At 71.3% G+C, this 55,067-nt stretch carries 58 protein-coding genes and 1 pseudogene (2 of these 59 running past the window's edge); 28 read left to right on the top strand and 31 right to left on the bottom strand.

Annotation, left to right across the window (positions count from 1 at the left end):
- Positions 1-312: the 3' portion of an alpha/beta hydrolase gene (locus B073_RS0129805; RefSeq protein ID WP_018541744.1), read on the top strand. It extends 456 nt beyond the left edge of the window; 312 of the gene's 768 nt are visible here — the last part of the coding sequence; the start codon falls outside the window, past its left edge; the stop codon is at positions 310-312.
- Positions 313-384: 72 nt separating this feature from the next.
- Here B073_RS0129805 and B073_RS0129800 read toward each other — a convergent pair whose 3' ends face one another.
- Positions 385-1,428: a LysR family transcriptional regulator gene (locus tag B073_RS0129800; RefSeq protein ID WP_234025197.1), complete on the bottom strand. Its 1,044-nt coding sequence runs from the start codon at positions 1,426-1,428 to the stop codon at positions 385-387.
- Between the two features lie 35 nt (positions 1,429-1,463).
- On the opposite strand from B073_RS0129800, the gene B073_RS0129795 reads away from it, so the two are divergent.
- Positions 1,464-2,786 (top strand): MFS transporter, encoded by a 1,323-nt coding sequence (locus B073_RS0129795; protein WP_026247855.1) that lies wholly within the window; start codon positions 1,464-1,466, stop codon positions 2,784-2,786.
- A gap of 120 nt (positions 2,787-2,906) precedes the next feature.
- Here B073_RS0129795 and B073_RS0129790 read toward each other — a convergent pair whose 3' ends face one another.
- The 12 genes from B073_RS0129790 to B073_RS0129735 all read right to left on the bottom strand — a co-directional run bounded on the left by B073_RS0129790 (position 2,907) and on the right by B073_RS0129735 (position 17,226).
- Positions 2,907-3,497, bottom strand: a complete 591-nt coding sequence (locus B073_RS0129790) for a Uma2 family endonuclease (RefSeq protein WP_018541741.1) — start codon at positions 3,495-3,497, stop codon at positions 2,907-2,909.
- A gap of 181 nt (positions 3,498-3,678) precedes the next feature.
- Entirely contained in the window at positions 3,679-4,956 is a 1,278-nt protein-coding gene (locus tag B073_RS0129785) for a thymidine phosphorylase (RefSeq protein ID WP_051094260.1), read from the bottom strand.
- 114 nt (positions 4,957-5,070) lie between these two features.
- On the bottom strand, positions 5,071-5,472 hold the full coding sequence (locus B073_RS0129780; RefSeq protein WP_018541739.1) for a cytidine deaminase: 402 nt from the start codon (positions 5,470-5,472) through the stop codon (positions 5,071-5,073).
- 40 nt (positions 5,473-5,512) lie between these two features.
- Entirely contained in the window at positions 5,513-6,796 is a 1,284-nt protein-coding gene (locus B073_RS0129775) for an ABC transporter permease (protein ID WP_018541738.1), read from the bottom strand.
- Positions 6,793-7,971: an ABC transporter permease subunit gene (locus tag B073_RS0129770; protein WP_018541737.1), complete on the bottom strand. Its 1,179-nt coding sequence runs from the start codon at positions 7,969-7,971 to the stop codon at positions 6,793-6,795. Before B073_RS0129770 ends, B073_RS0129775 begins: the two co-directional genes overlap by 4 nt.
- Entirely contained in the window at positions 7,968-9,482 is a 1,515-nt protein-coding gene (locus B073_RS0129765) for an ABC transporter ATP-binding protein (RefSeq protein ID WP_018541736.1), read from the bottom strand. The genes B073_RS0129770 and B073_RS0129765 overlap by 4 nt, the downstream gene beginning before the upstream one ends.
- A gap of 216 nt (positions 9,483-9,698) precedes the next feature.
- Positions 9,699-10,736: a BMP family lipoprotein gene (locus B073_RS0129760; RefSeq protein ID WP_018541735.1), complete on the bottom strand. Its 1,038-nt coding sequence runs from the start codon at positions 10,734-10,736 to the stop codon at positions 9,699-9,701.
- A gap of 213 nt (positions 10,737-10,949) precedes the next feature.
- Positions 10,950-12,164, bottom strand: a complete 1,215-nt coding sequence (locus B073_RS0129755; RefSeq protein ID WP_018541734.1) for an amidohydrolase — start codon at positions 12,162-12,164, stop codon at positions 10,950-10,952.
- Between the two features lie 174 nt (positions 12,165-12,338).
- Positions 12,339-13,424: a hypothetical protein gene (locus B073_RS0129750; RefSeq protein ID WP_037813146.1), complete on the bottom strand. Its 1,086-nt coding sequence runs from the start codon at positions 13,422-13,424 to the stop codon at positions 12,339-12,341.
- A gap of 157 nt (positions 13,425-13,581) precedes the next feature.
- Positions 13,582-14,535, bottom strand: a complete 954-nt coding sequence (locus B073_RS0129745; protein ID WP_018541732.1) for an N-acetylneuraminate synthase family protein — start codon at positions 14,533-14,535, stop codon at positions 13,582-13,584.
- Positions 14,536-14,605: 70 nt separating this feature from the next.
- A complete protein-coding gene (locus B073_RS0129740) occupies positions 14,606-15,817 on the bottom strand; it encodes an acylneuraminate cytidylyltransferase (protein WP_018541731.1) in 1,212 nt (403 codons plus the stop codon).
- Between the two features lie 35 nt (positions 15,818-15,852).
- Positions 15,853-17,226, bottom strand: coding sequence for a DUF6716 putative glycosyltransferase (locus B073_RS0129735; RefSeq protein ID WP_078508239.1), 1,374 nt, complete (start codon positions 17,224-17,226; stop codon positions 15,853-15,855).
- Between the two features lie 199 nt (positions 17,227-17,425).
- On the opposite strand from B073_RS0129735, the gene B073_RS0129730 reads away from it, so the two are divergent.
- Genes B073_RS0129730 through B073_RS0129720 form a run of 3 tightly spaced genes read left to right on the top strand, consistent with a single transcriptional unit; the run spans position 17,426 to position 20,975 of the window.
- A complete protein-coding gene (locus B073_RS0129730) occupies positions 17,426-18,406 on the top strand; it encodes a glycosyltransferase family 2 protein (protein ID WP_018541729.1) in 981 nt (326 codons plus the stop codon).
- Positions 18,406-19,785 (top strand): polysialyltransferase family glycosyltransferase, encoded by a 1,380-nt coding sequence (locus B073_RS0129725; protein ID WP_018541728.1) that lies wholly within the window; start codon positions 18,406-18,408, stop codon positions 19,783-19,785. Before B073_RS0129730 ends, B073_RS0129725 begins: the two co-directional genes overlap by 1 nt.
- Positions 19,785-20,975 carry an acyltransferase family protein gene (locus tag B073_RS0129720; RefSeq protein WP_037813144.1) on the top strand — a complete coding sequence of 397 codons (1,191 nt, stop codon included), beginning with the start codon at positions 19,785-19,787 and terminating at the stop codon, positions 20,973-20,975. Before B073_RS0129725 ends, B073_RS0129720 begins: the two co-directional genes overlap by 1 nt.
- 51 nt (positions 20,976-21,026) lie before the next feature.
- On the opposite strand, the gene B073_RS0129715 is transcribed toward B073_RS0129720, so the two are convergent.
- Positions 21,027-21,707, bottom strand: a complete 681-nt coding sequence (locus tag B073_RS0129715) for a TetR/AcrR family transcriptional regulator C-terminal domain-containing protein (RefSeq protein WP_026247854.1) — start codon at positions 21,705-21,707, stop codon at positions 21,027-21,029.
- Between the two features lie 38 nt (positions 21,708-21,745).
- Between B073_RS0129715 and B073_RS0129710 the strand changes: the two genes are divergently transcribed.
- Complete coding sequence (locus B073_RS0129710; protein WP_018541725.1) at positions 21,746-23,344, top strand: FAD-dependent monooxygenase; 1,599 nt, start codon at positions 21,746-21,748, stop codon at positions 23,342-23,344.
- An 88-nt stretch (positions 23,345-23,432) separates the two neighbouring features.
- On the opposite strand, the gene B073_RS41505 is transcribed toward B073_RS0129710, so the two are convergent.
- Positions 23,433-23,783 (bottom strand): hypothetical protein, encoded by a 351-nt coding sequence (locus B073_RS41505; protein ID WP_037813075.1) that lies wholly within the window; start codon positions 23,781-23,783, stop codon positions 23,433-23,435.
- Between the two features lie 349 nt (positions 23,784-24,132).
- On the opposite strand from B073_RS41505, the gene B073_RS0129695 reads away from it, so the two are divergent.
- The gene (locus B073_RS0129695) at positions 24,133-24,855 is read left to right on the top strand and encodes a GntR family transcriptional regulator (protein ID WP_018541723.1); all 723 of its coding nucleotides are present in this window, start codon (positions 24,133-24,135) and stop codon (positions 24,853-24,855) included.
- Between the two features lie 11 nt (positions 24,856-24,866).
- On the opposite strand, the gene B073_RS41500 is transcribed toward B073_RS0129695, so the two are convergent.
- From B073_RS41500 to B073_RS0129680, 3 genes are all read right to left on the bottom strand, one after another.
- On the bottom strand, positions 24,867-25,181 hold the full coding sequence (locus tag B073_RS41500; protein ID WP_018541722.1) for a hypothetical protein: 315 nt from the start codon (positions 25,179-25,181) through the stop codon (positions 24,867-24,869).
- 159 nt (positions 25,182-25,340) lie between these two features.
- Positions 25,341-26,762, bottom strand: a complete 1,422-nt coding sequence (locus B073_RS0129685; RefSeq protein ID WP_018541721.1) for a gluconate:H+ symporter — start codon at positions 26,760-26,762, stop codon at positions 25,341-25,343.
- 129 nt (positions 26,763-26,891) lie between these two features.
- A complete protein-coding gene (locus B073_RS0129680) occupies positions 26,892-27,407 on the bottom strand; it encodes a gluconokinase (protein WP_018541720.1) in 516 nt (171 codons plus the stop codon).
- Positions 27,408-27,630: 223 nt separating this feature from the next.
- Here B073_RS0129680 and B073_RS0129675 point away from each other — a divergent pair, with 223 nt between their 5' ends.
- Positions 27,631-28,341 carry a FadR/GntR family transcriptional regulator gene (locus B073_RS0129675; protein WP_018541719.1) on the top strand — a complete coding sequence of 237 codons (711 nt, stop codon included), beginning with the start codon at positions 27,631-27,633 and terminating at the stop codon, positions 28,339-28,341.
- Positions 28,342-28,393: 52 nt separating this feature from the next.
- Here B073_RS0129675 and B073_RS0129670 read toward each other — a convergent pair whose 3' ends face one another.
- Together B073_RS0129670 and B073_RS0129665 are read right to left on the bottom strand one after the other, a co-directional pair.
- Entirely contained in the window at positions 28,394-28,606 is a 213-nt protein-coding gene (locus B073_RS0129670) for a hypothetical protein (RefSeq protein ID WP_018541718.1), read from the bottom strand.
- Positions 28,607-28,746: 140 nt separating this feature from the next.
- On the bottom strand, positions 28,747-30,327 hold the full coding sequence (locus B073_RS0129665; protein WP_018541717.1) for an acyl-CoA mutase large subunit family protein: 1,581 nt from the start codon (positions 30,325-30,327) through the stop codon (positions 28,747-28,749).
- Between the two features lie 25 nt (positions 30,328-30,352).
- Here B073_RS0129665 and B073_RS44605 point away from each other — a divergent pair, with 25 nt between their 5' ends.
- Entirely contained in the window at positions 30,353-30,736 is a 384-nt protein-coding gene (locus B073_RS44605) for a peptidoglycan-binding domain-containing protein (protein ID WP_158690247.1), read from the top strand.
- 239 nt (positions 30,737-30,975) lie between these two features.
- Here B073_RS44605 and B073_RS0129660 read toward each other — a convergent pair whose 3' ends face one another.
- Together B073_RS0129660 and B073_RS0129655 are read right to left on the bottom strand one after the other, a co-directional pair.
- Complete coding sequence (locus B073_RS0129660) at positions 30,976-32,061, bottom strand: hypothetical protein (RefSeq protein ID WP_026247853.1); 1,086 nt, start codon at positions 32,059-32,061, stop codon at positions 30,976-30,978.
- Positions 32,061-32,783, bottom strand: coding sequence for an RNA polymerase sigma factor (locus tag B073_RS0129655; protein WP_420706470.1), 723 nt, complete (start codon positions 32,781-32,783; stop codon positions 32,061-32,063). Before B073_RS0129655 ends, B073_RS0129660 begins: the two co-directional genes overlap by 1 nt.
- 1,505 nt (positions 32,784-34,288) lie before the next feature.
- Here B073_RS0129655 and B073_RS46755 point away from each other — a divergent pair.
- From B073_RS46755 to B073_RS44595, 12 genes and pseudogenes are all read left to right on the top strand, one after another.
- Positions 34,289-34,465, top strand: a complete 177-nt coding sequence (locus B073_RS46755) for a hypothetical protein (RefSeq protein ID WP_018541714.1) — start codon at positions 34,289-34,291, stop codon at positions 34,463-34,465.
- Positions 34,466-34,931: 466 nt separating this feature from the next.
- Positions 34,932-35,162 (top strand): hypothetical protein, encoded by a 231-nt coding sequence (locus B073_RS0129640; protein WP_018541713.1) that lies wholly within the window; start codon positions 34,932-34,934, stop codon positions 35,160-35,162.
- A complete protein-coding gene (locus B073_RS0129635) occupies positions 35,140-35,652 on the top strand; it encodes a DUF6879 family protein (protein WP_018541712.1) in 513 nt (170 codons plus the stop codon). Before B073_RS0129640 ends, B073_RS0129635 begins: the two co-directional genes overlap by 23 nt.
- Before the next feature lie 27 nt (positions 35,653-35,679).
- Positions 35,680-36,525: a helix-turn-helix domain-containing protein gene (locus B073_RS0129630; protein ID WP_026247852.1), complete on the top strand. Its 846-nt coding sequence runs from the start codon at positions 35,680-35,682 to the stop codon at positions 36,523-36,525.
- Positions 36,526-36,620: 95 nt separating this feature from the next.
- Positions 36,621-37,007, top strand: a complete 387-nt coding sequence (locus B073_RS0129625) for a hypothetical protein (RefSeq protein WP_234025196.1) — start codon at positions 36,621-36,623, stop codon at positions 37,005-37,007.
- Positions 37,004-37,546 (top strand): NUDIX hydrolase, encoded by a 543-nt coding sequence (locus B073_RS0129620; protein ID WP_018541709.1) that lies wholly within the window; start codon positions 37,004-37,006, stop codon positions 37,544-37,546. The genes B073_RS0129625 and B073_RS0129620 overlap by 4 nt, the downstream gene beginning before the upstream one ends.
- A 172-nt stretch (positions 37,547-37,718) precedes the next feature.
- The gene (gene dapF, locus B073_RS0129615) at positions 37,719-38,519 is read left to right on the top strand and encodes a diaminopimelate epimerase (protein ID WP_018541708.1); all 801 of its coding nucleotides are present in this window, start codon (positions 37,719-37,721) and stop codon (positions 38,517-38,519) included.
- Positions 38,516-39,103, top strand: a pseudogene (locus B073_RS49105) (D-alanine--D-alanine ligase); the annotation flags it as partial. The gene dapF and the pseudogene B073_RS49105, both read left to right, overlap by 4 nt.
- Positions 39,104-39,251: 148 nt before the next feature.
- A complete protein-coding gene (locus tag B073_RS48860; protein WP_267881436.1) occupies positions 39,252-39,608 on the top strand; it encodes a hypothetical protein in 357 nt (118 codons plus the stop codon).
- Positions 39,609-39,644: 36 nt separating this feature from the next.
- On the top strand, positions 39,645-40,169 hold the full coding sequence (locus B073_RS0129600) for a C39 family peptidase (RefSeq protein WP_018541705.1): 525 nt from the start codon (positions 39,645-39,647) through the stop codon (positions 40,167-40,169).
- On the top strand, positions 40,166-40,552 hold the full coding sequence (locus B073_RS41485) for a glutamate ligase domain-containing protein (RefSeq protein ID WP_018541704.1): 387 nt from the start codon (positions 40,166-40,168) through the stop codon (positions 40,550-40,552). Before B073_RS0129600 ends, B073_RS41485 begins: the two co-directional genes overlap by 4 nt.
- 280 nt (positions 40,553-40,832) lie before the next feature.
- A complete protein-coding gene (locus tag B073_RS44595; protein WP_078508236.1) occupies positions 40,833-41,036 on the top strand; it encodes an EF-hand domain-containing protein in 204 nt (67 codons plus the stop codon).
- 562 nt (positions 41,037-41,598) lie between these two features.
- On the opposite strand, the gene B073_RS46750 is transcribed toward B073_RS44595, so the two are convergent.
- Positions 41,599-41,823, bottom strand: coding sequence for a hypothetical protein (locus B073_RS46750; protein ID WP_158690246.1), 225 nt, complete (start codon positions 41,821-41,823; stop codon positions 41,599-41,601).
- On the opposite strand from B073_RS46750, the gene B073_RS0129585 reads away from it, so the two are divergent.
- Complete coding sequence (locus B073_RS0129585) at positions 41,822-42,385, top strand: hypothetical protein (RefSeq protein ID WP_018541702.1); 564 nt, start codon at positions 41,822-41,824, stop codon at positions 42,383-42,385. The genes B073_RS46750 and B073_RS0129585 overlap by 2 nt on opposite strands.
- Before the next feature lie 478 nt (positions 42,386-42,863).
- On the opposite strand, the gene B073_RS0129580 is transcribed toward B073_RS0129585, so the two are convergent.
- Entirely contained in the window at positions 42,864-44,573 is a 1,710-nt protein-coding gene (locus B073_RS0129580; RefSeq protein WP_018541701.1) for a beta-N-acetylhexosaminidase, read from the bottom strand.
- Between the two features lie 461 nt (positions 44,574-45,034).
- Here B073_RS0129580 and B073_RS41475 point away from each other — a divergent pair, with 461 nt between their 5' ends.
- The 5 genes from B073_RS41475 (at position 45,035) to B073_RS0129555 (ending at position 49,152) form a co-directional block, all read left to right on the top strand.
- Positions 45,035-45,544 carry a 2-oxo-4-hydroxy-4-carboxy-5-ureidoimidazoline decarboxylase gene (locus B073_RS41475; protein WP_051094256.1) on the top strand — a complete coding sequence of 170 codons (510 nt, stop codon included), beginning with the start codon at positions 45,035-45,037 and terminating at the stop codon, positions 45,542-45,544.
- A gap of 182 nt (positions 45,545-45,726) precedes the next feature.
- Positions 45,727-46,107, top strand: coding sequence for a succinate dehydrogenase, cytochrome b556 subunit (gene sdhC, locus B073_RS0129570; protein WP_016574684.1), 381 nt, complete (start codon positions 45,727-45,729; stop codon positions 46,105-46,107).
- A gap of 6 nt (positions 46,108-46,113) precedes the next feature.
- The gene (locus B073_RS0129565) at positions 46,114-46,593 is read left to right on the top strand and encodes a succinate dehydrogenase hydrophobic membrane anchor subunit (protein WP_018541698.1); all 480 of its coding nucleotides are present in this window, start codon (positions 46,114-46,116) and stop codon (positions 46,591-46,593) included.
- 31 nt (positions 46,594-46,624) lie between these two features.
- Complete coding sequence (gene sdhA / locus B073_RS0129560; RefSeq protein ID WP_018541697.1) at positions 46,625-48,379, top strand: succinate dehydrogenase flavoprotein subunit; 1,755 nt, start codon at positions 46,625-46,627, stop codon at positions 48,377-48,379.
- The gene (locus B073_RS0129555; RefSeq protein ID WP_018541696.1) at positions 48,379-49,152 is read left to right on the top strand and encodes a succinate dehydrogenase iron-sulfur subunit; all 774 of its coding nucleotides are present in this window, start codon (positions 48,379-48,381) and stop codon (positions 49,150-49,152) included. Before sdhA ends, B073_RS0129555 begins: the two co-directional genes overlap by 1 nt.
- 150 nt (positions 49,153-49,302) lie before the next feature.
- Here B073_RS0129555 and B073_RS0129550 read toward each other — a convergent pair whose 3' ends face one another.
- Entirely contained in the window at positions 49,303-49,740 is a 438-nt protein-coding gene (locus tag B073_RS0129550; protein WP_018541695.1) for a MerR family transcriptional regulator, read from the bottom strand.
- Between the two features lie 74 nt (positions 49,741-49,814).
- On the opposite strand from B073_RS0129550, the gene B073_RS0129545 reads away from it, so the two are divergent.
- Entirely contained in the window at positions 49,815-50,651 is an 837-nt protein-coding gene (locus B073_RS0129545) for an alpha/beta fold hydrolase (RefSeq protein ID WP_051094245.1), read from the top strand.
- 67 nt (positions 50,652-50,718) lie between these two features.
- Here the strand turns inward: B073_RS0129545 and B073_RS0129540 are convergent, their stop codons facing one another.
- From B073_RS0129540 to B073_RS0129510, 6 genes are all read right to left on the bottom strand, one after another.
- Complete coding sequence (locus B073_RS0129540; protein WP_018541693.1) at positions 50,719-51,228, bottom strand: FBP domain-containing protein; 510 nt, start codon at positions 51,226-51,228, stop codon at positions 50,719-50,721.
- A gap of 70 nt (positions 51,229-51,298) precedes the next feature.
- Positions 51,299-52,777 carry a hypothetical protein gene (locus B073_RS0129535; RefSeq protein ID WP_026247850.1) on the bottom strand — a complete coding sequence of 493 codons (1,479 nt, stop codon included), beginning with the start codon at positions 52,775-52,777 and terminating at the stop codon, positions 51,299-51,301.
- 92 nt (positions 52,778-52,869) lie between these two features.
- Entirely contained in the window at positions 52,870-53,181 is a 312-nt protein-coding gene (locus B073_RS0129530) for a hypothetical protein (protein ID WP_018541692.1), read from the bottom strand.
- Between the two features lie 167 nt (positions 53,182-53,348).
- The gene (locus tag B073_RS0129525; protein ID WP_018541691.1) at positions 53,349-54,104 is read right to left on the bottom strand and encodes a serine hydrolase; all 756 of its coding nucleotides are present in this window, start codon (positions 54,102-54,104) and stop codon (positions 53,349-53,351) included.
- Positions 54,105-54,169: 65 nt separating this feature from the next.
- On the bottom strand, positions 54,170-54,934 hold the full coding sequence (locus B073_RS0129520) for an isocitrate lyase/PEP mutase family protein (protein WP_018541690.1): 765 nt from the start codon (positions 54,932-54,934) through the stop codon (positions 54,170-54,172).
- A protein-coding gene (locus B073_RS0129510) for a carboxymuconolactone decarboxylase family protein (RefSeq protein ID WP_018541689.1) crosses the window boundary here: on the bottom strand, positions 54,931-55,067 show its end. It continues 313 nt past the right edge of the window; the window shows 137 of its 450 coding nt (coding positions 314-450); its start codon lies beyond the right edge, outside the window; its stop codon occupies positions 54,931-54,933. Before B073_RS0129510 ends, B073_RS0129520 begins: the two co-directional genes overlap by 4 nt.

Here is a 55,067-nt window from a genome sequence, read left to right as displayed (position 1 = left end):
CAGCTGATCGGCCGCCAGGTCCTGCTGGTCCACGGCACCAACGACGAACGTGTCGACCCCGACCTCTCCTACCGCTACGCCCAGCGCGCCAAGAAGATCAACCGCGACACCTGCCGCTTCGAGGTCCACTCCGACGGCCACTCGCTCCACCAGCACCGCTCCGAGGTGCACGCCCTCGCCACCGACTTCCTCCTCGGCGCCCTGTTCACCCACGCCTACGCCCGCCCCGTCAAAGACGCCCTCGCCGCTCCCCCACCCCTGGGCCTCCGCATGCCCCTGGCCTCCGGCTTCGGCACCTCCCTCCGCCACTGAGGCCCCCGGCCCCTGGCCCCCGGCCCCCAACTCCCGTGCGGGGCGGGGGTGTCGGGGGTAGCCTCCCGGCGCTCACGACAACAAATCCCCCCGGCGGCTCAGGAGGAACTTCTTGAAGGCGGCGACCGGCGGGGTGTCCACCCGGCCGTCGAGCCAGGCGACGCCGATTTCGCGGACGGCTCGGGGGGCGGTGACGGTCAGTTCCGCGACGCCGGGGCGGGGGACCGCGGGCGGCGGGAGCAGGGCGACGCCCAGGCCGGCGGCGACCAGGCCGCGCAGGGTCTCGGCCTCCTCGCCCTCGAACGCCACGCGCGGGGTGAAGCCGGCCTCGGCGCACAGGGCGTCGGTGATCCGGCGGAGGCCGTAGCCCGGTTCGAGGGTGACGAAGAGTTCGCCGGCCGCCTCGGCGAGGCGGATCCGCTTGCGGCCGGCCAGCGGATGGTCGTCCGGTACGACCAGGCGGAGCTTCTGCTCGTCGAGGCGGCGGGCGGCCAGGTCCGGGTAGTCCGGGACCGGCGACGTCAGGCAGAGGTCGAGGTCGCCGGCGCGCAGCCGTTCGATCATCGCCTCGCCGTAGTTCTGGACGAGCTGGAAGCGGATGCCGGGGTGGTCGGCGCGGAAGCTGCGGATCAGGCCGGGGACGGTCTCCGGGCCGAGGGTGTGCAGAAAGCCGAAGGCGACCTTGCCGGTGGCCGGGTCGGCGTCGGCGCGGAGGGATTCGGTGGCCCGTTCCAGGTCGGTCAGGGTGCGTTCGGCGGCGGTGCGGAAGGCGCGCCCGGCCGGGGTGAGGGAGAGCGTCCGGCCGTGCCGGGCGAACAGCGCCACCCCGAGGTCGTCCTCCAGCCGCACCAGGGCGCGGCTGAGGGTCGGCTGGGGCATGCCGAGTTCGTGGGCGGCGCGGGTGACGTGCTCGTGCCGGGCGACGGCGGCGAACTGGGCGAGCCGCGGGGCGAGCGCCAGCGCCCAGGAGTCGGCGCCCAGCTCGGCGACCTCCGGCCCGCCCGGCGGGACCGTCCTAAGCCGTTCCGGAATGTCTTTTCTGTTGCGGACGTGCAACAGGGACGCTTGTGAACTGCGATCATGTGCCACAGCATCGATTATCGCGTTTTGATGCATTGGACGCATGAACTGAGCGGCTCTACCTTCGAAGCATGCCTCCCGCTGATACCGGGGCGTCCGTCACCGACCGTGCGGCCGCCTCTCCCCCGTCCTCCTCTTCTTCCTCCTCTTCTCCCGCCGCACCGGCCGACCCCGAGTCGGACAAGCTGCGGCCGGGCGGCCCCGGCTACCGCCGGATGAGCTTCGCCCTCTTCGCCGCCGGAGTGGCCACCTTCGCCCTCCTGTACTCCACCCAGGCGCTGCTGCCGGCCATCTCCGCGGACCTCGACGTCGCGCCGGACCAGGCCAGTTGGACGGTCTCCGCGGCCACCCTCGGGCTGGCCCTGGGCGTGATCCCGCTCAGTGCGCTCTCCGAGCGGTTCGGCCGCCGCACCCTGATGACGGCCTCCCTCACCGTCGCCGCGGTGATCGCGCTCCTGGTCCCCTTCGCCCCCTCGCTCGGCACGCTGATCGCGCTGCGCGCCGTCCAGGGCGTCGCGCTGGCCGGGCTGCCCGCGTCGGCGATGGCGTTCCTGGCCGAGGAGGTACGGGCCAAGGCGCTGGTGGCGGCGATCGGCCTGTTCGTGGCCGGCAACAGCATCGGCGGGATGTCCGGGCGGATCGTCACCGGCTGGGTCGCCCAGGCGTGGGGCTGGCGGGTGGCGCTCGGCGCGGTGGGGCTGATGGCCGTGGTGTGCGCGGTGGCGTTCCGGCTGCTGGTGCCCCGGGCCCGGCACTTCGTCTCCCGTTCGGTCGGGCCGCGGGCGCTGGCCCGTACACTCGGCGGCCACCTCGCCGACCCGCTGCTGCGCCGCCTCTACGCCATCGGCGCCCTGTTCATGACGGTCTTCGGCGCGGTCTACACGGTGATCGGCTACCGCCTGGTCGCCGAGCCGTTCCACCTCCCGCAGGGCATCGTCGGCTCGATCTTCGTCGTCTACCTCGTCGGTACGGTCTCCTCGGCCGCGGCCGGGAAGCTGGTCGGCCGGGTCGGCCGCCGCGGCGCCCTCTACCTGGCCGTCGGCACCACCGCAGCGGGCCTGCTGCTGACCCTGGCCGCCACGGTGGCCGCGGTGCTGGCGGGCCTGGTCCTGATCACCGCGGGCTTCTTCGCGGGCCACGCGGTCGCCTCGTCCTCGGTCAGCCGCACCGCCAAGACCGCCCGGGCCCAGGCGTCCGCGCTCTACCAGTGCGCGTACTACATCGGCAGCAGCCTGGGCGGCGCGCTCGGCGCCGCCGCCTTCCACGCCGCCGGCTGGTCGGGCACCGTCCTCCTCGGCCTCGCGGCGATGGTCGGCGCCGCCGCCATCACCCTCTACGCCACCCGCAAGGCGGTCGCCGAACGCCGCCTGCTGAGCCTGAGCAAGGCGGCGTAACCCGGCCACCCAACCGCGCCGCGCAGTCCGGCCGCCCGGTCGGCTCCCGCGGCCCCCGGAACCGAAGGGCCCGCCCCGTCACCTGTCCTGGTGGGGCGGGTCCTTCGTCGTCCTACGCCGTCAATCGAGGGGGAAGACGCCCGTGTCCAGGGTGAGTTCGAAGGGCGCGGGAAGCACCAGCTCGTCGCCGAACTTCGCGGTCTGAAACACCTGGTATGCGTCGCCCTTCGGCTCGCCATAGAGCGTGATGACCGGCTCGTCAGGTGCCCAGAGGTCGATGAGGAGGTACAGCGGAACTCCCGCGGACGCGTATCCGGCACGCTTGTCGAACCGGTCGTGGTGCGCGGAGGTCTTCGCGGTGATCTCGACGGCCAGTTCGGCTACAGCGGCGGGGACGAAGTACCCCGCGCCGCGGAGCGCGGCTTCCGGTGCCACCACGAGGTTGGGGACGTAGAGCCCGTGATGGGCAGGGACGGCTACGGCGAGTTTCTGGTATGCGCCCCGGTCTTCCGGGATCACCGCGTACAACGCCCTGCTGAGTTCGGCGGCGATCAGGTTCTGCCGGGCGTCGCGGGGCGGGGCGACGGTGATGACGCCGTCCACGATCTCCACCATGCAGCCGGGCGGGGCGTCGGTGTCCTCCCAGATCCGGACGAGGGCATCCCACTCGCGCCCGGTCATCGGGTAGTGGTCGATGGTGAGTTCTTTCACGGCGGGCGGGCTCCTCTCGGCGGGACGCGGGTGATTGCACCACGTGGAACGAGGGCCGCGCCGGTTCATGGCCCTCGTTCGCCCGTACGGGTCCTGCGCCCGTATGAGTCCTGTGCCGGTCCGGGGCGGGGTGGGCGGCGGGGGTGCCGTGCCCCCAGGGCAGCGGCACCCCGACTCAAGCTCAGCCGATCCGTTCCAGGACCACCGGGCCCGCGGTGAAGGCCGCGTCGGGCGCGCCGATCTCCACCCCGCCCTCCAGCGCCGCCAGCGCGTAGTCGAACTTCTCCGGGGTGTCGGTGTGGAGGGTGAGGAGGGGCTGGCCGGCGGTGAGCTGGTCGCCGGGCTTGGCGTGGAGTTCGATGCCGGCGCCGGCCTGGACCGGGTCCTCCTTGCGGGCGCGGCCGGCGCCCAGGCGCCAGGCGGCGAGGCCGACGGCGTAGGCGTCCAGGGTGGTGAGCACGCCGGAGGACGGGGCGGGGACGACGTGGGTCTCGCGGGCGACGGGGAGTGCGGCGTCGGGGTCGCCGCCCTGGGCTGTGATCATGCGGCGCCAGTGGTCCATGGCGGAGCCGTCGGCCAGGGCCTTGGTGGGGTCGGCGTCCGACAGGCCGGCCGCGTCGAGCATCTCGCGGGCGAGGGCGAGGGTGAGGTCGACGACGTCCTGCGGGCCGCCGCCGGCCAGGACCTCTACGGACTCGCGGACTTCGAGGGCGTTGCCGGCGGTCAGGCCGAGCGGGGTGGACATGTCGGTGAGCAGGGCGACCGTCTTGACGCCGTGGTCGGTGCCCAACTCGACCATGGTGGAGGCGAGTTCGCGGGCGTCGTCGAGGTGCTTCATGAAGGCGCCGGAGCCGACCTTGACGTCCAGGACGAGGGAGCCGGTGCCCTCGGCGATCTTCTTGGACATGATGGAGGAGGCGATGAGGGGGATGGACTCGACGGTGCCGGTGACGTCGCGGAGGGCGTAGAGCTTCTTGTCGGCGGGGGCGAGGCCGTCGCCGGCGGCGCAGATGACCGAGCCGACGTCGCGGAGGACCTTCAGCATCTCGTCGTTGCTCAGCGTGGCGCGCCAGCCGGGGATCGATTCCAGCTTGTCGAGGGTGCCGCCGGTGTGGCCGAGGCCGCGGCCGGAGAGCTGCGGGACGGCGGCGCCGCAGGCGGCGACCAGCGGGGCGAGCGGCAGGGTGATCTTGTCGCCGACGCCGCCGGTGGAGTGCTTGTCGGCGGTGGGGCGGGCGAGGGAGGAGAAGTCCATCCGCTCGCCGGAGGCGATCATGGCGGCGGTCCAGCGGGCGATCTCGGTGCGGTTCATGCCGTTGAGGAAGATGGCCATGGCCAGCGACGACATCTGTTCGTGGGCGACCTCGCCGCGGGTGTAGGCGTCGATGACCCAGTCGATCTGAGCGGGGGTCAGCTCGCCGCGGTCGCGCTTGGTGCGGATGACGGAGATGGCGTCCATGGACATCGGGCATTCCTTTCGAACGGGTAGGTCCGTTCTACACGCATAGACGCGGGGGTCGCCAGGGCGGGCGGCGGGCGGCGCCGCCTCTCGCGCGGGCAGCCCCGCCCGCCGTCACTCCGCGAGGTGCGCCGGGCCGAAGGCGTCCGGGAGGAGTTCCGACAGGGGGCGGATGCCGGCCCGGGTGTCGACCAGCAGTTCCGGGCCGCCGTGCTCGTAGAGGAGCTGGCGGCAGCGGCCGCACGGGACGAGCAGCTCGCCCCTGCCGTCCACGCAGGTGAACGCGGTCAGCCGGCCCCCGCCGCCGGCGAACAGGGCGGAGATCAGGCCGCATTCGGCGCACAGCGCCAGGCCGTAGGAGGCGTTCTCGACGTTGCAGCCGGTGATCGTGCGGCCGTCGTCCACCAGGGCGGCGGCGCCGACGGGATAGCCGGAGTACGGGGCGTAGGCCCGGGACATCGCGTCCCGGGCCTGCGTCCGCAGCGCGGGCCAGTCGACCGGCACCTGGTGCGTCATGTGTGCGGTTCTTCCTTCGTGTCTTTCTTCACGTCGTCCGTCAGTGCCCCTGGCCGCGGCGGTACGGCTTGCCGATCGCCTTCGGGGACCGCAGGCGCTGCGAGAAGAGCGCCAGGACCAGCAGCGTAGCGATGTACGGGCTGGCCTCGACGAGTTCCAGCGGGACGCTGTCGGAGAGGGCGTACCAGACGACCAGGACGACGGCGGCCACCGCGGCGACCGCGGCCTGGGCCCGCTTGGCGGCCCGCAGCCGCACCAGTGCCAGCCCGGCGAGCAGCGCGGCCAGGCCGAGCAGCAGGGCGTGCACCGTGGGGCCGCCGCTGCGCAGCTGCATGGCGTCCATGAAGCCGAACAGGCCGGCGCCGAGGGCGACGCCGCCCGGCCGCCAGTTGCCGAAGATCATCGTGGCCAGGCCGATGTAGCCGCGGCCGCCGGTCTGGCCGTCCTGGTAGAAGTGCACGCTGATCGCCAGGAAGGCGCCGCCCAGGCCGGCCAGCGCGCCGGAGACCAGGACCGCCGCGTACTTGTACGCGTAGACGTTGACGCCCAGGGTCTCGGCGGAGAGCGGGGCCTCGCCGCAGGACCGCAGTCGCAGACCGAACGACGAGCGCCAGAGCAGGAAGAAGGTGCCGGCGAAGAGGCCGACGGTCACCAGGGTCAGCCAGGGGACGCCGGTGACGGCGGCGCCGAGCACCCCGGCGAGGTCGGAGACCAGGAACCAGTGGTGGCCCTCGATGCCGTTCAGCCAGTCCGCGAGGCCGGGGACGGTGAAGGTCGGGATGTCGGACATCGGCGGGGACTGCTTGTCGTTGCCGCCGGCCAGCATCGCGGCGCTGCCCTCCTGTCCGAACACGAGGGTGGCCAGGTACTGGGTGGCGCCCAGCGCCAGGATGTTGATCGCGACGCCGGAGACGATGTGGTCGACGCCGAAGGTGACGGTGGCGACGGCGTGCACCAGGCCGCCGAGCGCGCCGCCGACGATGCCGGCCGCGGCCGCCAGCCAGGGGCCGTGCTGCCAGCCCACCCAGCCGGCCGCGAACGAGCCGAGCATCATCATGCCTTCGAGGCCGATGTTGATCACGCCGGCCCGCTCGGCCCAGAGACCGCCCAGACCGGCCAGCCCGATCGGTACGGCGGCGCTCAGCGCGGCCCCGAACTGGCCGGCGGAGGTGAGGTCCTGGGCGCCGGTGACAGCCCGCAGGACGGAGACCGCGACCAGCGCGCCGGCGACGATCAGCAGGATCCAGGGGTAGGTCAGCTTCCGTTTGCCGCCGCCCGTGCCGGGGGCCGCGAGCTTGGTCGCGGACTTGAGTTCCGTACTCACGCCGACACCTCCGGCTTGTCGCTCTGGTCAGAGTTCGTCGTGCGGGCCAGTACGGCCAGCTCCTCGCCGACCTTGCGCTGCTGCAGGCGCAGCCCGTAGCGGCGGACGACCTCGTAGGCGATGACCACGCAGAGCACGATCACGCCCTGGATGACGCCGACGATCTCCTGGGCGTAGCCCTCGAACTCCAGCCGGGAGCCGGTGCGGTCGAGGAACGCCCACAGCAGTGCGCCGAAGGCCATGCCGACCGGGTGGTTGCGGCCGAGGAGGGCGATGGCGATGCCGGTGAAGCCGATGCCGGCCGGGAAGTCCGTGCCGTACTGGAAGGACTCGCCGAGCAGGGTCGGCATGCCGACCAGGCCGGCGGCGGCGCCGGACAGCAGCATGCTGATGACGACCATCCGCTTGACGCTGACGCCGCTGGCCTCGGCGGCCGGCTCGGAGGCGCCCACCGCCCGCAGGTCGAAGCCGAAGCGGGTGCGGTTGATCAGGAACCAGTACAGGGCACCGGCGATCACCGCGACCACCACGAAGCCCTCGACCGGCTTGGGGTGGGTCGGGAAGGAGAAGAAGTGGGCGGACTCCGGCAGGAACGTGGTGTGCAGGAGGTTGCCGTCCTTGACGGCGAGCCGCCCGTCCTGGAGGAAGTAGCCGATGACGGAGGCCGCGATGGAGTTCAGCATGATCGTGGTGATCACCTCGCTGACCCCGCGGGTGGTCTTCAGCAGACCCGCGACGGCGGACCAGATCGCGCCCACCAGCATCGCGATGGCGATCAGCAGGATGATCTGGAGGGCGCCGGGCAGCGCGACGGCGCCGCCGACCGCGGCCGCGGCGAAGGCGGCCAGCCGGTACTGCCCGTCCACACCGATGTTGAACAGGTTCATCCGGAAGCCGATGGCCACCGCGAGCGCCGAAAGGTAGTACGGCACCGCCTTGTTGACGATCCAGACCTGGCTGTCGCTGTAGTGGCCGTAGTCGGCCATGATCCCGTAGGCCCGGAACGGGTTCTCGCCGGACGCCAGGAAGACCAGCGAGCTGATCACTATCGCGGCGACGATCGCCAGCACCGGCGCGGCCAGGGCCAGCAGGACCTTGTCGCGGGCGGCGCTGCGCGCGAGGGCGTCGACGGCCGGGTTCTTCCGGGCCGTCGGCGTGGTGGTGGACGTGCTCACTTCTCGTCACCCCCCTGGGCGACGGCGGTGTCGTCCGACGCGCTGAGGTGGCCGCTGGCGGCACCGGTCATGGCGGAGCCCAACTCCTCCGGGGTGATCACGGCGGGGTCGGCGTCGGCGACCAGTCGGCCCCGGTACATCACCCGCAGGGTGTCGGACAGCCCGATCAGCTCGTCCAGGTCGGCAGAGATCAGCAGGACCGCCAGGCCCTCCCGGCGCGCGGCGCGGATCTGCTCCCAGATCTGCGCCTGGGCGCCGACGTCGACCCCGCGGGTGGGGTGGGCGGCGATCAGCAGCTTGGGGTGGTGGCTCATCTCGCGGCCGACGATCAGCTTCTGCTGGTTGCCGCCGGAGAGCGAGGCCGCGGTGACCTCGATGCCGGGGGTGCGGACGTCGTACTCGGCGACGATCCGCTCGGTGTCCTTGCGGGCGCCGGCCAGGTCGAGGAGCCGGCCCTTGCTGTTGGGGCGCTCGGTGACGTGGCCGAGGATGCGGTTCTCCCACAGCGGGGCGTCCAGCAGCAGGCCGTGCCGGTGGCGGTCCTCGGGGACGTAGCCGATGCCGCCCTCGCGCCGGGCGCGGGTGGAGGACCGCGAGAGGTCCTTGCCGTCGAGGGTGACGGTGCCGCCGTCGGGCGTGCGGGTGCCCATGACGGCCTCGACCAGTTCGGCCTGCCCGTTGCCCTCGACGCCGGCGACGCCCAGCACCTCGCCCTTGCGGATGGTGAACGAGATGCCGTCCAGCACCGTGCGGACCACGCCGTCGGAATCGGTGGCCGACAGCCGCAGGTCGCGGACGGCGAGCATCTCCTCGTCGGTGACGGTCGACTCCCGGGTCTCCGGCGACGGCAGTTCGCTGCCGACCATCAGCTCGGCGAGCTGCTTGGGGGTGGTCGCGGCCGGTTCGACGGAGGCGACCGTGGTGCCGCGCCGGATGACGGTGATGTCGTCGGCGACCGAGAGCACCTCGCCCAGCTTGTGCGAGATGAAGATGACGGTCAGGCCCTCGGACTTCAGCTCCCGCAGGTTGTCGAAGAGCGCGTCGACCTCCTGCGGGACGAGGACCGCGGTCGGCTCGTCGAGGATCAGCGTCCGGGCGCCGCGGTAGAGGACCTTGAGGATCTCCACCCGCTGCCGGTCGGCGACGCCGAGGTCCTCGACGAGCACCTCCGGGCGGATGTTGAGGCCGTAGGCGTCGGACAGCTCGCGTATCCGTGCGCGGGCGGCGCCGCCGATGCCGTGCAGCTTCTCCGCGCCGAGGACGGTGTTCTCCAGGACGGTGAGGTTGTCGGCGAGCATGAAGTGCTGGTGCACCATGCCGATGCCGCGGGCGATGGCGTCGCCCGGGGAGTGCAGGGTGACCTGTTCGCCGTCGAGCGCGATGGTGCCCTCGTCCGGCTTCTGCATGCCGTAGAGGATCTTCATCAGGGTCGACTTGCCGGCGCCGTTCTCGCCGCAGAGGGCGTGGACGGTACCGCGGCGGACGGTGAGGTGGATGTCGTGGTTGGCCACGACGCCGGGGAACCTTTTGGTGATTCCCCGGAGTTCTACAGCAGGGGCGACCGGACCGGGCGGGCTGCTGCTGGTGGGCGCTGCGTTGATGGCGCACTCCCCTCAGGGACGAAGGAGCGGAAGCGGAAGAAGTGGGCGGCCGCGGGGACGGAGCGTGGAGGGGGACGAGGGGCCGGCGGCGGCCCCGCGGGGCGCCCGGGCGCGCCCCCGGAGGGGCTACGACTTCGGCGTCTCCCTGACCTTCACCTGCCCCTCGATGATCTTCTTCCGGGCCGCGTCGATCTGCGGCTGGATGTCCTTGATGAAGCCGCCGGAGGTGGCGAGCGAGACGCCGCCGTGCTTCAGGTCGTAGGTGTGGACACCGGTCAGCGGCCGGTGCTGCTGGTAGCTCTTGATGAGGTCGAAGACCGCCACGTCCACGTTCTTCACCACGGAGGTCAGGATGTGGTTCTTGTAGCGGGCCAGGCCCGGCTGGCGGTACTGGTCGGAGTCCACGCCGATCCCCCAGGCGCCCTTGACCTTGCTGATCGCCTCGATCGAGCCGGCGCCGGACTGCCCGGCGGCCGAGTAGATCACGTCGATGCCGCTGTCGAGCATGCCCTGGGCCTTGGCCTTGGCGGCGGCCGGGTCGTTGAAGCCCTTGTCGTTGTTCGGGTACAGGTACTGCGAGACGACCTTGGCCCTGGGGTCGGTGTCGTGCACGCCCTGTTCGAAGCCGGCCTGGAACTTCTGGATCAGCGCGTTGTTCACGCCGCCGATGAAGCCGACCCGGTGCGTCCTGCTCTTGAGCGCGGCGGCGACGCCGGCCAGGTAGGACCCCTCGTGCTCGGCGAAGACCATGGCGTCGACGTTCTTGCCGGTCGGCACCGCGTCGACGACGCCGAAGTTGGTGTCCGGGAAGTCCTTGGCGACGTTCTGCACGGACTGGCTGTAGGCGAAGCCGACCCCGATCACCGGGTTGTAGCCGGCCTCGGCGAAGGAGGTCAGCCGCTGCTCGCGGTCCGCCTCGGTCTCGCCGTTCTTCGCGGTGAGCATCTTGACCTGGACGCCCAGCTGCTGCCGGGCGTTCTCCGTACCGCGGGCGGCAGCCTCGTTGAACGAGTGATCGTCCCGCCCGCCGATGTCGAAGGCCAGCCCGACGCCCGCGTGTTTCGCGCGGTTGGCCTCGGCGAAACTCTGGCCGCAGGCGGTGGCGGTGAGCGCGAGACACGCGGTGGCGGTGGCCGCGGCGACAACCCTGATGACCCGACGCACGGGGCCTTCCCTTCGCTGTAAGCGCCCCCAGTGGCGCTGGCTTGTCGGGAGATTAACGCGCGTAGACCTGGCGCAAAACCCTCCATGGCGTCGCCGTTATCGATTCGTCTCTCAGGGCACCGGCCGGAAACACGGCGGGCGGCCGACCAGTGGCCGGCCGCCCGGGGTGGCGGGGTGTGGCGCGATCTTTGCGGTCGCCGCCGCCCTAGGGGCTCAGAGCAGCGCCGCCGCGGTGAACAGCTCCACCCCCGCGGTGATCGCGTACTCGTCGACGTCGAAGTCGCCGCGGTGCAGGTCGAGGCTGCTCAGCTCGCCGGGCGGGCGGACGCCGAGGCGGGCCATGGCGCCCGGGACGTGTTCGAGGTACCAGGAGAAGTCCTCGCCGCCGAGGGACTGCGGGGTGTCCTCGACGGCCTCGGCGCCGCGCCGGGCGGCCATCGCGTCGTGCAGCAGCTGGGCGCTGCCCGGTTCGTTGACGACCGGCGGGATGCCGCGGACGTAGTCGATCTGGGACTTGGCGCCGTACAGGGTGGCGACCTCGTCGATCGCGGCGTGGACGAGGTCGGGCGCCTGCCGCCAGGCGGCGATGTCCAGGCAGCGGACGGTGCCGGCGAGCACGGCGCGCTGCGGGATGACGTTGCAGGCGTGGCCGGTCTCCAGGCGGCCCCAGGTGACGGCGAGGCCGGCCCGGGCGTCGACGCGGCGGCCGAGCAGCGCCGGGACGTCGACGGCGACCCGGGCGGCGGCGGTGACCATGTCGGTGGTCAGGTGCGGGCGGGCGGTGTGGCCGCCGGGCCCTTCGAGGGTGATCTCCAGCCGGTCGCAGGCGGAGGTGATCGCGCCGGTGCGCAGGCCGATCCGGCCGGCGTCCACCCGCGGGTCGCAGTGCACCGCGAGGATCCGCCCGACGCCGTCCAGCACCCCGCAGGCGACGGCCTCGGCGGCGCCGCCGGGCAGGAGCTCCTCGGCGGGCTGGAAGAGCAGCCGCACCGGGCGGGGCAGCCGGCCCTCCCGGGCCAGCTCGGCGAGGACCAGACCGGTGCCGAGCACGACGGTGGTGTGCACGTCGTGGCCGCAGGCGTGGGCGCGGCCGGGGACCGTGGAGGCGTAGTCGACGGTCTTGGTGTCGGGGATGGGGAGGGCGTCGATGTCCGCGCGGAAGGCCAGCCGCCCTCCGGTCGTGCCGTCCGCGGTGCCGCCGTCCGAACCGATGTCGCATACGAGGCCGGTGCCGGTGGCGAGGACGCGGGGGCGCAGCCCGGCCTGCTCCAGGCGGTCCTTGATCGCCGCGGTGGTCCGGAACTCCTGGTTGCCGAGCTCGGGGTGCATGTGCAAGTCGCGGCGGAACGCGATGAGTTCGGCGCGCAGTACCTCGGAGAGCGTGCCGGGCAGTGCGGGGGCGTGCGGGGCTTCGACGGCGCGGGACATCAGTTGGTTCACCCGTTGAAGGTTACGGGCCGGAACGGGGTAACTGGCCCTCGATCAACAAAAGTTCAGCCCCTCAGGGGAAGAAATTTTAGGCAGCTGGGTGCATGGACGGTTTTTGGTACGGGTATGGACGAAGTTTTTATCAAGGCTTCGTCAGGGCTTCGTCGCTCGCTGTCAGGTTCGGTCGGAATCTGCCTCGGACAGTCGCCGTACATCCGGCGCGGTGCCGGTGACGCCGTCGAGGAAGCCCTGGGCGCGCGGGGAGGCGTGTGCGGTGAGCCAGGCGGGGTCGATGTCGCAGACCGCGACCTGGACTCCGGTGCCCTGGAGGGCCAGTGGCAGGGTGTGCACCACGGTGGAGGGGAAGCTGAGGATCAGCCGGCCCACCGGGCCGCGGCGGGCGATCAGTTCGAGGGGGAGGTCGGGCCGGACCACCTCCAGTCCGGTCTCGGTGGCGAGCCGGTGGAGCTTGCCGGCGCGCTCCCGGCGGTGCGCGAAGTAGCGGGTGGCGCCGTGGGTCCGGGCCAGCCGGTCGACCGCGGCGAGATAGCGGTCGGTGTCGACGACGCCGGTCTCGACGAGCGAGGTGCCGACGATGTCGGCGGTGCGGGTCAGCCGCGGCGGGCCGAACCGGCCGCGGGTCCAGGCGAAGTCGTTGGCGGTGACGGCCATCCCGTCGGGCACCTCGACCGGCATGGAGCTGAAGAGGGCGACGGTGCGGCGGCGCCGGGCGCCGTCGGGGCCGGGGGTGAGGCGGCGGCGGGCGGCACCGGCGAACGGCGCGAAGAGCAGGTCGCGGGGGCCGCGTCCGGCGCCGTGCCGGTGCCAGCGCACCAGCCGTTCCCCGCGGGCGAGTTGGCCGATGAACTCCATGGTGGCGGTGCCGTCGTCGACCACCACCAGATCGCGGGCGCGGGCCAGCCCCAGCAGCAGCTGCACGTAGCGGGAGAACGGGTCGCCGAGGACGATCCGGTGGGCCCGGCGGAGCAGCGGGACGAGGCCGCCGACGGTGCGCAGCGGCGCGGTGGTACCGCCGCGGGCCTCCTCCCAGCGCACGGTGTGGCCCTCGTCGCGGGCGAGTTCGGCCATCCGGCGCAGCTGGCCGCGGGTCATCGGGTCGTGCGGGGCGAGCACGGCGACGGTGAGGGCGGCGGGCTCGCCGGTGCGGGCCGCGGTGTGCGCCCATTCGAGGACGTTCAGCAGCTGGACCGGGCTCTCGACGAAGGCGAGGGTGCCGGTGTCCACGGGGGCGGGGGTCATGTCGTCACCGGTGGGTTCGGTCCGGTTGCGCTGCCGGGGGATGCCGAGGAGACGGCGGGCGGGAGTCCCCGCCGTCTCCTCGGGTGGGACCGCTCCGCCTGCGGCGCGGGTCCCTTCGGGTGAGTCCACGTGGCGAACTCCTGTCGGCGGGGGTCGGTCAGACGGTGGCCGGCTCGCGGTCGGCGTCCGCACCCGGTGCGGCTTCCGCCTCGGCCTCGGCGACCACGCCGGCGACCCGGCGCAGCTTCTTCATCGGGCCGAGCTCGCTCTCGTAGACCTTCTTGACGCCGTCGCCGAGGGACTCCTCGATGGTGCGGATGTCGCGGACCAGCCGGGTCAGGCCCTGCGGCTCGACGGAGGCGGCCTGGTCGGAGCCCCACATGGCGCGGTCGAGGGTGATGTGGCGCTCGACGAAGGCGGCGCCGAGGGCGACCGCGGCGAGGGTGGTCTGCAGGCCGGTCTCGTGGCCGCTGTAGCCGATCGGGACGTTGGGGTACTCGGCCTGGAGGGTGTGGATCATGCGGAGGTTGAGCTCCTCCGCCTTGGCCGGGTAGGTGCTGGTGGCGTGGCAGAGGACGATGTTGTCGCTGCCCAGGACCTCGACGGCGTGCCGGATCTGCTTCGGGGTGGACATGCCGGTCGACAGGACGACGGCGCGGCCGGTGGCGCGCAGGGCGCGCAGCAGTTCGTCGTCGGTGAGCGAGGCGGAGGCGACCTTGTAGCAGGGCACGTCGAACTTCTCCAGGAAGGCGACGGACTCCACGTCCCAGGGGGAGGCGAACCACGCGATGCCGCGCTTCGTGCAGTACTCGTCGATGGCGCGGTAGCCGTCCTCGCCGAACTCCACGCGGTGGCGGTAGTCGATGTAGGTCATCCGGCCCCAGGGGGTGTCGCGTTCGACGTCCCACTGGTCGCGCGGGGTGCAGATCTCCGGGGTCCGCTTCTGGAACTTGACGGCGTCGCAGCCGGCGTCGGCGGCGGCGTCGATCAGCGCGAAGGCGTTCTCCAGGTCGCCGTTGTGGTTGATGCCGATCTCGCCGGTGATGTAGACGGGGCGGCCGGGGCCGACCTCGCGGTCGCCGAGGGAGCGGAGGCGGGAGTTGCTGCTCATGGGAGGTCCTTCGTTCTGTTCGGGGGTGGTGGGGCAGGGGGGTCTGGGGCGGCTGCGGGGGCCGGCGGTCTCAGAGGGACGGGCCCAGGAGCCAGCCGGCGATCTCACGGACGGCGCCGCTGCCGCCGGGGGTGGCGGTGACCGCGCGGGCCGCGCCGCGCACCACGTCGTGGGCGGAGGCGACCGCCACCGGCCAGCCGACGAGGTCGAAGCAGGGCAGGTCGTTGACGTCGTTGCCGACGTAGAGCACCCGCTCGGGGGTGACGCCGGCCTCCTCGCACCACTGCTTGAGGGCGATGTCCTTGCGGTCGATGCCGTGCAGGACGGGCACCTTCAGCTTGCGGGCGCGGGCGGCGACCACCGGGTTCTGCTCGGTGGAGAGGATCAGCAGCTTCAGCCCCGAGCGGCGGAGCGCGGCGATCCCCAGGCCGTCGCCGCGGTGCACGGCGACGGTCTCCCGGCCGTCGGCGTCGACCAGCACCCGGTCGTCGGTCTGGGTGCCGTCGAAGTCGAGGACCACCGCGTCGATGTCCTCGTGGGTCGGCAGCGCGCCGGGGCGGGGCCCGTCCAGCAGCGGGGCGAGCGCGCGGGCGCGGGCCAGGTCGTGCGGGTCGTCGATCTCCAGCACCCGGGCCGGGTCGGTGCGGACCAGTTCGGTGCGGCCGAAGAAGCGGTGGCCGGCGGCGCGGAAGCCGGCCGCGTCCATGGCGTAGGCGGCGCCGGTCTCCAGCAGGTCCTGCGGGCGGTCCTGGCGGCGCGGCCGGAAGGACTTGTCGTGGTTGACGCCGTGGCCGCCGCCGTCGGCCGGCTCCCCGGAGGCGGCCTCCTCGGCGGCCTCGGCGTCCCGCCAGACGAAGCCGTGGAACGCGGCGACGGTCAGCGCGCTGTCCGCGCCGCCCTCGACGACCGCGGCGGCCACCGCGTCGATGTCCTCGCTGGTGAGGAACGGGCTGGTGCACTGGACGAGCAACACCGCGTCGACGGGGCGGCCCGCCTGGGCCTCGTAGGCGTCCATGGCGTGCCGGACCGCGGCCTCGCTGGTGGCGGTGTCGCCGGCGAGGTCGCCGGGGCGGCGTATGACCACCGCGCCGGCGCCGCGCGCGGCGGCCGCGATCCCCGTGTCGTCGGTGGAGACGACCACGTCGGTGACGAGCCGGGCGGCGCGGCACTCCCGGACCGCGCGGGCCACCAGGGGCACGCCCCCGACGGCGGCGAGGTTCTTGGCGGGGACGCCCTTGGAGCCGCCGCGGGCGGGGATGACGGCCACAACGGTGGGGGGCATGGGGCTCTCCTCGGTCGGGTGAGGGACGGGGGCCGTCACAGTTGCCCCCAGCGGCGGATGGCCGGGGCGACGCGCTGGACGCCGTGCCGGTAGGCGCCCCGGGCGGCCTCGCGGACCGTGTCGCGGGCGAACTGCCGCAGCCCGCCGGCCTCTTGGGGCGCGTCGCGGTACCCGGCGAGCGGCGCGCCGTGCGGGTCCAGGCCGTGGCGGGCGAGGATGCCGGGCAGGTAGCCGGGGGCGGTGCGGGGTGTGTAGTACGGGGTGAGCGGCGGCAGCCGGTCGGCGGCGGCCAGCTCGGCGACCCGGTCGCGGGCGGCGTCGAAGGCGTGCGCGTACGTCCCGTCCGCCACGACCCCCTGGCGGGCCAGCCACTCCGGGTCGGGCTCCGGGCGGTGGCCGGCGTCGAGCTGGTCCCAGGAGGCCAGGCAGCCGGAGCCGAGGAAGTGGTGGTTGCCGAGGACTTCCCGTACGCCGAGGTCGGTGAGGACGGCGGTGGGGATGCCGCGGTGCAGCGACTCCAGGGCGGCGGTGGAGCTGACGGTGACCAGCAGGTCGGTGCGGTCGAGGACCTCGCCCATGTTCCCGTACACCAGGCGGCAGTTGGCGGGCAGTCCGCCGGGGAGCCTGGCGGCGAGCTTCTGGTAGGGCAGTTCCTCGATGTGGGTGGTGTGCTCGCCGGGCTTGCTGCGGAGCTTGACCAGCACCTCGCGGCCGGGGTGCCTGCGGGCGTGCTCAACCGCCCGTCCGAGCAGGTACGTTCGCGCCTCGCGGGTCTCCGGGACGGAGGGCTGGGCGGCGAACACCACGGTGCAGGGCCGGAGTCCGTGCTCCGCGGCGGAGGCGTGCTCCTCGTAGGGGGCGCCGCCGAGGAAGGGCAGGGCGCACTCCACGACGCTGTCGTCCGGGACGCCGACGCCGCGGTAGACCGCGCGGAACCGCTCCGCGTCGTGCCGGGAGTTGGCGAGCACCACGTCCGCGCCGTGCCGCAGCAGCAGGCCGTCGGCAAGCTTCTCGTAGACCACGCCGACATAGCCGGTGACGACGACGGGGCGGCGCGCCCCGGCGGGGTCCGCGGTGCGCCAGGCGTGCGCGAGGCCGTGCAGCATCGCCTGGACGGCGCCGCCGACGCAGGCCAGCACCAGCACGTCGCAGCCGGGCCGGTCCCCGTCGGCCGCCGTGCGCGCCATCACGTCGAGGAAGTCGACGCCCCGGATCTCCCGCAGCGCGTCCGCGCGGGCACCGACCTCGCCGAGTTGGCGGACGGTGGGGGTGGCGCGGCCGCGGAGGAGGTAGCCGTCGAGCCGGGCGTCCGGGCCGAGGCGGCGCGCGGTCAGCGCGCCCCACTTCCAGCGGGTGTCCGAGTCGGCGAGCACCGCGATCCGCGGTGCGGAATGGGTACGTGATGGCACGTCGAAGACGCTAGAAAGGCGCGACGGGCGGCGGGCCAACTGAACGGCAACAACGGGTTAACAGCCGACCGACGAACACCGAACCCGCCCGGACACCCTCCGGTCACCGGCGTGGTTAACCATCCCGCCATTCTTCGTTCACCGCCAAGTACGCACCGCGTCAAGACGAATGCCGGGCGCCGCGCCTAACGTCACGGGGGTGGTCAAGCTCTCCGTCGTCGTGCCGTTCTACAACGTGCAGACATACGCGCCCGATACTCTGAAAAGCCTGGCGGCGAACTCCCGCGAGGATTTCGAATTCCTGCTCGTCGAAGACTGTTCACGCGACGAGACGCCGGAGATCCTCGCCCGCGCCGCGGCGGAGCTCCCGGGCGCCCGGGTGCTGCGGCACGAGAAGAACGGCGGCCTGGCCACCGCCCGGAACACCGGCCTGGACGCGGCCCGCGGCGAGTACCTCGCCTTCCTCGACGGGGACGACTGGCTGGCCCCCGGCTACTTCCCCGAACTCCTCTCCGTCATCGAGGAGTTGGGGTGCGACTTCGTGCGGACGGACCACGTCCAGTGCACCGCCAAGGCGCGCACCGTGCACCGCGTCCCACACGGCCGGCGCGGGGTGGTGCTCGATCCGCGGAGCCTGATCCTGCCCGCCGACCGCTCCACCTCGGTGGACTACGCCTACGCCTGGGCCGGCATCTACCACCGCCGGCTGCTCGACGACGGGCTGCTGCACTTCACCGACGGGCTGCGCACCGCGGAGGACCGGCCGTGGATCTGGCGGCTGCACCGCGAGGCGAAATCCATGGCGGTAACGGGTCTGTTGGGGGTTTTCTATCGGCGCGGGGTGGCGTCCTCACTGACCCAGATCGGCGATGTCCGGCAATTGGACTTCATCCGCGCTTTCGATCAGGTGATCGAGGAAACGGCACGGGATCGCGATGCGCCTCTGCTGCTGCCGAAGGCGGTGCGCACCTATTGCGCGATCATTTCCCACCATCTCGGCTCCATCGAACGATTCGAGCCGGCGGTCGCCCGTACATTGCGGGCGATGAGCGCCGCGGCCATGAAACGCATGCCGCAGGACGTACTGAAGGAAGCCCTGGATTCCATGGATGTACAGCGCGCGTCCCGGCTGCGCCGACTGCGCCGCCGGCCCTCCCCCAGCGCGGAGGTCGCCGCCTGATGCCCGCCCGGCCCCGTACCCAGATCTTTCTGGCGTCCACCCTCTACGGGGCGGCGACCCTGGCCGCCGCCCTGGACGCCGACCTGTTCGCCCCGGCCGACCGCCGGCTGCTGCTGCTCAGCAACAACGCGACGACCCCGGAGACCACCCCGGCGCTGGACGCGATGCCCGGTTTCGGGCGGCTGCGCGGCCGCTTCGACCGGGTGCTGTCCTGGAACGAGACGATCCGCCCGTTCCACCCCGGCGGCTGGTCCCCGCGCGCCGACGACGTCCCACTGTGGGAGCGCCAGTTGCGGCTGCTGTGGGGGCTGGGCGACGACGAGGTCGAGCTGGTCGTGGAGTCGATCCAGGTCAACCCGGCGCTGGCACTGGCCCGTCTGTTCCCGGACGCTCCCGTGGACGTCTACGCCGATGGGCTGATGAGCTACGGCCCCACCCGCAACAAGCTCGATCCGCTGGTCGGCACCCGGGTCGGCCGGCTGCTCCACCTCGATCTGGTGCCGGGCCTCACGCCGCTGCTGCTCACCGAGTTCGGGGTCGAGCCGGTCGTGGTGCCCACCGACGCCTTCACCAAGGTGCTGGCCGAACTCGCCGACGACGGCGAGGCGTCGGGCGAGCCGGCCGGTGTCCCGGAGGGCGCGGCGCTGCTGCTCGGCCAGTACTTGTCGGCGCTGTCCATCCTCACCCCGCAGGAGGAAGAGGAGCTGCACGTCCGGATGGTGCGCGGCGCGGCCGAGCGGGGCCACCGCGAGATCGTCTTCAAGCCGCACCCGTCGGCGCCGGCCCGCTGGTCGCGGCTGCTGGAGCGGGAGGCCGAGAAGCTGGAGGTATCGCTGACCGTGCTGGACCGGCCGGTGCTCGCCGAGGTCCTCTACCAGCGGGCCCGGCCCGCGCTGGTGGCCGGCTGCTTCTCCACCGCGCTGCTGACCGCGTCCGCCTTCTACGGCCTGCCGGTCGCCCGCACCGGTACCGGACTGCTGCTGGAGCGCCTGTCGCCGTACCAGAACAGCAACCGGGTGCCGGTGACGCTGGTGGACGCGCTGGTACCGGACCTCGCCGACCGGAGCGCGGACCCGCGCGCCACCGCCGCCCCGGAGGACGTCGGCCCGCTGGTCACCGCCGTCGGCTACGCGATGCAGCACCAGATCTACCCGCATCTGCGCCCGGCCGCCGAACGCTACCTGGCCGCCCACCTGAGCCCGCACACCCGGCGCTACTTCAAGCGCCGCCGGCTCACCGCGCTGGCGCTGCCCGGCGCGATCCCGTCCCAGCTGTCGTTCATCCCGCGCAACGCCGCCCTCCGCCGGGTGGCGCGCCGGGCCCGGGCCGTGCAGCGCCGACTGAAGCAGCGCCGTCTCAAGAAGTGGGCCGCCGCCTGATGACCACCACCTCACCGCCGCCCGGCGCGCCCCGGGCGGCACCGGACCGCGACGCGGGCGCCGCATCGGACACCGGCTCGTCCGCCGCCCGGAACACCGCGACACCGGGCCCGGTCCGCGACCGGAACGGCGGCGCCCCCCGCCTGCGTGCCCTGGACGGGCTCCGCCTGATCGCCGCCCTCATGGTCGCCGCCTACCACTACGGCGGCCGCAACGGCGACATCTCCCGCGCCTGGGGCGACTCCCCCACCCACCAATTCCCCTCCCTCTCCTCGGCGTTCGCCTACGGCTGCCTGGGCGTCCAGATCTTCTTCGTCATCAGCGGCTTCGTCATCTGCCTGAGCGGCTGGGGGCGCCCCCTGCGCTCCTTCGTCGCCTCCCGGATCAGCCGCCTGTACCCGGCTTACTGGGCGGCGATCCTCCTCGTCACCGCGGTCTTCGCGCTCCCCTGGGTCGCCTTCAAGGCGCTCGCGCCCAGCGAGGTGCTGACGAACCTCACCATGCTCCAGTACCCCCTGGGCGTGCACCGGGTCCTCGGCGTCTGCTGGACCCTCTGGGCCGAGATGCGCTTCTACGCCCTCTTCGCGCTGTGCGTCGTCCTGCCGGGCGCCACCCGCGGCCGGGTCGTCCTCTTCTGCGCCGGCTGGACGCTGGCCGCCGCCCTGGCCCAGTCCGCCCACGAGCCGTTCCTCACCACCGCCCTGATGCCCCAGTACGCCCCGTTCTTCATCGGCGGCGTCGGCCTGTACCTGCTGCACCGCTTCGGCCCCCGGGACCCGGTCGCCTGGACGATCGTGCTGGTCAGCTGGCTGATCGGGCAGCACTACGCGGTCACCGGCCTCTGGCACCCGCCGTCCGCGCACGCCTTCTCCTACCGCTCGGCGACGGTCGTCATCGCCCTCGTCACCCTGGGCTTCGCCGCGGTCGCCGCCGTCGCCCTGGGCGCGTTCCGCTGGGCGAACTGGCGCTGGCTGACCGTCGCCGGCGCCCTGACCTACCCCTTCTACCTCGTCCACGAACACCTGGGCTGGGTCGTGATAGGCGCCCTCCACCGCGGCGCCGGCCTCCCCTCCTACGCCACACTGCTCCTGACCGTCGCCCTGATGCTGCTCCTGGCGTGGTCCCTCCACCGCTGGATCGAACGCCCGCTGACCCCGCGCCTGCGCGGGGCGATCGACGGGCGGCGCTAGGCGCTCGGCTCGGCGGGTCGGCGGCCCGGCAGGGCGAGCGGGCCGGGCGCCTCAACCCCCGCTGTCCTTCACGTGGTTGGCCTCGATGCCGGCCACGATGATCCGCATCCCGGCCTCGAACACCGCCTCGGTGTCACCAAAGAGCGTCCGGCCGGCGCGCGCGGCGAGCGGGTACGTCCCGCCCAGCCGGCGCTCGCGCGCGTCGAGGTCGTAGGCCGGATCGCGGACCTCCGGGTGCGCGGGGTCGGGGTGCACCGACTGCTCCTCGATGACCAGCCCGATCGTGTAGTTGTAGGCGGTCCACCAGGCGCGGGCCGCCGCCTCCAGGGTGAAGCCGGCCGTGGTGAAGTGACTGAGGAAGAGTTCCATCGGGGCGGCAAAGCCGTCGTCCGTCATCCGCGTACCGGCGACGACCTTCCCGCCGTCGCGGTAGGTGAGCAGCTCCCGGCGGAGCGCGGCGCAGGTCCGGACGAGCATCTCCTGCCAGGACGGCCACCGGCCGTCCGCCCCGGGCCCGCCCGCCGGCATCGTCGACCGGAACAGCCGCCGGAAGATCTCGGTGGTCATCTCGTCCAGCAGCTCCTGCTTGTTCTTGAAGTGCCAGTAGAGCGCGGGCGCCTGGACGTCGAGCTCCTTGGCGATCCGCCGGAGCCGCAGCCCGTCGAGCCCGTCCTCGTTCAGCAGCCGCAGGGCGGTCTCCACCACCAAGTCCCGGTCAATTCGCGAAGCCATGTTGACAACTTAACACCGTTAAGGGCAGCCTCACAGGCATGGCACTTAACAGCGTTAAGGAACCCTTTGCCGACACCTCCGTCGCGGACGCCCTGGAGGCCACCGCCTCGGGCACCGCCGCAGCGACCGTCGAGGTCCTGATATCCGGCGCCGGCCCGACCGGCCTCGCGCTCGCCATCGACCTCGCCCGCCGGGGCGTGACCGCCCTGCTCGTGGAGCGGCAGCCCACCCTCTCCCGCGGCGCCCGCGGCACCGGCATCCAGCCGCGCACCCAGGAGGTCTACGACGACCTCGGCGTACTCCCCGCCGCACAGGCCGCCGGCGGCGTCTACCCGCCCATGGCGCTGTGGGAGGACGGCCGGATCGTCCGGACCCACCAGATGGTCGAACGGGTCGCCCCGACCCCGTCCACCCCCTACTCCGACGCCCTGATGCTCCCCCAGTGGCGCAACGTCGAACTGCTCCACGCCCGCCTCCGGGAACTGGGCGGCGACGTCCGACTCTCCACCGAACTCACCGACTTCACCCAGGACGCCGACGGGATCACCGCCCGCCTCACCGGCCCCGGCGGCGACCTCCGCACCGTCCGCGCCCGCTACCTCGTGGCCTGCGACGGCGGCGGCAGCACCATCCGCAAGCAGCTCGCCGTCCCCATGAACGGCCCCGAACTCGCCCCCGGCCACGCGATCCTCGCCGACGTCCGCCTCGACGGCCTGGACCGCGACCACTGGCACCGCTGGACCCTGTCCACCGGCGGCTTCCTCGGCCTCCTCCCCCTGGCCGGCACCGACGACTTCCAGATGCTCGCCGCCGCGGCCACCGCCGAGCCCGACACCTCCCCCGACGCGGTCCGCGCCCTCATCACCGAGCACACCCACCTCACCACCGACCAGGTCCGCGAGGTCCTGTGGACCTCCCTCTACCGCCCCAAGGCAGGCATGGCCGACGCCTACCGCCACGGCCGCGTGTTCCTCGCGGGCGACGCCGCGCACATCCACTCCCCGGCCGGCGGCCAGGGCCTCAACACCAGCGTCCAGGACGCCTACAACCTCGGCTGGAAGCTCGGCCAGGTGCTCCGCCACGGCGCCCCCGACGCCCTCCTCGACACCTACGAGACCGAACGCCGCCCGCTCGCCGCCCGCATCCTGGAGACCAGCACCCGCCTGCACCGCTCAGGCAGCCTCCACCGCGGCCGCGACCTCCACCAACTCGACATCAGCTACCGGAACAGCCCCCTCACCCGCGAACTCCGCCCCGCCCTCCCCTCCGACGCCCTCACCGCCGGCGACCGCGCCCCCGACGCCCCCTGCACCACCCCCGACGGCACCCCCACCCACCTCTTCGACCTCCTCCGCGGCCCCCACTTCACCCTCCTCGCCCTCGACGTCCCGACCTTCGAGCCCCCCACGCACACCACCCCCGACCTCCTCCGCACCCTCCACACCGCCGGCCCCACCCCCGACCTCCTCGACCCCGAGAACCACCTCCACGCCGCCTACGGCACCACCCCGACCGTCTACCTCATCCGCCCGGACGGCTACGTGGCGGTGGCAGCACCCCCGGAAACCGCCGAATCCGCCATCACGGAGGCCCTGGAGACACACTTCACCGCATCCCGCCCCCGGATCACGGCCTGACGACCCGGCCCGACTGCGGCGCCCATGCGGGAAGTTGGACCCGCCCTCCCCCGCAGCCATGGAGAGGGCGGGCCCCGTCCCCCTCACCTCAAGGTCCGGTCGGGGTAGTCACCCACGGGCCTGGCTCCACCCCACCCTCATCCACCTCGCTCGCCAACTGGAGCAACCGGGCGCCCCGACTCTCCGAAACCCGATGGACCCTGATCAGGTGAGCTTTCAACTCGACGGCCAGCAGGTGGATTTCACCGGGCGTCCAGCATCGTCCGGTGAGCACGTCGCCGGCTTCCTCGATGAGCTCTGCCGCCGAGTCCATCTGCTCGGCTTCCACCCTGTCGGCAAGACGGGAGACGTAACCGGCCCCGGTACCACCGAGAAGGAAACACGGCTTCCCTTCCGGGCTGCTCCACGGCAACAGCCGTGCGGTGTCCATGGGGTTCATCGCGCGGTCACCTCCGCGGCGTGGGACCGGCGGTGCAGCCGCACCTCGGGGCCGGTCGACCGGCAGCCAGCGTTGGTCATGTCGTCAACTCCTTGCTAGTGGATGGCCGCACCCCGGGGCGGTCGCACAGTCGCGGGGGGCCGTACATGGCCCGTTGCGTCGCCGGAGGGCGTCATCAGGCGTGCTCGGTGCCGGACGCCTCGTTCCGGTCATGGCGGCGCCGTCGTTCACTGCTCCGGCAGAGTGAACTAGTTCAGTATCCGAGTGGCCGAAGCGCTTCCGCTACGGTTCCCGGTGCCCTAGTGTGCTGAGCGGCTTCAGTGCTCAACTCGCCGGAGGAGTGGGGAAGATGGCAGGTCCGAAAACATTCACGAAGATCGCGGATCATTTCCGCGAGCGGATCCTGTCGGGCGACCTGGAGCCGGGGGCGAAGCTTCCGACGAACCGGGAGATCTCGGGACAGTGGCAGGTGGCCGCCGCCACCGTGTCCCGCGCCCTTCAAGCGCTCCAGGTCGAGGGGTATATCCGGACCACCCCACGGGGCACTTACGTCGCCGACGACCCGGTGTGGACCCTCTCGGCGCGCGACCGGCTCTCCCGGGTGCAGCGTGTGAAAACGTTCCTCGCGAACGGCGAGACGAGCCGGGTCACCGCCGCCGAGTTGGTGGCCCCTCCCCTGTACATCGCGGAACTCTTCGACCTCGGTACGGGAGACCAGGTGGTGCGCCGGGAATGGCTGGCGGGACGGGGCAAGACCCGGACGGTGTTCGCGGTGACGTGGTACCCGGCACCGTTCGCCGCTCTCGTACCCGACCTGCTGAACACCGCACCCGAGCGCAACCACGGCTTGTCGGCCAAGGTTCTTGAGGCCACGAACCGCACCATCACGCACGCCAGGGACGACCTGCACGCCCGCGCCGCGGACGCACGCGAGGCGAGCGCCCTGGGTCTCCCCGTAGGCTCTTCGATCCTGGCGGGGGCGCACCGCTGGTCGGACACCGATGGTGTCATCGAGTACGGCGAATGGTGCCTGCCGCCCCGCTTCACGATCGGCTACGAGTACCAGCCCTGAACGGGTACGGATCAGAAGACCGGAGTCATCTCCTCTACTTCTTGCAAGGCGTCCTCCATCTTCAACGAGGGGAGTACGTGCACCCTGTTCCAGTGCGCCAGGCGGCTGTCCACCAGGAACTGGTCGACGCTCTCCGCTTTTTCCGCGGACACGATCATGACGATCACGTGTTCCCGGTTCGCGAAAGGCCCCGCCACGACCGTGACGCCGGCCTTCTCGGCGAATTCCGGGATTTTCGAAGCCACCTGGAGCAGCAGGTCCCTCGTCTTCGCGTTGCTCGTCGGGCAGACTTCCGCGCTGTGCGTCGCGAGCAGTACAAAGTGCATCGCTGACCTCCTTCTCCGTGGGCGCTCTCTCGGCCGCCGGCCGGGAAGGTCGTACAACGAGCGTAGGGCGCACGGCCGGGCCGGGCGAATCGGTCGGTGGCCCCCGCAGGGAGGGCCTGCCGCCGCGTACCGCCACGGCCCGTTCCGGCGGGTCGGGCGCTACACCACCAACGACAGCCCCAGCACCCCCACGATCCCCACCACCGAGATCAGCGTCTCCATCAGGGACCAGGTCTTCAGGGTCTGGCCGACGTCCATGCCGAAGTACTCCTTGACCATCCAGAAGCCGGCGTCGTTGACGTGACTGAAGAAGAGGGAGCCGGCGCCGATGGCGAGGACGAGGAGGGCGGTGTGGGTGGTGCTCATCTGGGCGGCGAGGGGGGCGGCCAGGCCCGCGGCGGAGATGGTGGCGACCGTGGCGGAGCCGGTGACGAGGCGGATGGCGACCGCGATCAGCCAGGCGAGCAGCAGCGCGGAGATGTTCCAGTGCCGGGAGACGTCCAGGATCATCCGGCCGACGCCGGAGTCCACCAGCGTCTGCTTGAAGCCGCCGCCCGCGCCGACGATCAGCAGCACGCCGGCGATCGGGCCGAGCGAGGACTCGACGGTGGACGCGATCCGGCCGCGGGTGAAGCCGGCCGACCGGCCGAGCGTGAACATCGCGACGACGACAGCCGTGAGCAGCGCGATCAGCGGCGAGCCGACGATGTCGAAGACCCGCTGGAGGGAGTCCTTGGGGTCGTCCACCACGATGTCGACCAGGGCCTTGGCCAGCATCATCACCACTGGCAGCAGCACGGTGGCGACGGTGATGCCGAAGCCGGGGCGCTTCGCCAGGCGTTCCGCCCGGGCCCCCGGGTCCGCGGTCTCCCCGGACGAGAACAGCATCTTCTCGGGCGGGGCGATGTCGACCCAGCGGGGGGCGTAGCGGGAGAAGAGCGGGCCGGCGATGATCGCGGCGGGAATGGCGATGACGACGCCGAGGGCCAGGGTGACGCCGAGGTTGGCCTTGACCGCGTCGATGGCGGCGAGCGGCCCGGGGTGCGGGGGGATCAGCCCGTGCATCACGGACAGGCCGGCCAGCGCCGGGATGCCGATGCGCATGAGGGAGAAGTTGCCGCGCTTGGCGACCAGCAGCACGACGGGGATCAGCAGGACGATGCCGACCTCGAAGAAGATCGGCAGCCCGACGATCCCGGCGATCAGCACCATCGCCCAGGGCATCCCCCTCCCGCCGGCCCTGGCCAGGATCGTGTCGACGATCTGGTCCGCGCCGCCGGAGTCGGCCAGCAGCTTGCCGAGGACGGCGCCCAGCGCGATCAGCACGCCGGTGCCCGCCACCGTCGTGCCGAGCCCGGTGGAGAAGCTGGCGATGGCCTTGTCCAGGGGTGCGCCGGCCACCGCGCCGAGCACCAGCGACCCGATGATCAGCGCCAGGAAGGCGTGCAGCTTGAACTTGGTGATCAGCAGGACGAGGACGGCGATACCCGCCAGGACGGCGATGCCCAGCTGTGCGTGACCGGCCGAGGTGATGGGCGCGGTCGCGTCCGCTGCGAGCATCTCGACGCTGAGATGTGCCACGGCGATTCCCTTTGTCGGAGGGGTCCTCTGTCGGAAGGCCCCTTGTGGGAGGGGAGGGGGAGAGGGGAGGCCGGGCCCCGTGGGGGAGACGGGGCCCGGCCGGCTCGGGTCCGGCCGGCGCGTCGGGGGTTACGCGGCCGGGGCCGGGCGGCGCAGGGCGGTGACGGCTCGTTCGGCGATCTGCTCGGGGGTGCCGGAGACGTCGACGACCGCGCCGGCCTCGTCCGGCCCGAGCGGTTCGAGGGTGGCGAACTGGGAGTCCAGCAGCGCCGTCGGCATGAAGTGGCCCTTGCGTTCGGCCATCCGCGCCTCGATCAGCGCGCGGTCGCCGGCGAGGTGGAGGAAGAGCACGCCCGGGGCGGCGGCCCGCAGCCGGTCGCGGTAGGCGCGCTTGAGGGCCGAGCAGCTGACCACCCCACCGTGGCCGGCACGGCCGTGCGCCCAGGCGCCGATGGCGTCGAGCCAGGGGCCGCGGTCGGCGTCGTCCAGGGGCGTGCCGGCGGTCATCTTGGCGATGTTGGCCGGCGGGTGGAAGTCGTCGCCCTCGGCGTAGGGGACGCCCAGCGCGTCGGCCACCAGGGGGCCGATCGTCGTCTTGCCGGTCCCGGCCACACCCATCACGACGATGACGTCGGCGCTGCCCATCCCGAATACCTCGATACCTCGTATAGCAGGACACCATGTGCCGGATCGCCGCCATCGGTGGGTACCGGCGGTATCGGTACGACGCTGTCCACTTCGACCTCGTGCGCCCTCCACTGAAACCCATTAGGTACGACGTATTCAAGAGTCTGTGACGCAAACGTCATACTTAATTGGCCGAGAAGCGGCAGCACAGACACCGAGAAGCGGAACGTAGGCTTGGCCCATGAAAGCGACCGGGAACGGGGAGAAGGGGCTGCACGCCCGCGTGCTGGAGTCCCTGGGGCCCGCGATCACCGCGGGCGACCACCCTCCGGGCACGGTCCTGCGCACCGACGAGCTGGCCGAGCGGTTCGACGTCTCGCGCACGGTGATCCGCGAGGCGATCCGGGTCCTGGAGTCCATGCACCTGGTCGCCTCCCGGCGCCGGGTCGGGGTGACCGTCCGCCCCACCGAGGAGTGGAACGTCTACGACCCGCGGGTGATCGGCTGGCGGCTGGCCGGCCGGGACCGCCCCCGGCAGCTGCGTTCGCTGACGGTGCTGCGCTCGGCCGTCGAGCCGGTGGCGGCCGGGCTCGCCGCCCGCCATGCCACCCCCGCCCAGTGCGCCGAACTCACCGAGCACGCCATGGGGATGGTGGCCACCTCGCGAGGCCAGCAGCTCGACGCGTACCTCGTGCACGACATGGCGTTCCACCGGGTGGTGCTGACCGCCTCCGGCAACGAGATGTTCGCCCGCCTCGCCGAGGTCGTCGCGGCCGTGCTCACCGGCCGGACCCAGCACCATGTGATGTTCACCGACCCCGACCCGGCGGCGGTCACCCTGCACGTCCAGGTGGCCGAGGCGGTCCGCACCGGCGACGCGGCCCGCGCCGAGGCCCTCACCCGGGAGATCACGGCCGGCGCGATGGCCGAACTGGACGTGCTGGCACCGTAGTCGACGCCCGCCGGCCCCCATCGCCGGGCCGTGCGCGCCGGGCGGGACGCGCTCAGAACAGCGGCTGCTGCCCCGGCATCGGCGGCTCCTCCGGGTCGAAGAGCTTCTCCGCGGGCGCCATCATGGGCGCCGTCCGCCGCGAGCCCGGGCAGGAGATCAGCTCGATCCCCATCCGCCGCCCCGGAGGGTCGTGACGGGCGTACCGGCCGCCGACCACGGCGATCTCTCGGGTGCAGACGGGGCAGTGGCGGCGCGGTGCGGACATGCCACCAGTGTGGCGGACGCCCTCCGGCCCCCGCACCCGGCACCCGCCGGGCCCACCGGGGCCACCGACCGCGCCCCCGGAAGACGTCCCCTCAGAAGACATCATCAGAGGACGTCAGAGGACCTCAGAAGAACTTCCCCTCAGAAAGCATCCGTCGGCACATACGTCCCCCACACCTCGCGCAGCGCGTCGCACACCTCGCCCAGCGTGGCCCGGGCGCGCAGCGCCTCCCGCATCGGGTAGAGCACGTTGTCCGGGCCCTCGGCGGCCTTGCGCACCGCGCCGAGCGCCGCGGTGACCGCGTTGGCGTTGCGGCGCTCGCGCAGCCGCGCCAGCCGCTCGGCCTGCTGCGCCTCGATGGCGGGGTCCACCCGCAGCGGCTCGTAGGGCTCCTCCTCGTCGCTGCGGAAGCGGTTGACGCCGACCACCACCCGCTCGCCGGCGTCGGTCTCCTGGGCGATCCGGTAGGCGTTGCGCTCGATCTCGTCCTTCTGGAAGCCCCGTTCGATGGCGGCGACCGCCCCGCCGAAGTCCTCGACCCGCGCCATCAGCGCCAGCGCCGCCTCCTCGACGCCGTCCGTCAGCGACTCCACCGCGTACGAACCGGCGAACGGGTCGACGGTGGCGGTGACGTCCGTCTCGTGCGCCAGCACCTGCTGGGTGCGCAGCGCGAGCCGGGCCGCCTTCTCGGTCGGCAGCGCGATTGCCTCGTCGAAGGAGTTGGTGTGCAGCGACTGGGTCCCGCCGAGCACCGCGGCCAGCCCCTGCACGGTCACCCGCGCGAGGTTCACCTCCGGCTGCTGGGCGGTCAGCTGCACCCCGGCCGTCTGGGTGTGGAACCGCAGCATCTGCGACCTGGGGTTCCGCGCCCCGAACTCGTCCCGCATCACCCGCGCCCAGATCCGCCGCGCGGCCCGGAACTTGGCGACCTCCTCCAGCAGCGTGGTCCGGGCGACGAAGAAGAACGACAGCCGCGGCGCGAAGTCGTCGACGTCCATGCCGGCGGCGAGCGCGGTGCGGACGTAGGCGATGCCGTTGGCCAGGGTGAAGGCGATCTCCTGCGCGGGCGAGGCACCGGCCTCGGCCATGTGGTAGCCGGAGATCGAGATGGTGTTCCAACGGGGCATCTCGGCCCGGCAGTAACGGAAGATGTCCGCGGTCAGCCGGAGCGACGGCTGCGGCGGAAAGATGTAGGTACCCCGCGCGATGTACTCCTTCAGCACGTCGTTCTGCACCGTCCCACCCAGCTGATGTCCCGTCACCCCCTGCTGCTCGCCCACGAGTTGGTACATCAGCAGCAGCAGCGCGGCCGGCGCGTTGATGGTCATCGACGTCGAGACCGTGCCCAGCGGGATCCCGCCGAACAGCACCTCCATGTCCTCGACGGAGTCGATGGCCACCCCGACCTTGCCCACCTCGCCCGCCGCGATCGGGGTGTCGGAGTCGTGGCCCATCTGCGTCGGCAGGTCGAAGGCGACCGACAGCCCGGTCGTGCCGTGCTCGATCAGCCGCCGGTAGCGCGCGTTGGACTCCCGCGCCGTCCCGAACCCGGCGTACTGCCGCATCGTCCAGGGCCGCCCGGTGTACATCGTCGGATAGACCCCGCGGGTGTACGGGTACTCGCCCGGCTCGCCCAGCCGGCCGTCCGGATCCCACCCGGCAAGCGCCGCCGGCCCGTACACCGGCTCGACGGGCAGCCCGCTCTCGCTGTACCGCGCCATGTCCCCTACGCCTCCAAACAGGTGGATGGTGCCGGTTTGTACCGCATTCACAGCATGCCCGGAGGTTCGCCCCGACGCACCGTCGGGAAGGGGGTGGTTCCTGCGACGGAGCGGGAGACGAGGACCGGCGGCCCTGCCGGCACTGGCCGCACTACCCCTGGCGGCGCCCTGTCACCCGGCGCACCCCACTGCCCTACTGGCTCCCGGCGCCCACGGCCCCGCGGTCCGCGACCTCCAGGCCCGCCTGTCCCAACTCGGCCTCTTCCCCCGCACCCCCACAGGCCGCTACGCCACCCAGACCGAACAGGCCCCCCGCACCTTCCAAAAACAGGCCGAACTCCCCGTCACGGGCACCTACACCACAGCAGACCGCGCAGCCCTCAACTCCCGCACCCACAAGCCGAAATGACAGAGAGAGGCCAGGGAAAAATCTCTGACGGAAGCGATAATTGAGCAACCCCCACCCACCGCAACCACCTACGCGAGAGCGGCGCCGGTTTAGGCGCAAAATAGGGCGCGGGCAGGGCCGGGGGAACGAGCCCCGCCCGCGCCGGGTGCGCTGAGCCACGGGTACGGGGGGAACCCCGGCTCTTGCGCCGCCGATGACCAGTCGGCTCATTTCTTACTGCGTCACGGGGTCGAAAAACGTCACACCCGACCGGCGGGAAGGTTTCCGGTGGGGGTCGGCGCGGCCGTGGAGGGGGCCGGCGTGGGGGTGCTGCCGGTGGCCGGCGCGCTCGGGCTGGGCGAGGCGGCGGGTGGTGAGGCGGCGGGTGGCGGGTCGCCCTCCTCGTCGCCGTTGCCGCCGCCGTTCTGGCCGCCGCCGTTGCCGCCGTTTCCGCCCTGGCCGCCGCCGCGGCCGCCCTTGCCGCCGCCTCCGCCATCGTTGTCACCCGAGCCGCCGCCCTGTTGGCCGGACGGGGAGAAGTACTGGCGGCAGAAGGCGTGCACCCGCTCGGGGCCGCCGGCGGCGTCTTCGAGGCGCCGCAGGGTGTTGCGGTCCAGGTCGCCGGGGCGGCCGGATTCGTACTGCTTGCAGAGGGCGAGCAGCAGTTTGCGCTTCTTGTTCCACCCGCCGTCGTCGGGCAGCGGTTTGCCGTCGTCGCCGGGGGTGCCGGTGCCGGTGCCGGGCGGGCGGGTGCCGGGCGTGGGGGCGGTGTCGTGGCTGCCGCCGGGGGTGGGGGTGGAGCCGGGTGCGGTGGTCCGCCCGTCGGGCGGGGTGGCCGGGGTTCGGCCGGTCTCGCCGGTGGTGGTGGCGGGCTCGTCCGTCTCAAGGGTGTTGGGCGTCTCGGCCGCCGGGACGCTGCTCGCCGGGCGGGGCTCGCCGTCGCGGAACGGGGTGGGCAGTACGCCGGTGCCGGCGGCGACCGCGATGCCGCTGATCGCGCAGGCCGCGAGGGCCACCGCGAAGCCGCGTCTGAAGGGGCGGGCGAGCCCGGTGCGTTCGACGACGCGGTTGGTGCGGGTGCTGCGTGCGCCGGGCAGTGCCGCGCCGCGGGCGCTCTCGCGCGAGCGGGCGCCGGGACCGTGCTGGGCCTGCCGGAAGGCGGCCAGCGCGGCCTCCTCGCCGGGCGACCCGGCGGTTTCGGGCAGACCGGAGCCGGCCGCCGCGGCGGCCTTCAGCAGCTGTTCTAGTTCGCGTGCGCCGTCGCCGACCTGGGAACCGGCCGGCTCGCCACGCAGCAGTCGCTCCGCGGCGTTCTTGTCGAGCCAGCTAAACCGGTCGTCGGCCATCACATGTCCTTCTGCGTTCGTGCGGCCGTTTCCGTCACACCTGGTACGTACGATTCCGCCACGCCGTCATGGCGTCTTCTGTCCTGTATGGGCAGCTCACCCACCGTTCCACCTCCCTTGCCGGCGCCGGCGGACGGCCCCCGGGGCTCCCCGTCCCCGTCGTCCCCACCACCGTCCTCCCCGAGCATCTCGGCCAGCTTCTTCAGGCCGCGGTGGGCGGCGGTGCGCACCGCGCCCGGCCGCTTGCCCAGTACCTGTGCCGCGCTCTTGGCGTCCAGCCCGACGACCACCCGCAGGGTCACCGCCTCGGCCTGGTCCTGCGGCAGCCGGCCTATCAGCCGGAAGGTGTGGCCGGTGCGCAGCGCCTCCAGCGCCTCGCCCGCGGTGTCGGACGCGGCGGGGGTGTCGGTGAGTTCGGTCTCGTCGCCGCCGATGACCGGCCGCCGGCCGCGCATCCGGATGTGGTCCAGCGCACGGTTACGGGCGATCCGGGCGGTCCAGCCGCGGAAGCGGTCCGCGTCGCCGCTGAAGCGGACGAGGTCGCGGGTGATCTGGAGCCATGCCTCGGATGCCACGTCCTCCGCGTCCGGCTCGCCCACCAGGGTCCGGACGTAGCCGAGCAGCCGGGGGTGTATCGCGCGGTAGACGAGCCGGAACGCGGTCTCGTCGCCGTCCTGCGCCGCCTGCACGGCAACCGTCAGCCGTCCGTCGTCCGGCTGAATGTCGTCCCCTCGCACGGGTCCATCCTGTCGCACGCTGAATGTCCGCCGCCCGGTCCTTGCCGCATTGCGCTGTCGCTGTTACTTCACTGTCGGTCGGTCGTCGGATCCGCTCCGCGGCCGGGTGCGTCACCGCCACACCGGCCACCGGCCGCCCGAACGTCACCGCAGACCGTAACGGGTCTGACCCCGGGCCCGGCACCCGGGCCACCCCTTGGGGCGGACGGGGCACCGGCACGAGGTGGCCGCGCGCCCCTTCGAACTCCCCGGTAACCGGGCGCTCTTCCGGCCGGCCGAACCGCCGCGGCCCTTGCGCCCGCCGGCGCGTTCCGGCACGTTACGGGCCCCGCCGGGCCCGCGTCCAGACCACTGGCCGTGCCGCCGCCCGTACCCCGTGTGACGCTTTTCGGCCCGCCGGCGCTGTATTGATTGGAGCCCGTCGCGGGCTCCGCGTGAGCGACGGCCGGGGCCTCTCCTGTGGGGGGTGGCGGCCCCGGCCGTCTCTTGCGCTTGTCTCGCATCTGACCTGCGGTTTCTTCATGCCCTGCCGAGCACCGTGACCAACTGTGTGACCAACGCATCAGGCCACTCCCGAGGCGACGCTCGCCAGGCCGATGCGCTCAGCCGTCGCACTGGCCAGCTTGCGTGCCCCCTGAGCACGACTCTTGCCGTACTGGGCCATGGTGTAGCCCGGTGAGTGGTGCCTCACATTCGCGGACACCTCCACCGGGTTCTCCTCGCCTCCAGGTCATTCGTGACCTTGCCGTGGCGCCAGTCGTGGATGCGGAACCTTTCGGGGGAGGTCCAGCCTCTCTGGTGGTCCGCCATCGGGCACTGACCTGGCCGGCATCCTGCGGGCCACCGGGCGTGACTCCGTCCTTGCGGAGCATGTACCCATCACGCGCGAAGACGAGATCATGGTCGCCCCAGAGCGAACCGAGCCGCTCCTTCCACTCCTGCTGGCGCTCCCGCTTATCGTGCCCAGCGCTCCGCTGCGGCGGACGCCCATCGCGGTGTACGTCGCCCACAGTGGCGCGTCGCGTGTGCAGTGGTGCAGCGGCCCGCAGCCGCGCCGTCCGCACGGCGTCCAGATGTCCCCAAGGAAGCGGGCCCACATCATCGAGCGTCACGAACTTGCGCTGCTGTGCCTTGATCTGCCAGGTCGTGGGCGGGCTGGCTGCGGCCGCTGGATTGGTCGGGATCACCTTCTTGGTGACCGCGGCCTCGAACGCACCCGACAGGATGTTGTGGACATGACGCACGGATTGGATCCCCAAAGGCTTGCCCACGGCCTGACGCTGGAGTGCGAGGGCGCCTACCAAGGAGGCGGTCTTGGTCATCGCCGAGCGTGCAGTCCAGGTCCGCCACATCCTCGCGGACGCCGGGCCCGGCCTACTGCATCGCTGGCTCACCCAGCGGCTTCGCGACCGCTGGCTGACCGAGGCCAAGCACCGGGCCGCACACGTCTCGTACGAGGCTGTCCAACTGCGGGCGGAGAGGAGCGGCCAGTGGCAGCGTACGACCGACGCCTCGTCGAGCATCTCCTCCCGGCCGTCTGGGACCAGGAGGTCGCTTATGGGATCAGGAACCCAACCGCCCCCGATGCCGACATGCCCAAGGCCGCCACCGCCCCCAAGGCTGCCAGCACGCTGTTCGCCCACCTGGCCGACATCCGGCAGGGGTAGGCGATGGCCCCGCTCTCGCTCGGCGAGCGCCATGCCCTCGTTCTGCGGTACGGGGCCGACTTGTCGGACGACGGATCCGGAATGCTTCAGGGCGTTACAGGACGTACCGTCCGCTATCGCTTATCGCTGTGAGCGTGCCGTGGGCAAGATCGCCGCATGCTTGAACGGGCAGGAGTACATCGACGGGTAGGACGGACTAAACGAGCAAGACGCGGCTTGAGCCGTGATCGGGCGATGCGGCCACACGTGAAGAGAGGGTCGCATCAACCCACCGGGGAAAGGTGGAGAACGATCGGTTCAGGCCAGTTCTGATACCTCGCGGCTGGTCGCCCCTGGCCGCCGTGATCTAGGCAACGAAGGGTCAACTTCCGTGTCCCTGGCAAGTTTGGGCAAGTTCCTCGCTCTGGCAGACGGTCGCGGGCAAGCTCTGGCACAGCATTCGTTACCGGCACGCGAGGAGGTCATCATGGCCCTGATTAAGCTCGGTAAGGACCCGGAAAGCCCGAGCGGCGGCTCCCCCACCGTCTACCTCGACGAAGAGAAGGACACCTACCTCGTGCAGGGGTGGAAGGTGGAGGACGAGGAGCGTCTCGGGAAGATGGACATCCCCGGTCACGAGGACGTGGTGGAGATCCCCCGACGCATGGTGCAGTTCTTCCTGGAGGTGAAGAAGCGTGACGAGGACCCCGACGTTTGAGGAGCTGTTCCGCGACTGCCAGAGGACCGCTGTCCACCTGGAGATGCGTGACGCCTACATGAAGTCGGACCCGGCCTTCATCGACTGGAAGGCCGGAGTGGCCCTCGACCCGGCTGAACGCTGGGCCGACTGGCACACCATCGTCACGGAGGCAACGTCACGTGGCGTCGAGGTTCGACGCGCCCGCATCGTTTCAACACCGGTCAGCGAGTACATCCGCTTCGAGTACGACGTGACGGACGGGCTGAACATCGCTGCCGGCGAAAGCGTGCGGTGGCTCTCACGACGCCAGGCGACCGACATCGCGCTTCCAGGCAACGACTTCTGGGTGTTCGACTCCAGCCTCGTTCTCGTCAACTACTTCGACGGCGAGGGCGAGAACATGGAGCTCGAACTCACGGAAGACCCGGAGGTAGCGAAGCTCTGCGAGTCGGCCTTCGAGGCCGTGTGGAAGCGGGCAACTCCGCACGCAGAGTTCGAGTTGGCCTAACAGTCCGAACAGCACTGCCACGCCGACATGACATCGCCATCTTCAAGCGTCGAGGAAGCCCGCCAGGCGCTCGGGCAACGCCTGGCCGAACTCCGGCAAGCAGCCGGACTCACCAAGCGAGCGCTGGCTCACAGCTTGGGCTGGCACGAGTCGAAGGCTTCGCGCTTCGAGAGCGGCACCCGATCGCCCTCGGAGCGCGACCTTCGCGACTGGTGCACCGCGTGCGGCGTGGAGGACCAAGCAGAGGACCTGATCTCGACAGCCCGCGGAATCGAAGGCATGTATGTCGAGTGGCCCAAGATGGAGCGCCACGGCCTCAAGTGGGCGCAGGAATCCGTTGTTTCCCTCTGGGAGCGCACCGAGCGCTTTCGCATCTACTCGCCATGGCTCATTCCCGGCCCGGTACAGACGGCCTCGTACATCACCGCGCTTCTGACCTCCATTCGCGACCGCCGAGGACTCATCGACGACGTGCCGGCCGCCGTCAAAGTGCGCGTCGAGAAGCAACAGATCGTGTACGGCAAGCACAAGTTCGCCATCATCCTGGAAGAAAGTGTCCTGCGGTATCGCATCGGCGGCACGGATGTAATGGCTGGCCAACTCGGCTATCTACTCAGCGTCATGGCACTCCCTTCAGTGAGCCTCGGCATCATCCCCCAGGACGCCGACCGTTCGGGCCTGTGGCCGGTCGAAGGATTCTTCCTGTACGACGACGAGTTGGTGAACGTCGAACTGATCTCGGCTCACCTCACAGTCGTACAGAAGCGCGAACTTGCCATGTATGCCAAGACCTTCGGCGAGCTGGCCGAACTTGCCGTCTACGGCCCCGCTGCGCGTGAACTCATCACCGCTGCCATCGAATCTCTAGGGTGAACGCCTGGCAAGTTCCGGCACACTCCTGGAGCCTCACCCCTCCCCCTTCCTAGTTTTATCGGCACGGCTGAAGACGTGCTCCGGAGGGGCCGGTGATGACAGTGGCAAGTACGGGCAAGGCGATGGAGTTGGCCGACCAATCTGAGGCCGATGACTTCCCCATCGACGTGGATTCGATCTCATCGCACACTGATTCCGTCCTCAGCCTGCGGATGGGGACCACAACTCGCGCGGCGATGGACCAGCACTTGCCGAGAATCGCCAAGGAGCTGAACCACCTGCTCGCCGAAGACCTGGGTGCCGAAGACGACAGCGACGTGCGGGATTTGGTTCGCAAGGGGACCAGGCTCGTTGACCTCACGAATCGACCGAACGCCGAAACGCCTACCTTCGGGAATTTCCTGCACCTCCGCGATGTAGCGCTTCTGACTCGTCGACTGTTGTGGATCTACTCCGAGCGGAACGGGCTGGATGCGCCGTGACTATCGGAGAAGACCAGATCATCCGTGAACTGTCCCACTACATCCACGAACACCCGGCCGAGCAAATGGCGTTGATGCCTGTTTATGACGCTGCGCTCGATCACTCGCGGCGCCGAGCCTGCACTCACGACCAGCGCTGCCCCGTCGTCATGACGGGGGCCGTTGTGGTCGATGAGCGCCACCACGTCCTTTGCCTGCGACACGAGGGAGGCTACGCACTCGCGGAGGCTGAGCCGCAAGCACAGGACGGCTCCCTCCGCGGGGCAGCGCTTCGCCTTCTGGCTGAGGAGGTTGGCCCTCTCGACGTATGGACGCAGCCCGGTGCCGAAGGGCCCTTCCTGGTCGACGTGACCGTGCCCGGCCGCCACAGGTACGGACCTCGACTGCGGGTCGGCATTCGCTACCTCTTCCGGGCTCACTCGGGTGCGGTCTTTCCTTCAATGATCGACATGGGCGCGGCGGCCTGGGTGCCCCTTGCCGAGATCGGCATTCCCTCAGTCCGCAGCCGCGTGGAACGCCATTTGATCGGAACCCGATGAGCCGGTGCCAGCTACAAGGCCGCCGACTGACGTCCGTGTCGGCGACTTCATCTTTCTGAACGGCAAACCGCGAGAGGCCCAAACCACTTACCGGCCCCTCGAACACCCCTGACCGCAGCCCAACTCGGGCGTTGCACCAACCATCTCACCTCACCACGCGAGGAGCTTCGCCATGCGCTTCCGCAAGATTCACGGCGCAGGAAACGACTTCGTCCTCCTCTCCGACATCGAACCGGACGCCGACAGGGACTGGCCCAAGGAGGCCGAACGCCTGTGTGCCAGGCGTACCGGCGTGGGCGCCGACGGGCTGGTCATCAGCAGAATGGTCAGCGGCAACCCCGCCGTCGCGGATGTCTCCTGCTTCAACGCGGACGGCTCGGTCGCAACCATGTGCGGCAATGCTCTGCGCTGCTCCGCCTGGGCCGCGCACCACGATCACGGCTTCCAGCAGATGAGTCTTCGCATGGTCGGAGTGCCACACGAAGCGGTCGTGCTCGACGACTCGGTGTGGGTCACGGCCGAGATCGGCGACATTCTCCCCCGTTGCTTACAGACCGTCATCAACGGCAAGCCGACGTGGTTCGACAGCGCCCACACCGGCACGGAGCACGTCGTGGCCGTCGTGGATGACGTGGACGTCATCGACGCGGTGACCGTCGGACGCATCGTCCGCCACCACCCCGACCTCGCTCCACTGGGGACGAACGTCAACTTCGTTCAACGTGCCGGCCGTCAGGCACTGAAGGTCCGCACCTACGAACGCGGCGTCGAGTCGGAAACCCTCTCGTGCGGGAGTGGGGCAGTCGCGGCCGTCGTCGTCGCCACCATGCGCGGACTCGTAGCACCGCGCGCCGTCACTGTGCGCAACCGGGCCGGGGAGCCACTCACGGTCCGGCCGCATGAAGACCGACCGAACCGAACCCGCTGGGTCGGCGGCCCCGTCACCAACGCCTTCGAAGGGGTGCTCGCATGACTCTCTTCCTCAGCCCGAGTTCGGACTTCGCGGTGCAGAAAGCCACTGAGGAACTCCGACAGTGGGGGCAGAGCCGCCAGGACCTCGGTGTCGCCCTTATCTACGGGCCTGTATCCCCCGAGGACAGGCTTTACCACTCGAAGTGCCCCGTCGCACAGCGATCCGTCACCGCCCTGGCCGGGGCCCTCGAAGAGATCGGCGCCCGATGGAAGGTGCTCGACCCGTGCGAGCCGGACTTCGTCATGGATCTCACCGGGTACGACGTGGCCCTCTCGAACCTGCACGGTCCGTACGGTGAAGACGGGCGGTTGCAGGGCCTGCTCGACTACCTTCGCGTGCCTTACTGCGGCAGCGGCGTCGGGGCATCCGCGGTAGCCGCCGACAAGATCCTTTGCAAGCGGGTCATGCTGACCCTCGGCGTGCCCACGCCCGGCTGGCGCGTCTGGTCCGGCGGCCCGGCGAACTGGAACGGGCGCACCGTCATGGTGAAGCCACCCCTCGGCGGGTCCAGCGTAGGTATGACTCTCGTCCGCGATGCGATGGAGCTGCCCCGCGCCCTGGCGGACGCCGCCGGCGAGGAGGGCGTGCACGTGCTCATCGAGGACTACGTGATCGGTACGCCGCTGACCGTGGGCATGCTGGCGCTTCCAGGCGGCTCGGTCGTCGCCTTCCCCCCCACTCGCCACCGAGGCGGCCGATGCCGAGTTCTACGACGCCGACACCAAGCTCGACGTGGAGTCCAAGGGCACTGTGACCGTCCGCGCCGCCGAGCTGGCACCCGATGTGCTGGACAGGATCACCAGAGACGCCCAGACCCTGTGGGAGGGGATCGGACTGCGAGGCTCGGCGCGTATCGACTTCATGCTCACCGAGGACGGCGACGCGTACGCCTTGGAGGTGAACAGCACGCCGGGCATGTCCCGTGACAGCAACTTCGCAGTCGGGGCGGCGATGGTCGGACTCACGCACACGGACGTCGTCTTGGCAATGCTGCACGAGGCCCTGGCCCGGTCGCCGTACGATGTCCCCCTGCCCACTCCCGTGTTTTCCAGCACCACGGCGACTCGGGAGGCTGCCGTCTCGCCGTAGGAGCCTGCCGCTGTGCCGCGCGTCCACGATGTTCCCATGTGCCGACAGCTCATCACCCCCTCCGAGTGGGATCTACACGGAGGTTGGGCACTCGGGGACAGGATCGACTGGTCCAACCGGGCGTGCGGCCTAGCGTCGCTACGGATGATCCTTCTCGCCTACGGACGCCAGGCCCCTACAGTCACCGAACTGCTGAAGCTCGCGGTCAAGTATGAGGTTCTGACCCCGCGTGGAGCGCTCCACGCGGGAATCGCGAGTCTGGCAAGTGACCTCGGAGTGCCGTCTCGCGCCGAGCCCGTGCCCGCCGAAGAGTTGCTCTCCAAGCTCGACGACGCTCCGCTCATCGCGTCTGTGACGGAGCAGTTCCCCGACGATGGCCGCTCCGGCGGCCACCTCGTCATCCTTCGTGGGTACGAGGCCGGCCCGGACCCGGCGATCCACTTCCGCGATCCTTCCGCCTGGGGCCAGACGCATGATCGCGTCCTGCTTAGCCGCCTGGCCCACTCGTACACCGGGCGCGCGATCACCTTTGCGCCCCTGAACCACGGAGACTCCGCATGACCGAGGCAGACGCCTCCGTCGCCCCCCAGACGGCCGGCGACCCGGCGCAGCCGGAGGGAGGACGGCTGATCGCCGTACTCGGTGAAATGCTCGAACTGGGAGACGAAGCCGTTGATGCCCACCGTGAAGTCGGCCGGATGGCTGGCGAGTTCGGCATCGACATGGTGATTGGCGTCGGTGGCGAGCTCGTGAAGCAGCTCGTGTTGTCCGCGGGAGCCGCAGGCGTCCCCGATATCGCTCTCGTCGCTGACAACGAGACCGCCGCGACCCTCCTCGAAGAGATCCTCCGCCCCGGCGACAAGGTACTCGTAAAGGCTTCGCGGGGTGGCATGCTGTGGCAGGTTGCTCAGCGACTCACTGGCCAGCCAGTCACCGGCTTCTGAGTAGGCTCACCGCCAGCTCGGCGAGCTGAACACGCGAGATACAGGGGCGGCACCTCCAGAGGTGAGGGCCGTGAGTCGCCCGCAAATATGCGTGGATTTAAGCGACCACCGCGCCCCGGCCCCTGAGGGCGCTCCGAGCCGCCAGGCCCTGCTGGCATGAGGCACCCACCAAATATCCCTCATTAGGATGAATTGGCGACCCTAGAAGGTTATTTCCGTAGGCGCTCTGCCACTCTACCGTTAGCCGTGATCTTCAGGTGCTCGCTAACGAGAGGAAGCCATGACCGAGACCGAAGCGAAGGAACTGTTCGACCAGATCGATACTGACCGAGATGGTCAGATCAACATCGTTGAACTGGCCAATCACTTCAAGCGAGAAGGACATCAAGGCAAGCTCAAGGAAAAGGTCAAGGCCGCTTTGGAAGCAGATGCGAACCATGACCGGGTCATTGACTTCAATGAGTTTCAGCAGATGGTGAAGTGATAACGTCGATGACTCATCAGCCCCGAGGCCCGCACGGGAACACCATCCCACCGACCTCGGGGCTGTTCGGCTGCATCTCCTCGTAGAACTGGGTGGCCTATTTACGCCAGTTCCCCCGGATGCCGCTCCACCGGCCTCAGCCTGGACACCCGCCTCCGCCACGCCGCAGCACCCTCCGCGCTGGACTTCCGCGCGTGACACCAGCGACAAAGCGCCTGAAGGTTCGCCGGCCGTGGTCGTCGCCCGGGACGACGTGGTCCACGTCCGTGGCCGGCGCCGCACACCGCCCCCGTGTCCCGCCGGACGGCCACGCACCGAAACCTGTCCGCTTCAGGACGGACAGGCGACGAACCGGCCAGTCCCCAGGTAGGCACAAACGCCGGTTACTGCCATGCCAGGACAAAGGACTCCTTCCCGCGCTGCCGCTCGGTCTCGCGCTGATGCTTCTCGAAGCGTCCACCGGCTCGGGTCAGCTCGGGGCACCCCGGGGACAGAGCACGGGGGCGGGGGCTTCGGGGCATTGGGGTTCACCTCCAAACAAGGGGTGGGGGCTTGTCGCAGCTCATCGGGATGCTGTTGATTTCTTGGAAGAGGCTTGAGTGGGGTTCCAACGAGTGAATTTTTTGCGCTCGGTGCCCCATTTGTGCTCCCCAAGGAAAAACATCTGTTCCGGTTTCACCGCATAAGGAGGCGGATCTTGATGTCCAGCATGCTTTCCTGTCGTGCCGGAATGGCCACGACAGCCAGACATACCGCGCTGGCCCTGCTGCTGGTAGGCGGTACTCATGCCTGAGCTGAAGCAATCCAAATCGGAGTGGACCTCGAACGACTGGTACAAGGTCTGCGGCGAGTTCACATTCCGCCCACGCCTCCGTTACCAGATGATGAATAAGAAGGACCATTCGGGTCGCCCCATTTGGGGCGTGGAAGTGCCTGACCTGAACTCCGCTAGGTGGGAGCCGGAGTTCGAGTTCGCGTACGACATCTGGACATCCAATGGTGTCTCCGGCGCTGCCCTCACCCAGCGAGGCCAACACTCCGTGTGGCTGTTCGCCACCATCTACTCGGAGTACCAATGGTCTGGCGGCGGCAGGTATGAGACAGCCCGGGTCGCCAAAATCGGGACCAAGCGATGCTGCAAGCCCTCGCACCGCGAAACCATCTCGGCAGATCGGAGGATCGAATGTGACTCCGGGAAGTACTACGTGGAGTGGTCGATCAGCCGCCTCGCGGACGACGGCACCGCGGACAGGCAGGGGGACGGCGGGCCGCAGGGCGTCATCGAGTGGGACTCCGACGCAGCGCAGATCAAACGCGAAATCGCGATTAACCAGAATATTTACGGCTAAAGCGGTTCCTTGCGCCGCAGTGCCCTATTACGGGGGCGCTGTCTCTATGCGGCGAACCGCCCGGCCCCAAACTTCGTCTCGGTCTTCAACCGATGACGCCCACGGCACAACACCTGCCGCACCTGAACCGCCCGCGGAACCCCAGAGTTGACAACCCGCGGGCCGCGGCCCTGAAAACACCACTCCATGCGGCCAGGGAGGGGAGGGAAGCGACCGGTTGAACCCGCGAGTCGACAGCAGAGGTGCACATGCCGAGAGCGTCATAGGGGGCCGCAGGGCACAGACGGTTGGCCACATGACCAACGCGTGACCAACGGCGGTCAGAAACGGTTAGAAACCGCAGGACAAAGACCACTATAGATCGCCGCTACCGGCCCCCGACCAGACGGAAAAATGCCTGGTCAGGGGCCATTTCGTAGATCATCTAGGCCAGGGGTGGCGGCCCCGGCCGTCTCTTGCGCTTATCGCGCCCGGTCGTTCAGAGCCGGTTCGCCAGTGCCTTGAAGTCCGTCCAGGACTGCGCGGGGGTGCGCGGGTCCCAGGTCTTCTGTGCGAGCGCCGCGAGCGGCAGCCGGATCCCGGCTGCGATCTGCTGCGCGGTCTGCGCCTGCGCGTGGTCGCACCAGATCCCGAACCGCGCGCCCGGAATACGGTCGGCCCCGGTCTGGCTCGTTGGTACGGCGACGGGCGAGGTGTGCCGCAGCACCCGCGGGGTCCAGCTCTGGTAGATCCGCTCGCCGGTCGGGTACGTGAAGCCGTTGGGCTCGCCGAGGACGTAGTAGAGGAACTCGTCGTTGACGTTGAGCACGGTGCGGCCCTCGCGGAGGAACTCGGCGGGGTCGCGGGCGCCGATCTCCCTGCCGGTCCAGTAGGCGACCGTGCGGTTCTTGTCCGCGGCCACCTTGCCGCCGGCGAAGAAGCCGTCGTTCCACGCCTCGATCCGGGTCTTGCCGGCGGCCTGGACGGTCTTCTGCCGGTCGTTGAGCCAGCCGGTCGCCAGGTCCTTGATGGTGGCGCCGGAGCCGTACTTGTCCCGGGCGGCGCTGGCCAGCTGCGGGTACTTGCCCTCGGGGTCCGAGGACATCAGCGCCTGGTACTCGTCGCCGCCCAGGTGCCAGTACGGGCCGGGGAAGAGCTGTCCGTACTCCTTCAGCAGCGAGTCGACGAGTTCGCCGGCCTTGGGCTTGGAGATGTCGATGGCGCCGCGGACGACCGTGCCGGAGGCGCTGCGCAGCTGCAGGTCGGGGTAGTGGGCGAGGACGGCGCCGAGGTGGCCGGGCGAGTCGATCTCCGGGATGAGGGAGACGTGCAGGCTCTGCCCGACCTTGATCAGGTGGCGGACCTGGTCCTTGGTCAGGTGGTCGGCGGAGACGATCTCGGGGTGGGTCTCGCTCTGGATGCGGAAGCCCTGGTCGTCGGAGAAGTGCAGCTGGAGCTGGTTGAGCTTGAGGTCGGCGAGCTGCCGGATGCGGTCCTCGATCCAGCCCGCGGTGAACGGCTTGCGGGCGTTGTCCAGCAGCATGCCGCGCTGGGGGCGGTCCGGGCGGTCGTCGATGGTGCCCTCGGGGAGGCCGCCGGCGGTGTGGACGGCCTGTTTGACGGTCCGGGTGCCGTTGAAGATCCCGGCGTCGGTGGGGGCGGTGAGGGTGAGCCGGCTGCCCTTGGCGGTGAGGGTGTAGGACTCGTCGGCGGCGCCGGCGGTCGGGGCGTTGTTGCCGCGGCCGGCGCCGGCCGCACCGCTGAGCTTCACCTCGATGTCACCGGGCCGGACGTCCTGCTTCCCCCACACCACCGCCAGCCCGCCGAGATCCTTGGCCATGAGTTGCGCTTCGTCGGCGATATTGCTCTTCTCCCCCGCCGATACCACGATCCGGGCGCCCTTGGTCGGCCGCCAGCCGATTCCGTTCGCCGGGCGGAAGTCCCGTACGGCCGGGACGATGTGCGGCGGGCCGGTCACCTTGGCCCAGCTGGGAATGGGCGCGGCGGGGCTGGACGAGCTGGGAGCTGCGCCCGGTGACTCGGAATCGGCGCCCTGCCCGCAGCCGCCGAGCGCCAGGGTGCCGGCCAGCACGGGGACGGCCAGCAGCGCGCGGCGGGTCTCCGGGCCGGCGGCCCGCCGGCCGGTGTGCGGGGGCCGTGGGGAGGCCGAGGGCCGCGGGGAACGCGGCGGCCGCATCGGGTTCGACATCGTGCAATCCTCACTTTTCGGGGCGAAGGCATTGCCAGTCATGCGGAACAGGTCGTCCACCGAGCGCGCGAGGGCTCTCTCATCCGGGTGAAAATCGCGCATCGGTCGGACACTGGCCGGCGAGCGTCGTTAGCGTGGCTTCGCCGCCGCTCACTCCCTGCCGGGGCGCGTGGACCGCCGGAAATCCGCCGGGTGCCACCTCTTGTGACGTATCACCACGCCTGCTTCTCTCTCTGTACGTATCAGACTTTTCACCCATTTCGCCCCACCCGACGCTCGTTTTCCGCCAGTCACCACCGGCTCTCCCGCATCTCCCGGCACTCCCGGCACTCCCGACTCGTCCTCCCCTCGCCGACCGTCCGCAGCCAACCCCCCATCCGCCCGAGGAGCCCACGCTGTCCGGTGACACTCCGGCCGCCCGTCCGCCGGCACGGCCCCGCCCGCCCGTTCCGCGGTGCGGCATACCTTGGCAGACCCGGCTCGCTCCCGGTCCGGCGGCCGGCCTCGACCGCTTCAACGCCCTCCCCCACGCCGACGCCGTGGCCGCCCTGCTGACCTGCTGCGGCTGCCGCCGCTGGGCCGAACGCCTCGCCGCCCACCGCCCCTACCCGGACCCGCAGTCCCTGATGGCCGCCGGCGACGAGGCCGGCTACGACCTCACCCCCGCCGAGCAGAGCGAGGCGCTGACCCGGGAGCCGGCCGCGCCGCTCCCGCCGGTCCGCCCCGGCCCCGGCACCCTCGCCGCCCACACCGCCCTGCGCGCCGCGCACGCCGCGTACGAGCTGCGCTTCCGGCACGCCTTCGTCATCTGCCTCGACGGCTACCGCGACGACGAGCTGATGGACCAGACCCTGCATGCCATCCGCACCCGCCTGGCGCACGAGCCGGACGAGGAGCGGTCGGTCGCCGCGGACCAGTTGCGGCGGCTGGCCCGCGCCAGGCTGGGGCGACTCGCCACGACTTGTCCTTGATGGACCGTTTCGCACTTGTGTGATAGCCCGTTGGTGCCTGTTTGATCACACCTAAGGACCCCCGCGCGAGGAACCGACAGCTCGTCGATACGATGACGAGCGGCCGGTGGACCGTACCCGGCCGGGCCCGACCGACAGAGAAGCCGGCGCGGCCCTAGTCCCCGCTCCCGGAGGGTTCTTCCGTGCCGGCTGGAACGCTGTACCGCGGCCGGGAAGGCATGTGGTCCTGGGTGGCTCACCGAGTCACCGGCGTCCTCATCTTCTTCTTCCTGTTCGTGCACGTCCTCGACACCGCTCTCGTGCGCGTCTCCCCCGACGCGTACGACAACGTCGTCGCGACGTACAAGACGCCGATCGTCAACGTGATGGAGTACGGCCTGGTGGCCGCCATCCTCTTCCATGCGCTCAACGGCCTGCGCGTCATCGCCGTGGACTTCTGGTCCAAGGGCCCGAAGTACCAGAAGCAGATGCTCTGGACCGTCGTCGGTGTCTGGGTCGTGCTGATGGCCGGTGCCTTCTACCCCGTGCTGCAGCACACGCTGCGCACGCTGTTCGGGAGCTGACGCGCAATGTCTGCTGAATCCACCACCGCGAGCGCCACCGCGGCGGAGAACGTCGCGCTCTACGACGCGGACAACCCCGCCCCCGTCATCGAGGCGCCCCGTAAGCGCACCGCGAAGACGCCCAAGTCGACCCGGACCAACTTCGAGCTGTACGGCTGGCTGTTCATGCGGCTGTCCGGCATCGTGCTGGTCGTCCTGGTCCTCGGCCACCTGCTGATCCAGCTGGTGCTCGACGGCGGTGTCTCCAAGATCGGCTTCGCGTTCGTCGCCGGCCGCTGGGCCTCGCCGTTCTGGCAGGTCTGGGACCTGCTGATGCTGTGGCTGGCCATGCTGCACGGCGCCAACGGCCTGCGCACCGTCATCAACGACTACGCGCAGCGGGACAACACCCGCTTCTGGCTGAAGATGCTGCTCTACACCGCCACGGTGTTCACCGTCCTTCTGGGCACGCTGGTGATCTTCACCTTCGACCCGAACATCCGCTAGGCCCCGGGCTGAGGGACTGAGGTAACGACCCATGCAGATCCACAAGTACGACACCGTCATCGTCGGCGCCGGCGGCGCCGGCATGCGCGCCGCCATCGAGGCGACGAAGCGCAGCCGCACCGCCGTGCTGACGAAGCTCTACCCCACCCGCTCCCACACCGGCGCCGCCCAGGGCGGCATGGCCGCGGCCCTCGCCAACGTCGAGGAGGACAACTGGGAGTGGCACACCTTCGACACGGTCAAGGGCGGTGACTACCTGGTCGACCAGGACGCCGCGGAGATCCTGGCGAAGGAGGCCATCGACTCGGTCCTCGACCTGGAGAAGATGGGCCTGCCCTTCAACCGCACGCCGGAGGGCCGGATCGACCAGCGCCGCTTCGGCGGCCACTCCCGCAACCACGGCGAGGCCCCGGTCCGCCGGTCCTGCTACGCCGCGGACCGCACCGGCCACATGATCCTCCAGACGCTGTACCAGAACTGCGTCAAGGAGGGCGTGGAGTTCTTCAACGAGTTCTACGTCCTGGACCAGCTGATCACCGAGGTCGACGGCGTCAAGAAGTCGGCCGGCGTGATCGCCTACGAGCTGGCCACCGGCGAGATCCACGTCTTCCAGGCGAAGGCCGTCGTCTACGCCTCCGGCGGCTGCGGCAAGTTCTTCAAGGTGACGTCCAACGCGCACACGCTGACCGGTGACGGCCAGGCCGCCGTGTACCGCCGCGGGCTGCCGCTGGAGGACATGGAGTTCTTCCAGTTCCACCCGACGGGCATCTGGCGGATGGGCATCCTGCTCACCGAGGGTGCGCGCGGTGAGGGCGGCATCCTCCGCAACAAGGACGGCGAGCGCTTCATGGAGAAGTACGCGCCGGTCATGAAGGACCTCGCCTCCCGTGACGTCGTCTCCCGCTCCATCTACACGGAGATCCGCGAGGGCCGCGGCTGCGGCCCCGAGGGCGACCACGTCTACCTGGACCTGACGCACCTGCCGCCGGAGCAGCTGGACGCCAAGCTGCCGGACATCACCGAGTTCGCGCGCACTTACCTCGGCATCGAGCCCTACACGGACCCGATCCCGATCCAGCCGACCGCGCACTACGCCATGGGCGGCATCCCGACCAACGTCGAGGGCGAGGTGCTGTCCGACAACACCACCGTCGTGCCGGGCCTGTACGCCGCCGGCGAGGTCGCCTGCGTCTCCGTCCACGGCGCCAACCGCCTGGGCACCAACTCGCTGCTGGACATCAACGTCTTCGGCCGCCGGGCCGGCATCGCCGCGGCGGAGTACGCGGCCACCGCCGACTTCGTCGAGCTGCCCGAGGACCCGGCGGCGCTCGTCCAGGAGCAGGTCGAGCGGCTGCGCGAGGCCACCGGCAGCGAGCGGGTCACCGAGATCCGCAAGGAGCTGCAGGAGACCATGGATGCCAACGTCATGGTCTTCCGCACCGAGCAGACGATCAAGACCGCGGTCGAGAAGATCGGCGAGCTGCGCGCCCGCTACAAGAACGTGTCCATCCAGGACAAGGGCAAGCGCTTCAACACCGACCTGCTGGAGGCCATCGAGCTGGGCAACCTGCTCGACCTGGCGGAGGTCATGGCGGTCTCCGCGCTGGCCCGCAAGGAGTCCCGCGGCGGCCACTACCGCGAGGACTACCCCAACCGCGACGACGTCAACTTCATGCGGCACACCATGGCGTACCGCGAGGTGGGCGCAGACGGCTCCGAGTCGATCCGGCTCGACTACAAGCCGGTCGTGCAGACCCGCTACCAGCCGATGGAGCGTAAGTACTGATGAGCACCCCGACTCTCGACAAGCACTCCGCGGCACTGGACGCGGCGGAGAACACCGCGTCGCACCTGATCAGCGTCACCTTCCGGATCCGCCGGTTCAACCCGGAGGTCTCCGAGGAGGCGCGCTGGGAGGACTTCCGGCTGGAGATCGATCCCAAGGAGCGCGTCCTGGACGCCCTCCACAAGATCAAGTGGGAGCTGGACGGCTCGCTGACCTTCCGCCGCTCCTGCGCGCACGGCATCTGCGGCTCGGACGCGATGCGGATCAACGGCCGCAACCGGCTGGCCTGCAAGACGCTGATCAAGGACATCAACCCCGAGAAGCCGATCACCGTCGAGGCCATCAAGGGCCTGACGGTGCTGAAGGACCTTGTCGTCGACATGGACCCCTTCTTCCAGGCGTACCGGGACGTGATGCCGTTCCTGATCACCACCGGCAACGAGCCGACCCGCGAGCGGCTGCAGTCCGCCGAGGACCGCGAGCGCTTCGACGACACCACCAAGTGCATCCTGTGCGCGGCGTGCACCTCCTCGTGCCCCGTGTTCTGGAACGACGGCCAGTACTTCGGCCCGGCGGCGATCGTCAACGCGCACCGCTTCATCTTCGACTCGCGTGACGAGGGCGGCGAGCAGCGGCTGGAGATCCTCAACGACAAGGACGGCGTCTGGCGCTGCCGCACGACCTTCAACTGCACGGACGCCTGCCCGCGCGGTATCGAGGTCACCAAGGCGATCCAGGAAGTCAAGCGGGCGCTGATCACGCGCCGGTTCTGAGCACCTCTTTGCGCCTAAACCGGCGCCGCTTTCGCGGAGTTGGTTGCTCGCCGTACGGGTGCCTCAATTGATGGTTGCTGTGCTGGTGGGCATGGGCCCCGGTTCCTCTTGTGGAAGCGGGGCCTTCGGCGTTTCCGGGTGCCGGGCCGCTCAGCCCGACCGCAGCGCCATCGCGGCCAGTGCCTCGTCCTGGGTGCGGCGCTGCCGCATCAGGCGCGCGTACGCCCCCAGGGCCGCGCGACGCTGCTGCAACTCGGCTATTTCGGCGTCGAGTTGGGCCATCTGCTGCTCCATGACGCCGCACGAGAAGGTGCAGGAGACCAGCCCGGGGCCGCCCTGGGCGCAGGGCAGCAGATCGCGGATGGACTCGGTGTTCAGGCCGGTGGCGAGCAGTTCGCGGATGTGGGCGACGACCGCCACGGCGTCGGCGTCGTAGGTGCGGTAGCCGTTGGCGTCGCGTCCGGCGCGGAGCAGGCCGCGCTGCTCGTAGTAGCGCAGGACGCGGGTGCTGACGCCGGTGCGGCGGGCCAGTTCGCCGATCCGCATCCGGCCCGCCGGCCGGGCGTCCGTCCGTGCCCCGTCCCCCATGTGAGTCTCCTCTCCCCGTTTCTCCCCGATTCGGCTTGACCTTGACACCGGTGTCAAACGGAAACCTCGTGGGCATGACGCAGATTCCCGTAACGCAGATTCCTGTGACGCAGAGCCCGTCCGTTTCCCTTCCGCCGCTCTCCACCACCGTCGCGGGCCCGGCCGGCGGGCCCGGCGTCCTGCTGGCGCACGGCGCGACCGGCAGTGTCCGGGACAACTACGGCACGCTGATCCCGGCCCTGACCGCCACCGGCCACCGGGTGGTGGCGCCCGACTACCCCGGTTCGGGCGAAACCCCGCGTGCCACCGGCCCGTTGGAGCTGGACGCGCTGGCCGACGCGGTGGTCGCCGAGGCCGTCGCGGCCGGTCTGGAGACCTTCACCGTGATCGGCTTCTCGATGGGCACCGCGGTGTCCGTACGGGCCGCGGCCCGGCATCCGGAGCGGGTGCGGGGGCTGGTCCTGACCGCCGGGCTGGCCAAGGCGGACGCCCGCGTCCACGTCTGGCTGGACCTGTGGCTGCGGCTCCTGGAGCGCGGCGACTACCAGGGCTTCGCCCAGGCGCGGGCGCTCAGCGGGGTGGCGCCGGAATACCTCAACACGCTGCCGCCGGCCGAGCTGGCCACCGTGCTGGACCCGGACCCGACGCTGCCGCCGGCCGGTTCGGCGGAGCAGGCGGCCCTGGTCAAGGCCCTGGACACCACCGCCGACCTGCCGGGCATCGCGGTCCCGACCCTGGTCATCGCCACCACCCTGGACGCCCTGCTGGACCCGGCCAACTCCCGTTATCTGGCGGACCACATCCCGGGCGCCGAGTACGCGGAGATCGCCACCGGGCATCTGCCGATGGTCGAGCGGAACGCGGAGTGGCTGGCGCTGATCGGGGACTTCCTGGCGGCGCGGGGGCTGTGAGCGGGCGGGCCGGGGCGGAGCGGACGGCGGCGGGTGCGCTTCCGGGCCCGGGCACGGGCCCGCCGGCTCAGGCCGGTTCGCCGGTCAGGACCTTGTCCAGGAAGGCGTCCAGGTTCCGCACGGTGCGCGCGATCCGCTCCGCCTCCGGAAGGGTCTCCTCGTGGCGGCCGGCGAGCTGGGAGCGCTTTCGGCCGCGGACGTAGAGGGAGCAGGCGAGGTCGGCGCAGAGGTAGGTGCCGACGGTGTTGCCCTGGCGGCCCGCGGGGCCGGCGCGGCGGGCGGCGAGCAGGCTGACGCCGGAGCCCGGGTGGCCGGTCAGGCAGATCGAGCAGACCGTCGTCTTGGTGAAGCTGCGCCGCACGCCCTGCGGCACCCGCAGGGTCACGCCCATCAGGCCGTCGGGCCGCGGGGCGACCAGATAGCTGCGGTCCGGCGCTCCGGGGTCGCGCCAGCCCAGGAAGTCGAGGTGCTCCCAAGGGAGTTCGGCCAGTCCCGTGGGCAGGCGGAGCCGGCTCGCCTCCCCCTTGGAGCAGTTGACGAAGGAGGCACGTAGCTGTTTTTCACCGACCGGATGCATGGTTCCGGACGCTAACAGCGGGGTGCGGGGCGCGTCGTCCGATTTTCGGGCGCCCCGCACCCGCGGGGCCTCACTCGATCACGGGCGGCGGGATCTGCCGCGGCGGACGCGGCGCCTCGTCCTCGTCGACGTGGCGGGAGCGCGGTCCCGCGGAGCGGCTCCGGGCGCCCTTGTCGGGCTGCTCGCCCTTGGCCTTTCCCGGTTGGGCGGCGGCCGGGTCCGGCGCGCTCGGCCGGGCGCCGCCGCGGCTGCGGTGGAGTCCGGCGCCGCCCTGCCTGGTGCCGCCCGCCGGGCCGGCCGGGCCCTGGGGCCGGGCGGCCGGGGCGGCGGGGGTGCCGGGCGGTACGGCCGTACGGGCGGCGGCACCGTCCGGGCTGCCCGCCGCGCCACCGGCGCTGCGGCGCGCCCCGCCGGCGCCCCGCCCCGTGCCGCGTGCACCGCCGGCGGGCATGCCACCACCGGTCACTCCGATGACGCCCAGCGCGGCGCTGCCCGGGAACCCGCCGGTGGCTGCCGGGGCGGCGGGGTGGCCGCCGGCCGGTGTGCCGCCGACGACGGCGTGGCCGCCGGCGGGCGGTGCGGCGGGGGTGGCGCCGCCCATGCTCTCCAGTCCGGTGGTCACCAGCGGAGGGTCGGCGGGCAGCGCCGTCATCTGGGGGTGGAGGTCGGGCGACGGGCGGGCGGTCCGGGGGCTGTCGAAGCCGGCCGGTACCGCGCCGCCGCCCGCGCCGTTGGGCCGCTGGGCGGCCGGCGGGTGGTGCGGCTGCGGGCCGCCGGTCACCGCGGTGTCCACCGGCGGCGGGGCCGGGCTGCCGGACGGGGCGACCGGCCAGTCCCCCGTGACGCCGGGCCCGGTGCCCTCCCGGAGTCGCTTGCCCTGCGCCTCGTAGTGGGCGGCCAGTTCGTCCATCACGACGACGGCCTCGATCTGGCACTGCTTGGCCGGCGGGAGGGAGTGACGGTTGAGTTCCAGCGCCCTGCGGGTGTCGAGCTTGGGGTTGGCCATGTCCCGCTTGAACTGGCTGTCGTCGCCGGCCTCCGTCGTCGGGGCGGCGGCCCCGGCGAGCTGGAGCCTGAGCAGCGCCTTCTGCGCCTCGCGGAGGTTGTGCGCGACGCCGGCCTCAGGGCCCGAGGCGCGCGAACCGATCAGCGTGGACTCGACGTTGCGGGCGTGCTGGTAGCTCCGTTCGATCTTCGCCAGCACCTTGGCGGCCTCCCGGCGGAACGCCTCGGCCGCGGCGCCCTCCCAGTGCGCCGAGGCGTGCGCCACGGCGTCCTGGAACGCCTTGCGGATGCCGCCGTGGCCGTCGTCACCGCCCAGCCGGTCGGCGGCGGACCGCCAGTGCCGTCCGGAGGTCTCGATCGTCTCGGGGCCGGCGTGCTCGATCATCGCCCGTAGCGCGGGCAGGGCGTGCTTCTGGAAGTCGGAGGGGGAGCGCGGTGTCAGCCGGTGCCCCCGGAGCGACTTCAGCAGCTCGGCCCGCTCCTGCTCGGTCCGTCGGCGCTCCATCTCCTGGGCGCCGTCGTGCTGTCGGCCGGTCTCCGTCATGCCGGTCCCCCTCCCTCGTCGCCGTCGTCCCTGTCGTCGTCCCCGTCGTCATGGCCGCCCGGTCGGGTCGTACGTGCCGGGCAGGGGGTACGTCAGTCGTGCCCCGGGTGCCGGGCCTCGTGCTCCTGGTCCTCGTAGGCGCCGCGGCTGGCCTCGGTCTTCTCGCCGAAGGTGCCGATGAGGTCCTGCAGCGCGCCGAGCACATCCGCCATGTATGTCTGCATGCCGTCGTGGGCGTCGGCGAGCTGGCCGGCCTCCAGGAAGCCCTTCCCGAACGCCGGCTTCGGGATGGTGGTGTTGTACGTGACGGTCTGGGCGGGATCGTCCATGTCGCGCTGCAGATGGCGCAGCTGTCGCACGACGACGTCCAGCTCTTCCAGATCGACCCTGAACCGCTCGGTCATGTGCCGCTTCTCCCCGTTGCCCCGCGGGCCTTCGGCACCAAGCTATCAAGCCCGCCGGACTTCCCGTACGCCCGTTCTCCTGATACCCGCATCGGGGCCGCCCGTAGCGCGGACCAGCCACCCTGAAGTGGGCAATTCGCCGCGGCATCAGGCGATCTGACGAGACGTCAGGAACATGCGGCGAGGCGGTGGCGGCCGTCCCAGACGCGGGACGAGAGGCGGGCCAGCAGACGGGCCGCGGGGTCGCCGGTGTCCTGGCCGTCGGCGAGCGGGCCGGTGTAGCAGACGGCGAGGGCGTAGGGCGGGGCGTCGGGCGGGTAGACCACGGCGGCGCTGTGCCGCGCCCCGTTCACCCAGCCGTTCTTGCCGGCCAGGCGGGTGCCGGGCGGCAGTCCCGCGGCGAGGTCCACGGCGTGCACGTTGTGCTCCAGCCGGGCCAGCACCTCCGGTTCGAGGGAGGCCAGCAGCCGGATCAGGTCGTGGGCGGTGACGCGGTTGTCGATGCCCGCGGCGCGGGCGGCGGCGTCCTCGATGCCGCGCGGGCTGCCGGACGCGGCCGACGCCCCGGCCCGCCGCCACACCTCGGCCACCGCCGCCCGTCCCACCGCGGCCATGCACAGGCTGGTGGCCAGGTTGGAGGAGTGCCGGACCATCCGGTCGGCGAGCCAGCCGAGCGGCGCGGTGCCGCCCAGCAGCCGCCAGGGCTCGGGGTCGCTGTCCTCCGCCCGGTCGTGGGCGTAGCTGCCGGCGGCCACCGAGGGGAAGCGGTTGACGACCGGGACCGCGTGGTCGGGGTCGAGGCCGCTGCGGTGGACGGCGGCGAGCACCGCGACCTTCATCGTGCTGGCCGCGTAGTGCGGGACGTCGGCGTTCCGCAGGAGCACCGGGGGGCGCCGCCAGGGGGCTACGGCTACGGAGAGCATGGCTCATCGTAGGGCGCGGCGGCGTGGGGCGCGGGACCCCGCGGCGGGTCCCGCGGCGGGTCCCGTCAGAGGCCAGCCCCGTCCCTCAGGCGCTCCGCGACTGCCGACAATGCCGTCGTCGCCGCGCGCTGGAGGCCGCCGCCGAAGGTGATCCGGGTCGCGCCGAGTTCGCCCAGTTCACGCGGGGAGGGACCGCCGGCCCTGGCCATGGCGTTGAGCGGGAGGGGGGCCGCCGCGGCCAGCTCGGGCAGCAGCTCCGGCGGGGCGAGGATCGGGTAGAGGCAGTCGGCGCCGGCCGCGGCGTAGCGGTGGGCCCGCGCCAGTGCCGCGGCCGGGTCCCCCTGGCCGCGCAGGAAGGTGTCGATCCGGGCGTTGATCACCAGCGCGTCGCCGGCCTCGGCCCGGACCTCGGCCAGCCGGTCGGCCTGCTCCTGCGGGTCGCGCAGGGCGCCGGTGGCGTGGTCGGAGTCCTCCAGGTTGCAGCCAGCCGCGCCGGCCTCGGCGAGCCGGCCGACCAGTTCCCCGGCGGACAGCCCGTACCCGGCCTCCACGTCCGCCGTCACCGGCACGTCCACGGCCCGGACGATCCGGGCGATCGCCGCGAACATCTCGTCGGCCGGGGTCTCGCCGTCCGCGTATCCCAGGGACGCGGCGATGCCCGCGCTGGGGGTGGCCAGGGCCGGGAAGCCGGCGTCGGCGAAGACCCGGGCGGAGGCGGCGTCCCAGACGGTGGGGAGGACCAGCGGGTCGCCCGGCCGGCGGTCGTGGTGCAGGGCGCGCAGCGCGGCCGCGGGGCCGGTGCCTCCTGTACGGGTGCCGGTGCCGGTCACAGCTGTCCACCGGGAGGCTGGCGGATCGTGACGTTGACGCGGTTCCAGTTGTTGATGGCGACGATCACGGCCAGGAGGTGGGCGAGTTCGGTCTCGGTGAACTGGGCGGCGGCCCGCTCGTAGACCGCGTCCG

The sequence above is a fragment of the Streptomyces sp. MspMP-M5 genome (assembly GCF_000373585.1).
Lineage (GTDB): Bacteria > Actinomycetota > Actinomycetes > Streptomycetales > Streptomycetaceae > Streptomyces.
The sequence above is the reverse complement of the archived record's forward strand: the minus strand, read 5'-3'. Positions and strand labels throughout refer to the sequence as shown.

Bases quoted from the DNA above. Each gene is read 5' to 3' on its own strand.
- B073_RS0129800 (WP_234025197.1), bottom strand. From the start codon at position 1,428: ATGCATCAAAACGCGATAATCGATGCTGTGGCACATGATCGCAGTTCA.
- B073_RS0129795 (WP_026247855.1), top strand. From the start codon at position 1,464: ATGCCTCCCGCTGATACCGGGGCGTCCGTCACCGACCGTGCGGCCGCC.
- B073_RS0129785 (WP_051094260.1), bottom strand. From the start codon at position 4,956: ATGGACGCCATCTCCGTCATCCGCACCAAGCGCGACCGCGGCGAGCTG.
- B073_RS0129780 (WP_018541739.1), bottom strand. From the start codon at position 5,472: ATGACGCACCAGGTGCCGGTCGACTGGCCCGCGCTGCGGACGCAGGCC.
- B073_RS0129755 (WP_018541734.1), bottom strand. From the start codon at position 12,164: ATGTCCCGCGCCGTCGAAGCCCCGCACGCCCCCGCACTGCCCGGCACG.
- B073_RS0129750 (WP_037813146.1), bottom strand. From the start codon at position 13,424: ATGACCCCCGCCCCCGTGGACACCGGCACCCTCGCCTTCGTCGAGAGC.
- B073_RS0129745 (WP_018541732.1), bottom strand. From the start codon at position 14,535: ATGAGCAGCAACTCCCGCCTCCGCTCCCTCGGCGACCGCGAGGTCGGC.
- B073_RS0129740 (WP_018541731.1), bottom strand. From the start codon at position 15,817: ATGCCCCCCACCGTTGTGGCCGTCATCCCCGCCCGCGGCGGCTCCAAG.
- B073_RS0129725 (WP_018541728.1), top strand. From the start codon at position 18,406: ATGCCCGCCCGGCCCCGTACCCAGATCTTTCTGGCGTCCACCCTCTAC.
- B073_RS0129720 (WP_037813144.1), top strand. From the start codon at position 19,785: ATGACCACCACCTCACCGCCGCCCGGCGCGCCCCGGGCGGCACCGGAC.
- B073_RS0129715 (WP_026247854.1), bottom strand. From the start codon at position 21,707: ATGGCTTCGCGAATTGACCGGGACTTGGTGGTGGAGACCGCCCTGCGG.
- B073_RS0129710 (WP_018541725.1), top strand. From the start codon at position 21,746: ATGGCACTTAACAGCGTTAAGGAACCCTTTGCCGACACCTCCGTCGCG.
- B073_RS41505 (WP_037813075.1), bottom strand. From the start codon at position 23,783: ATGAACCCCATGGACACCGCACGGCTGTTGCCGTGGAGCAGCCCGGAA.
- B073_RS0129695 (WP_018541723.1), top strand. From the start codon at position 24,133: ATGGCAGGTCCGAAAACATTCACGAAGATCGCGGATCATTTCCGCGAG.
- B073_RS41500 (WP_018541722.1), bottom strand. From the start codon at position 25,181: ATGCACTTTGTACTGCTCGCGACGCACAGCGCGGAAGTCTGCCCGACG.
- B073_RS0129680 (WP_018541720.1), bottom strand. From the start codon at position 27,407: ATGGGCAGCGCCGACGTCATCGTCGTGATGGGTGTGGCCGGGACCGGC.
- B073_RS0129675 (WP_018541719.1), top strand. From the start codon at position 27,631: ATGAAAGCGACCGGGAACGGGGAGAAGGGGCTGCACGCCCGCGTGCTG.
- B073_RS0129670 (WP_018541718.1), bottom strand. From the start codon at position 28,606: ATGTCCGCACCGCGCCGCCACTGCCCCGTCTGCACCCGAGAGATCGCC.
- B073_RS0129665 (WP_018541717.1), bottom strand. From the start codon at position 30,327: ATGGCGCGGTACAGCGAGAGCGGGCTGCCCGTCGAGCCGGTGTACGGG.
- B073_RS44605 (WP_158690247.1), top strand. From the start codon at position 30,353: ATGGTGCCGGTTTGTACCGCATTCACAGCATGCCCGGAGGTTCGCCCC.
- B073_RS0129660 (WP_026247853.1), bottom strand. From the start codon at position 32,061: ATGGCCGACGACCGGTTTAGCTGGCTCGACAAGAACGCCGCGGAGCGA.
- B073_RS0129640 (WP_018541713.1), top strand. From the start codon at position 34,932: ATGGCCCTGATTAAGCTCGGTAAGGACCCGGAAAGCCCGAGCGGCGGC.
- B073_RS0129630 (WP_026247852.1), top strand. From the start codon at position 35,680: ATGACATCGCCATCTTCAAGCGTCGAGGAAGCCCGCCAGGCGCTCGGG.
- B073_RS0129625 (WP_234025196.1), top strand. From the start codon at position 36,621: ATGACAGTGGCAAGTACGGGCAAGGCGATGGAGTTGGCCGACCAATCT.
- dapF (WP_018541708.1), top strand. From the start codon at position 37,719: ATGCGCTTCCGCAAGATTCACGGCGCAGGAAACGACTTCGTCCTCCTC.
- B073_RS0129600 (WP_018541705.1), top strand. From the start codon at position 39,645: ATGTGCCGACAGCTCATCACCCCCTCCGAGTGGGATCTACACGGAGGT.
- B073_RS41485 (WP_018541704.1), top strand. From the start codon at position 40,166: ATGACCGAGGCAGACGCCTCCGTCGCCCCCCAGACGGCCGGCGACCCG.
- B073_RS44595 (WP_078508236.1), top strand. From the start codon at position 40,833: ATGACCGAGACCGAAGCGAAGGAACTGTTCGACCAGATCGATACTGAC.
- B073_RS0129585 (WP_018541702.1), top strand. From the start codon at position 41,822: ATGCCTGAGCTGAAGCAATCCAAATCGGAGTGGACCTCGAACGACTGG.
- B073_RS46750 (WP_158690246.1), bottom strand. From the start codon at position 41,823: ATGAGTACCGCCTACCAGCAGCAGGGCCAGCGCGGTATGTCTGGCTGT.
- B073_RS0129580 (WP_018541701.1), bottom strand. From the start codon at position 44,573: ATGTCGAACCCGATGCGGCCGCCGCGTTCCCCGCGGCCCTCGGCCTCC.
- B073_RS0129565 (WP_018541698.1), top strand. From the start codon at position 46,114: ATGTCTGCTGAATCCACCACCGCGAGCGCCACCGCGGCGGAGAACGTC.
- sdhA (WP_018541697.1), top strand. From the start codon at position 46,625: ATGCAGATCCACAAGTACGACACCGTCATCGTCGGCGCCGGCGGCGCC.
- B073_RS0129555 (WP_018541696.1), top strand. From the start codon at position 48,379: ATGAGCACCCCGACTCTCGACAAGCACTCCGCGGCACTGGACGCGGCG.
- B073_RS0129550 (WP_018541695.1), bottom strand. From the start codon at position 49,740: ATGGGGGACGGGGCACGGACGGACGCCCGGCCGGCGGGCCGGATGCGG.
- B073_RS0129545 (WP_051094245.1), top strand. From the start codon at position 49,815: ATGACGCAGATTCCCGTAACGCAGATTCCTGTGACGCAGAGCCCGTCC.
- B073_RS0129540 (WP_018541693.1), bottom strand. From the start codon at position 51,228: ATGCATCCGGTCGGTGAAAAACAGCTACGTGCCTCCTTCGTCAACTGC.
- B073_RS0129535 (WP_026247850.1), bottom strand. From the start codon at position 52,777: ATGACGGAGACCGGCCGACAGCACGACGGCGCCCAGGAGATGGAGCGC.
- B073_RS0129530 (WP_018541692.1), bottom strand. From the start codon at position 53,181: ATGACCGAGCGGTTCAGGGTCGATCTGGAAGAGCTGGACGTCGTCGTG.
- B073_RS0129525 (WP_018541691.1), bottom strand. From the start codon at position 54,104: ATGCTCTCCGTAGCCGTAGCCCCCTGGCGGCGCCCCCCGGTGCTCCTG.